The sequence below is a fragment of the Pseudomonas sp. TWP3-2 genome, assembly GCF_049897765.1.
Taxonomy (GTDB): domain Bacteria; phylum Pseudomonadota; class Gammaproteobacteria; order Pseudomonadales; family Pseudomonadaceae; genus Aquipseudomonas.
In genome coordinates, this window is record NZ_JAFCWW010000028.1 from 1 (window position 1) to 52,632 (window position 52,632).

Below are 52,632 nucleotides of genomic sequence, written 5' to 3' on the forward strand. Positions count from 1 at the left end.
CTTCACGACTTGCAGCTTGAAGCTGTCGTCGAATGCCCTGCGTTTTTTGGTCATGAATAACTCCTCGATAGATGCATTTTCCACCTATCGGGGTGTCCGGGGAAATTAGACCACTGCACTCAATCAACCAAAAACATCTCCCGACTCAACCCATGCCGCTGCATCTTTTCATTAAACGTCCGACGCGGCAGTTGCAGTTCTTCAAGCACCGCTTTCACATCACCCTTGTGCCGAGTCAACGCCGCACGCAAACACTGCGCCTCAAACGCTTCCTGCTGCGCCGCCAGCGACTGCCCCGGATCAATCCCCGGCGCCGGCTCGTCCAGCCCCAGCACCTGGCGTTCAGCAACGTTGGCCAACTCGCGCACATTGCCCGGCCAATCATGGCTGAGCAGATGACTCAACTGCGCCCCGGTCAACGGTGGAAAACTGCGTCCTAGGCGTTCGGCTGCATTGCGCGCAAAGGTTTCGAACAACAACGGAATGTCCTCGCGGCGATCACGCAGCGGCGGCAGTCGCAGTTCGGCGACGTTCAGGCGATACGCCAGATCCTCACGAAAGCGCCCGGCCCGCGCCTCATCCAGCAGATCCGGTTTGGTCGCTGCGACGATGCGCAAATCCACGCGAATACTCTGGTTCGCCCCCAGCCGCTCCAGCTTCTGCTCCTGCAACACGCGCAGCAGTTTCACCTGCTGAGCCAGCGGCATGCTTTCGATTTCATCGAGAAACAGCGTGCCGCCGTCGGCGTATTCCAGCTTGCCGATGCGCTTGCCGGATGCCCCGGTGAATGCGCCGCTCTCATGGCCGAACAATTCGGCTTCAAACAGTTGCTCGGGGATCGCCGCGCAGTTCAGCGCTACGAACGGTTTGTTCGCGCGCGGACCGAAATCGTGCAGGCAACGCGCGACCAGTTCCTTGCCGCTGCCGGTTTCGCCACGGATCAGCACGTTGACGGGCAGCGACGCCAGATCCAGCACTTGCCGGCGCAAGGTCTGCAAACCGCGCGACACACCGAGCAGCGTTGCATCCAGTTTGGCGCGGTTGTCAGCCTGTTCGTGCAACGCGCGGTTCTCCAACACCAGCCGACGCTTGTCCAGCGCGCGACGCAGGCTGCCGAGCAGGGTTTCGGGGCTGAAGGGTTTTTCCAGAAAATCGTAGGCACCGTCGCGCATCGCTTCGACTGCCATCGGCACGTCGCCGTGGCCAGTCAGCAGAATCACTGGCAAGTCAGCATCGCGGCGCTGCACTTCGGCCAGCAACTCCAAGCCACTCAGCCCCGGCATGCGCACGTCGCTGACGATCACTCCGGCGAAATGTGCGGGCAAGGCTGCCAGGCATTCTTCGGCGCGACTGAACAGTTGCACCTCGAACCCGGACAGGCTCAGCCACTGTTCAACGGCATTGCGGATACTGCTTTCGTCATCGACCACCATCACCGAATTGAGCATCACAGGTGCGCCTCCAGATCGATCGGCAAGGTCAGACTGAACACCGCGCCACTGGCGCCGTTTTCCGCGCTCAGGCGGCCGCCGGATTCATGCACGATGGCGAACGATACCGCCAGTCCCAGGCCCAGACCATCGCCCACCGGTTTGGTGGTGAAGAATGGGTCGAACACTTGGCTCAAATGTTCTTCGGCGATCCCGCCGCCGTTGTCGCTGACGCTCAGGCACCACAATTGTTCATCGGCGTCGAGACGAATTTCCAGACGCTTGCACGGTTTGCCCTGCATCGCATCAAGGGCGTTGCGCAGCAGGTTGATCAGCACTTGCTCCAGACGAATCGCATCCCCGCGCACCCACGCCGGCCGTGACAGATGCAACACCAGACTGACCTGTTCGTCACGCAGGCGCGCATCGAGCAACTGCAACGCCTGATCGACCACCGTCGCCAGGTCCAGCCGTTCGCGCAAGCCGCTGGGGCTTTTGCGGGCAAAGGTTTTCAGGTGGCCGGTGAGGGCGGCCATGCGCGTGAGCATGTCGTCCACCGGTTTCAGCGCCTTGTACGCATCGTCGACGCGACCGTGATCGAGCAGCAGCCTCAGAGTTGCAAGCTGCATGCGCTGGGCAGTCAGCGGCTGGTTGATTTCGTGAGCCAGCGCCGCCGACATTTGCCCGAGCGCCGCAAGTTTGGCTGACTGCACCAGCCCGTCCTGCGCAGTGCGCAAGTCGCGGGTGCGTTCTTGCACCAGTTGTTCGAGTTCTTCGCGGCTGCGCTGACGCAGTCTGGCCAGGCGCCAGCGCTGATTGAGGAACAGCAGCAGAAACACCAGCGCCAGCCACACTCCGGCAGCCGCCAACCCGGCGTTGCGCAGGTCTTCGAACGCCACTTGTGGATGTCGCAGCAGATGCAACGTCCAGCCTTCGGCGCTCAGCGGCAGCGATTCCCACAGATAATCCGCGGTGCCTTGCGGGCCTTCGACCCGGCGCAGGTCGCTGTTCTCATCGAAGTTACGCACTGGCAAGTAAGTGAGCGGCACCAGCGTTTGTTTGTCGTACTGACGGGTGGTTTTGATTTCCGCGTGATCACTGGCGCTCAGTGGTCGCAGCAGGCGATAACGCCAGCCGGGCTGATTGGCGATAAAGATGATCCCGCGCGCATCGCTGACCAGCAGGGTGTCACTGCCCTGACTCCACTCGCGTTCAAGCTCGGGGAATTCGAGCTTGACCACCATCGCGCCGAGGAACTGGTTGTTGTCACCGAGCACCGCGCTGGAAAGGAAATAACCGGGAATCCCGCTGGTCACGCCGACCGCGTAAAAACGCCCGGTGCCTTGAATTCGGGTCTGGCTGAAGTACGGGCGAAAACCGTAATTGTGGCCGACGTAGCTGCTGGGCAGGCGCCAGTTGCTGGCGGCCACCGCGAGGCCGGTGTGATCGAGCAGTTCAAGGGTCGAGGACTGAGCAGCGCCGTTGATTTTTTCCAGTTTCAGATTGAGCGCGGCTTGCTGTTCCGCGTCTACCGGTCCGGCCAGCGCCGAACGCAACTGCGGGTCCAGCGCGAGCACGGCGGGCAGGGCGCGGTAGCGGTCGATCAGGGTGTGCAGCGACGTGGCGTACAGTGCCAGTTGTTGATTGGCACGCGCGGCGTCTTCTTCCAGCGCCTGGCGTTCGGCGTGGCGAATCGCAAGCGTCGCGGCGAGGGCGGCGCCGGCGATGATCAGCAGGGTGTACAACGACAGACGCAAGGTACGGGAAGTCGCGAGCATTTGAAGTATCAGAGCAGGACGGAGCGAGCACGATAGCACGCACACTCACAGTTCTTGCTACGTGGCGCCTAGCGCACACGTCTGATCAAGGATTGGGTATGCCTCAACTGGGTGATGGTTGTGTCGGTAGCGCGTCTCACCGTTTCACGTGTGTCGCCTGCAGGTGCGCTGAAGATCTGGTTCGTAATCTTGCTGAGTGGCCTGTAAGTGTGGATTGAGTCGCGTCCAGCGGCGTCGAAATTCCGGTCCAGCTCACTGACCGAATCATTAAGAACGCCGATCATTGCCTCGATGTGCGCGTCAGCGTCATTGAGTTTCTTTTCGGTCAGATCGTCGCCCGCACCCGCGATTTCATGGAGTATTTCGACGGTGCCGGTCACGGTGCTCAACACTGCGCCGATTTCGCTGGAAAACGGGGTGTTAGCTGCTTTCATGCCTATGCCAGCTCCCACACTCACCACCTCCTTGCCTCCTTTGAGCCAACCTTTCTTGTTCATTTCAATGACACCCACGACGATTCCCCTGAATTTCTGGTAGGCATACGCGCCATATTCCATGGACTTGTATTCCCCCCGAGCCACGATACGGCCGGGATCAAGTTTGCCGCTTTTGAACTTGACCGATGCACCGACGCTCGTGCGTTCCAAGGCGAAATCGGTCCCCAGACTCACGCCTTTTTTAACCGCCATTCCGAGAAAAACACCAAACGCGACGCCGACCGGACCTGCTGCGGTCCCCAGTGCTGCTGCACCTAAACCGACGCCAATACCGATTCCGTAGGCAGTGATTTGCGCAGCCAGGTGGCCCCCGGTTCTCAAGGCCGCAGATTTGGCGTGCGCCGAGGCGGATAGATGATTGCCGATCTGCGTCTCCGCTTCTTGAGCGCGGCGCGTGGTCAGTTCAAGGATTTTCGTATGTCGCTCAATTGCCCTGGATAACGTCACGTCCGCCTGACGTCCACGTTTGAAGGTGCCGCTCTGGGTTTGGGGCTGGCCTGCGCCGGTATTTCGGTCGGTGAATTCGCCCAATCCTCGCCCGTCAGCGTCGATGTAAATGATGGGATTATTGCCAACAAACGCATACAGATTAGTCCCGTCTATATCCCCTGCCGGATCGGCACTGGTCCAGCGCCCCAGCCATGGCGCGTAGTATCGAGCGCCGTAGTGATACAACCCGCTGACATCCATTTCCTTGCCCGAGTAACGCAGGGTTTTATAGTCGACCTCGACGGCGGAGCGCGCGGTCAGGGACGCGGTGCCGCCAAACGGCAGGTAGACTTCCTCGCTGATCAATTGTGCCTGTGCATCCAGCTCTTTCACCGCCGATCCCAGATGATCGCTCAGCGTATAACGCACTTGATCGGCCGCGATACCCGACGGCTTACCGCGCACCCAATGCAGGCAGACCACGTTGCCCATTGTGCTGGCGAGGTTGATGCGATGGAGTTCTTCGCCGTTGTCCCGGGTGCAGATTTCCAGACCCTGCATATACCGCACTTCACTAAAGTGGATGACACTCGGCGTGTGGGTCTCGTGACGTTTATAGACCCGTTCGCCTTGGCTGTAGCGGTAAAACTCCTCGTCGTTCGCGCTGCTTCCGTTGCGATCGACCAAGGTGACGTTTGCCAGTTGACCGCGACTGTCCCAGTGCAATGGCATGCCTGGCTCCAAGGCCAGCATGTCACCGGCGGGGTTGAACAACTGCCGGAAGTCCGGCACCGGGTCTCCGGGTTTCCAGCGCACGCCGCGATTGCTGGCAGGGTCGATGAACATCTGCCGAGTATGGTTGGCGCCATCGCGCGCATGAATGGTCTTGATCAGGTTGTTGCCAGCGTCGTACTCGTAGGTTTCGGTGTAATTTTTACGGTTATTCGGGTCAGTCGGCGAGGGGCGTCCGGGAGTGTCCGAGTGCGGGGTGTCTGCATGGCCGGTGGCACTGTGCAGGCGGTACAGCGAGTCATAGGTGAACACCCGCTCGCCATCGATGCGCTGATTGGCGAAAAAACGCGCAGTGAAGAGGTGGTCAGTGATGGCGGTAATGTTGCCTACCCGGTCGTAGCGGTATTCGAGATCCTGGTGCATAGTCGCCGGATCCGATTGCGCTATCTGGCGGTGCAGGCGTCCGTTGGCCGGTTCGTACAGCCAGCGGCTGAGCACGCCATTGCCGGTCCGTTGCTCGGTGATCTGTCCGCTGGCGTTGTAGTGCGCATGCTCTAGCACCGTTTGCCATCCGGGGGCGCCGGCGATTTGTAATTTGAGTTGTTGAAGTTGTCCGGCAACGTCGTAGGTCGACTGTTGTGTATGACCGCCGGCATCGAGCTGTTCGAGCATCGCACCGGTGGGGCTGAATGTTCGCTGGCTGACAAAGGCTTTACCTTCGTGGAAGGTGCGTGTGTCGCGCAGTCCGGGACCAGTCAGCGCATAGCTGTGAAAATCGACGCTGCCCGACGGTTCTGTCATTGCGATGATTTGCCCGCGCAGGTTGCGCCCAGGGTCGGCCGTTACATCGGCATAGGTCAGGGTTTCAACTGCCGGCAATGCGTTCTCGTCGATACGCACCGGGCGCAACTGATCATCGTAAGTGCTGCGCCAGTGGTTGCCCTGTGCATCCCACCGCTGCCGTTCCTCTCCCGCCACTCCGGGCAGCACCAGACTCGATCCGGCATCGACGCTGTCGGCTTTGAGCGGCGCGCCGCGCAAATCGAAAAGGCTCGCGATGTTGGGCACGGACAGACGCGGATCGCGCTGCTCGATCAAGCGCCCGGCCGCATCGTGGCGCAGGCGGCTGACCAGCCCTTGTACGGGATCGCCTGCGACAGTACGCAAATAGGCGACTTGTCTGACTGGCAGGCCCCGGCCGTCAGTGGCCGTGAGCGAGGGCGTGCGGTCATGGGCTGAGCTAGACACGTTTTGTTCCGGTGAGGTATTTGTAAATCCTGGAATGCTTTTGCGGGGGCTTACGTTGCTGCTGCAAATACCGGGCATCAGTAGTACTCGCATCCTTGTAAGCTGCGATAGAAGCCTTGGCCCGGCCGATATTGGCGAGTGTTTCGCGGGTTTGTTGTTGCAGGCCTGACCGGCTGATCGAGGCACTTCCATCCGGGTCCAGAACATCGCTGCCCAGTGCATCGAATGCACTGTTGGCCAAGGCGGAATAATTTTCGACGGCCGCTTGCCAGTCGGTGAGCATTGTCTCGATCTTGCCAATCTTCACTGGGTCGAGCCCGGTCTTGATGTCTTCGGCTTCCACTGCTCGAGCGAACATGGCTAAAGTGGCGGGGATTATTGAAATCCACGACGCCATCACGCGGTTCATAAGAAAATCAGGCATCTGACGGGCCATATCGTCCGAAAAATCCCGCATCGTTCGTCTTTGCTTCCCGGGATCAGTCACACCCAAACCGCGATTTATCTCACTGACCGACATCGCCGAGGTTTGCGGAATCTGCGGGCCGAGAATGACCCCGGTTCTGGAGGCGATTTCGTTTGTGAACGGGTCGATCATTGCGCCTGCGATGTCACCGCCGATGTTGCCCCCAATCAGGCCGCCACTTGTCGCGTAGGGAATAAAAGACTGCACGCTCGGAATCACCATGTCCACCAGTCCTCCCCCGAAAACGCCGGCTTCGTAGCCAGCAATTCCTTTGCCCGTCTCGACCAAGAGGTTCGCCGCCAGGTTGCGTTTGATGTGTTTCCGATGACTGATGTTGTGCAACTGTTGGAGCAAGTGCTCGGAGTGTCCGGCGACAACGGAACTGAAGTCCGAATACTGTCTGATTGCGCTTTCTTCTCGTGAGTGGCCGCCGGAATCCACATAGCGCAGCGGATTGTTACCGACAAACGCATAGCGATTCAGCCCGTCCACATCCCCCGCCGGGTCGCTGCTGACCCAGCGCTGCAGCCACGGCGCGTAATAGCGCGCGCCGTAGTAGCACAGCCCGGAGACATCCATTTCCTTGCCTGAATAGCGCTCGAACTTGTAATCCACCTCAATCAGCGAGCGCGCCGCCATCGACGCGGTACCACCGAACGGGTAGTAGTTTTCCTGGCTGATCATCCGTGCGAGCTGATCCAGCTCCAGCACGCATGAACCCACATGATCCGTCTGGCTGAAGCGCAACTGATCGGCGTCGATGCCAGCGGGTTTCCCTGCCACCCAGTGCAGGCACTTCACATTGCTGATGCCGGTGTTGAAGGTGATCAGGTGCAGTTCTTCGCCGTTGTCCTTGGTGCGAATTTCGAGGTTTCCCAGATAACGTGCTTGATGAAAATGGCTGAGTGACGACGTGTGGGTCTCGTGGCGTTTGTAGACCCGTACGCCTTGGCTGTAGCGATACTGTTCGGTGTCGTGCGGCCCGGTGTCGTGTTCGACGAGCGTCACCGATGCCAGCTGGTTTTGCGCGTTCCACTGCAATGGCTGACCGGGTTGCAGGACCCGCAGGTTGCCGGCTGGGTCAAACAATGTGTCGAAGTCCGGAGCCGGGTCGCCGGGCTTCCAGCGCACGCCGCGGTTGCTGTCGGGGTCGATGAGCATTTCGCGGGTATGCGAGGCACCGTCGCGCACGTGGGTGAACTTGATCAGGTTGTTGCCGTCATCGTAGGTGTAGGTCCGGACGTAGTTGCGCCGGTCATTGGGGTCGGTCGGCTGCGGTCGCCCCGGGTTGTCTTCCTGCTTTCTGTTTTCGTCACTGCCGCTGGCGTGGCTCAGCCGGTAGAGCGAGTCATAGGCAAACGTGCGCTGACCGTCGACTCGCTGGTTGCGGAAAAACTTCGGCGTGAAGGTGTGATCGACAATGCTCTGGATGTTACCCACGCAGTCGTAGGTGTACTCCAGATCCTGAAGCGGCGGATCCGCTGCTTTCTGCGCAATTTGCCGGTGCAGACGGCCGTCGGCGGCGTGGTAATGCCAACGGCTGGTCACGCCGTTGCCGGCCAGTTGCTCGGTGATTTTTCCGTCGGCGCTGTACTGCGCGTCATTCAATATCGGTTGCGACGCCTGACCGCTGAGTTGCAGTTGCACCTGCACCAGTTGCCCGGCGATGTCATGGATCAATTGTTGCCGGTGCCCGCCGGCATCGGTGCTTTCCAGCAGCGCACCGAGGGGGCTGAATAGCTGATGACTGGTGAAGGATTCGCCGTCATGGAAAGTGCGGGTTTCAGTCCGGACCTGACCGGTGATGGCATAGCTTGGGAATTCAACAGCGCCCGATGGATCTTTCAGGCTGGTCAGTTGCCCGCGCAGGTTGTGAGTGGAGTCCGCCGTTGCGGGTGCATAGGTGAACGTTTCGATGCCCGGTACTGCGCTTTCTGCGATGGCGACCACGCGCAGCAGATTGTCATGCGTCATGCGTCGGTGGTTGTCGTGCGCGTCCCAGGTCTGCAGCGGCTCGCCGGCCAGTCCCGGCAGGTTGATGCTCGTGCCGCTATCGACATTGCAAGTCAACAGCGGCTGGCCAGTCAGCGCGTAAATGGTGGTGGTGTTGGGTGTTGACAGGCGCGGGTCACGTTGTGCCACTGCCTGGCCGGCAATGTCATGCTGCTGGCGGGTGATGAGCGACTGGACCGAGCCACCGGCAAGCGTGCGCAGGTATTCGATCTTCCTGACGGGAAGACCGCGCGAATCGCTGGCGACTACCGATGGGGTATTCGAATGCACACTGGTAATCATGACTTGGTCTTCTTCTGTTTCGCAGGGGTGCCAAGTCTGGCCGGTGCCGGGGCAATCGTGTCATCGGTGTCGTTGAAGTCGTAGCTGCAGGTGAACCAGGGATGGAGGATGTCGTAGGCCAGATGCCCCAAGGCGTTGATCGTCTTGATCGGTCGGCCCAATGCGTCGTAGAACAGCTGGTCGTGATAGCCGTGCTCGCGCATCGCGCTGTCCCTGATGTAATGCCAGGTATTCAGATAATACGGCCGGTAAACCCGGATGGTCTCGCCCTTGTGGTTGTACTCGACGCGCCCGCTGACGCGCCAGCGTGGGTCGGCCGGGGCTTCGATCAGCGTGCCATCCGGGCCAACCTCGAGATTGCCATCGGCCGTGGATACATACGCATCACCCGCCGGCACCAATTGTTTGCTTTGCAGCTCGCGGGCGAAACCGTCGAAATACCTGACAACGATCTGGATCAACTGCTGCGGATCATAGGGGTAGCGGTCGGCCATCAGCACGGCGCTGTGCACAGGCTGGCGTGCTGCGGTGTCAATCAGTTTGAGCAGGGTCTGTTCGCTGGCGGTGCGTTTTTTCAGTTTGCTCAGGTCGCGCAGGGCTGCAGCACGGACGTGGCCGCTGGGCAATATCCAGCCCTTGGCGATCCATTGTTTGCGTTTGAGTCGCAGTGCCGCAGGAGGCAAAGACACCATCCAGCTGAACGGTTCTGTGCGCATTGCACTGGCGGCGGACGCCACCACCCGTTCTGGATTGGCGATGGCGTAGGCCACGCTCAGATCGGTTTGTGGCGGGTAAAGGGTCAGCGGATCGAAACCGGCAGGCACTCCTTCTTCTGTGCCGTGAAAACTGAGGGCCATGGGCTGACCGCCGGGTTCGTAAAGCACTTCCTGAGTGTTCTCGTTGGGATCCTTGATCCTCACCGGCAAGAGGGTGTGCGTGTCGTAGATGATGTTGGTCACGCAGCCATCCGGCTGGGTGATGGCAATGGTGTGCAGGTGGTTGGCGTCGCGGGTTATTTCGGTCACGCCATGGCTGGCAGTGGGTTGCGCAGTGAGGGGCTGAAAGAAGCCCGCGGCATCGGCAAAAGTGAAAAACCCGCTCTGGGCCGACCACAGGGTTTCCAGAGGGTCTTGCACTGGATCCTCCGGGAAAAACAGGTTCATCGCCTGGTATCCCATTGCTCTTAATTCTGCACGAATGACAATTGGCGGGTTGACGCTGTCGTAAGCCGCAAGCGCTTTTTCATCGAACACCGCCTGCTCTGTCGGGCCTGGCAGCGGCGGATACAGTTGTGTGCCGTCGGGGGCTTTCAGATACGTTTGCCGAGACAGTGCGGTCAGTTCGCGCAGCGCGGTCCATTCGGGACTGGCGTGATGAGCGGCAAATTGTTCGCAACTGATCTGGGCCGGGGTCAGTCCACCGGGCAGCAAACCCTCGGGCATGATCCACGCATTGCCGCGCTGCCGCGAAGGCAGTCCGAGATGCCAGCGGGTCGGGTCAGTCAGGTGAATGAAATCAGCGAACGTCTCTGTCAGGTAAAAGACTTCTTGCTGCGGGTCGAAGCTGTCTGCCCAGGCTTGCTTTTGATCTTCCTCTTCGAATGGGTCCGTGGCGCTGCGACGGCGCGGACAGTCGACGGTGATGCTGTGCTCAGGCATCCCGAACTGATCCCACTCCAGATTGACCACGTGCTGACAACGCGGGTCATCCATGAAGCGTTCGTATTGGTGACTGCGGGTTTCCTGTTCCAGCACCAGCTGGCTGGATGGAGTGTCGATGACTTGCCGAACCCGGTAGCGATGCTCGGTCAACGAGAACAGGCGAGCCGTCGACGGGTCATCGGCCTGGGTCACTTCGCTGCGCAGTGCCCGACCGGCGAGGGCGTAGGCGATTTCGGCCTCATCGGCGGCGCGCCGCTTGTGAATGCGCTCTGCGCCGCGTTTGGCATCGAACGCGGTAATGACGGTTGGGCCGAGGGGGGAGATCTCATTGTCGAGGTCGCAAGTGTCCTTCAAGTCCTGATCAACGAATTGACCGACATGGAACCAGTTTTTTACCCGCATCGGGGCGGTATGGCCGCTCGCGGCCTTGCCCGGTTCCAGTTCACTGTCGGTCTGATAGACCCGCGCAAACCCGCGGAACTCTCGCTCGAGCCCGTCGTAATAGCCCTGAAAATACTCGAACGACTGCATCAGGTAATTGCCGGTAATTTCATCCTCCTGACGCAACCACTTGACCACCATCTGCGAGATCGGCAAGTGGCACACGGGATGTCTGCGTGCGACCAGTTCCTGGCGTTTTTCATCCAGCCAGTACTGCGCGCTGCTGCGGTATTGCAGCGTGGCGTTGTAGCCCATGTTGTTATTGCTGCCGATAAGCATGTAAGGACGGTTGCTGACGAAGTGATACACCCAGTGCTGCGCCTTCATGTGCGGCACGGTCAGCAGCAGGCTGGCGCAGCCCAGCCCTTGCAGATCGGCGAAGGTCACCTGGCAGAGATTGTCGTAGCGAATGCCGGCAGGCCATGCCACCCGGATCGGCGTCGGCGCCAGTCGATTGCCGCCATGGTTGAGCCAGATCTCGAAATAGTCCGAGGACAGATAAATAAACGCCGGGGCGCCGGAGCCGTCGATATCGGCGATCCGCACCCGGTCCGCATCGAATTCGCCATACCCGAAAGGCAAGTCGCTCAGCTTGAAACCCGTTTCAAACCGGCCATGGCCGAGGCTGGGCCAGCATCTGATTTCATCGTGACGGATGCGGCACAGCTCCGTGCCGCTGGCGCCCAGTCCGCTGATCATCACCAGTTCGCTGCGGGCGTCGCTGAACAGCGGCAGTCTGTCCGGGCCATGGGGTTGATTCTTGCCGGCAGCAAAGCCTTGCTCGCGCAGGTTGGCGTACACCCGTACGCTGTTCGGGCCGACCATCGCAACCGATTGCAGGCCGTCGCCGATCAAGTCCCCGAGTTGCGCCAAATGATGAAAGAACTCGACCGGAAATTGCGCAAACGGCTTGAACAGCGACCAACTGCCATCCGGGTTGAGGGTGTAATAACCGCTTAGCCCCGGTTGCGCGACAATCCAGTCCAGGCGCCCGTCGCCGGTCAGATCGGTGAGGACCTGCACCACCGGTTTGCTGCTGTCCGCATTCGGGATCAGCGGCAACAAGGTCCACGGGCCATAAATGACTTCATCAGTGCCGGGCGTGCCGCGCAAGGGTTCGCGGTAGTACCACGCGCCGTCGTACTGACAGAGGATTCCGGGCAGGCCTTCGCCATTCAGGTCAACGCAGTGGTAAGGCTGGCCGTCGTTGAGACCGGGCATGTTATCGAGTTGCAAGAACGGCTGCGGCTGGGTGTCGAGCACCGCGTCTTGATAGAACAACTCGATTGGTGGTGTGTGCTTGACCAGACCCGTTGCGTCGTAACTCATGGAGTGCGCCGCTTTCAACTGGCTGTATTGCTGCGGTGTTTCTTCGTGCTCCAGCAACAGACGGTTGACCAGCACCTTGGAGGTCCCGATGTTGTTGAACAGCAGGAACTGTTTGCAAAGGCGTCGGGTAGCAAGTTCGAAGCCATAGCGGTACATGCGAAAGGGGTCGGAGCGCACCGTCCAGGCGTTTTCATTGGGTGCTACAAACGGTGGAACATCATCGAGTCCGGCGACGCGTTCGCCGTAATCGACGATCAGCCGGAACAGCCAGTCGAGTAATTGCGGTTGCGCATGATCAAAGCAGTACAGGTCAGTACTGGCGGTTTTGTTGCAGTAGCACACCTGCCGCAGATAGCGTTGGGTTTGGTAGTCAAAGCGAGGGTCAGCAACCTGGTCGTCGCGCTTGTACTCATAGAAAATGTTTTCGCCCACCGGGTTTCTGATTTCCGTCAGCAACCACTCGGCGATGTGGGTCGGCTCCTTCGGGTCGTAGATGCACGCATCGTCGTTGTAGCCGTAGCAATAGCGCGTACCGTCGGCGCCGTAGACGATCCAGAACGGTTTGCCGACGTCGGGGGTCCAGAGTTCGTAACGGTCGAACGACGTTTCCTGACGCGGAATGTATTTCACGATCGAAAATTTTCTGGCTTGCCGGCCTTTGCCGCGGGTTCGCCGGGTCGACTTGATCTTGCCGCGCGTGGTCACTTCGGGATGTAGATCGGTGCCACCAGCCTGCATGACGTCGTCCGCCAAGTATTGCGGCACACCTTTGCTGGTCTTGCGGATGATGGCGCCGGGATTGATCTGCCAGCCGAGGCCGCATTTGCCGTTGCCCGAACTGCCGTCATAGACCAGATCCAGTGCCGGATTGAGCGATCGCGCATCGAGGAACGGCACCGGTATGGCGTATGACCGCCCGCCCGTCACGCCTATTTCTCCCCAACTGCGTCCACCCGCAGTCGTCGACGCAGATTTGGCGATGGACGGTGGGGTGATCAGCGCAACTGCATCAAGGGACATGGCAACGCAACCAGTGAATGCCGAGGCTGCACGCTAACAGACTGCTTGTAGCGCGACACCTGTCAGATCTGACAGGTGCCACGCGCTTCATTTTATGGCAGGCAATAAAAAAAAACGGGCGATCATTGCTGATCGCCCGGTTTTTTTTGCCAGCAGATGAAAGCCTTACTGCACTTCTACCGCCAGGCTTTCGCTGATCTTCTTCTGCCAGATCGCAGGACCGGTGATGTGTACCGATTCACCCTTGCTGTCCACCGCGACGGTGACCGGCATGTCCTTGACCTCGAACTCGTAGATCGCTTCCATGCCCAGCTCGGCGAATGCCAATACCTTGGACTTCTTGATCGCCTGAGCAACCAGGTAGGCGGCGCCGCCGACAGCCATCAGGTACACGGCTTTGTTGTCCTTGATCGCTTCGATCGCGGTCGGGCCGCGCTCGGATTTGCCGATCATGCCCAACAGGCCGGTCTGCTCGAGGATCTGCCGGGTGAACTTGTCCATCCGCGTGGCGGTGGTCGGGCCGGCTGGGCCAACCACTTCGTCACCGACCGGATCAACCGGGCCGACGTAGTAGATGAAGCGACCTTTCAGGTCAACCGGCAGGGTTTCACCCTTGTTCAGCATCTCGACCATGCGCTTGTGCGCGGCGTCGCGACCGGTGAGCATCTTGCCGTTGAGCAGCACGGTTTCGCCCGGCTTCCAGCTCTGCACGTCTTCCGGGGTCAGGGTGTCGAGATTCACGCGACGGGCCGACGGGCCGGCTTCCCAGACGATTTCCGGGTAGGCGTCCAGCGGTGGCGCTTCGAGCGAGGCCGGGCCGGAACCGTCGAGCACGAAGTGTGCGTGACGGGTGGCGGCGCAGTTCGGGATCATGCACACCGGCAGCGAGGCTGCGTGGGTCGGGTAATCCATGATCTTCACGTCGAGCACGGTGGTCAGGCCACCGAGGCCCTGGGCGCCGATGCCCAACTGGTTGACCTTCTCGAACAGCTCCAGACGCATTTCTTCGATGCGGTTGGACGGGCCACGCTTTTTCAGCTCGTGAATGTCGATGGATTCCATCAACACTTCTTTCGCCATCACCGCGGCTTTCTCGGCGGTGCCACCGATGCCGATGCCGAGCATGCCCGGTGGGCACCAGCCGGCACCCATGGTCGGAACGGTCTTCAATACCCAGTCGACGATCGAGTCGGACGGGTTGAGCATGGCCATTTTCGACTTGTTCTCGGAACCGCCGCCCTTGGCCGCCACGTCCACTTCCACGGTATTACCCGGGACGATGGAGTAGTGGATCACGGCCGGGGTGTTGTCCTTGGTGTTCTTGCGAGCGCCCGCCGGGTCGGCGAGGATCGAAGCACGCAGGACGTTTTCCGGCAGGTTGTACGCCTGGCGCACGCCCTGGTTGATCATGTCGTCCAGGCTCATGGTGGCGCCATCCCAGCGCACGTCCATGCCCACGCGGACAAATACGGTGACGATGCCGGTGTCCTGGCAGATCGGCCGGTGGCCGGTGGCGCACATGCGCGAGTTGATCAGGATCTGCGCCATCGAGTCACGGGCCGCTGGCGATTCTTCGCGCAGGTAGGCTTCGTGCATCGCCTGGATGAAATCCACCGGGTGGTAATAGGAAATGAACTGCAGGGCGTCGGCAACGCTCTGAATCAGGTCGTCTTGCTTGATCACGGTCATGAGTCGCGCTCCTCTGTAAGACGGGAACATTCAATAAGGTGCCTGCGGCTTGGGTGCATCGGTCGACCGCAGACACCTTTCAAGGCACGCCGGGGTAGCTGGCGCGACGCTAAAAAGGCGCGGCAGTATAGCGCGCCTCGGGGGCAGGGGCATCTGCCGGGAGTCATTCGTTGGTCGCATGGTTGGCGGCGCATTTGCTGGTTGGGTTGCGAGTCAAAAGCTTACCCCCTCACCCCAACCCTCCCGAACGTCGGACCGCCCCCAAGGTGGCGAGGGGGAAAGGGAGCCGATTTGCGTCGTTTTCAGAACCTGAGTTCAACGCGGTGTTTCACGTCGGCGCGAGTCGAATAAACACCTCGGTCAGTCCCCTCTCCCTCCGGGAGAGGGCTAGGGTGAGGGGCTTTTGGCGTTTTTCAGGCCACACTTTTGACGCCAATTATCCGGCCCGAAAATCAATGGTCATTTATCGACCGCGCCACTAAAGTGGCAGCCGGTCTGTAGAGTAGGACACTCAGTCAGCCTCCTATCGCACGGTGAGTCAACGATTGACCCATAACGCCATTCAACGCCTTTTGCTCAAACGCTTTGCCCTTGCAGCCGGCACTTATGGACTGGCATTGCTGCTACTGTGGCTGGCGTTTTTCACCGGGCATTACAATCAGCCACTGAGCACAGTGGCCATCGGCAGCGCCCTGGTCGTGATCAGCCAGGCGATTCTGTTTGCCGTATTTTTATCCGGCTGCAACCTGCGCTTCTCCGACCCGAGCCTGACCGAAGCCCAAGTGCTGCTCGGCATCGGCTGGCAGACCTGGCTGATCTCCCATGTGCACGAGGCCCGCGGCGAATTTCTGGTGTTCTACGTGTTGATCCTGCTGTTCGGCCTGTTCCATCTGTCGCGGCGTGCCTTCACGCGGTGTGCGCTGTTGGTGTTCTGCAGTTTCTGCGCGATCACTCTGTGGGACGGTTACCACTTCCGCTTGCCCGACCCGGCGCTCGCCGCATTGCAGGTCAGCATTTTGTTCATGGTGCTGGCGTGGCTGGTCCTTTACGCACGCTTCGTGCAGACCTCGCGTCAACGCATGCGTCAGCGGCGGTTTGCCTTGCAAGCGCATCAGGACACGCTGCGCGGGATGATGCGCCAGCTCGAAGACCTGGTGGCCACCGACGAATTGACCGGGCTGTTCAACCGCCGGCATTTCCTGCGTCTGGCCACGCGCGAACTGGATGCGATGGAGGCCGACATGGTGCACGGTCTGGCGTTGATCGACCTCGACCACTTCAAACGCATCAACGATGTGCATGGCCATGCGGCGGGCGATCAGGTGTTGCAGGCATTCGCCGGGGTGGCCGGTGCCTGTCTGCGCGAGGGCGATGTGTTGGCGCGTTACGGCGGAGAAGAGTTCGTGGTGTTGCTGCCAGACTGCGACGCCGAGCGTCTGACCGCGTGTTGCGAACGTCTGCGCATCGCGTTCACCGATGTCGAACTGGTCGGCCTCAAGGTAAAAAACCTCAGCCTGTCAGCGGGCATGACGTTGCTTGAATTGGGCGATGATCTGGATGACGCCTTGCAGCGTGCCGATCAGGCGCTCTATCGCGCCAAGCGCGACGGGCGCAATCGCTGCGCGGCGGCGTGGGAGAACGTCGATGCCTGAACTGCGCGTCGGTGAACAGCAATGGTCAGTGGCGGCTGGCAGCAATCTGCTCGATGCGCTGAACCAGAACGGCGTGGCCGTGCCCTATAGTTGCCGCGCCGGCAGTTGCCATGCGTGTCTGGTGCAATGTATGCAAGGTCTGCCGGCCGACAGTCGCCCCGACGCGTTGAGCGCCGAACAGCGTCAGCAGGGTTGGCGGCTGGCCTGTCAGTGTCAGGTGATTGAAGATCTGCAGGTGCACACCTTTGATCCGCTCAGCGACGGTCGCCCTGCAGTGGTCGAGGCGCTCGACTGGCTCGGCGACAACGTGCTGCGTCTGCGCCTGACACCACAGCGGCCATTGCGCTACAGCGCCGGCCAGCATCTGGTGTTGTGGGCGGGTAACGTGGCGCGGCCGTACTCGCTGGCCAGCCTGCCGGAAGAAGACCGCTTCCTCGAATTCCACCTCGATTGCCGCCAGCCCGGCGAATTCAGCGATGCCGCCCGGCGCCTGCAGATTGGCGATCCGATCCGCCTCGGCGAACTGCGCGGTGGCGCACTGCATTACGACCCGGACTGGCACGAGCGGCCACTGTTGCTGCTTGCCGCCGGCACCGGGCTCGGCCCGTTGTTCGGCGTGTTGCGCGAAGCGTTGCGTCAGGATCACCAAGGCGCCATTCGCGTCATTCACCTGGCGCATGACGCCGACCAGCATTATCTGGCCAGACCGCTTGAGGCACTGGCGGCGCAGCGCGAAAACCTCAGTGTCGAGCTGTGGACGGCGGCCGAGTTGCCGGGTGCTTTGGCGCAACTGCGCCTTGTTTCCCGGCAAACCCTGGCCTTAGTCTGCGGCTCGACTGCCAGCGTTGATGCGTTTGCCAAACGTCTGTACCTGGCCGGACTGCCGCGCAATCAACTGCTGGCCGATGTATTCCTCAGTCGTGGTTGAGCGCTGATTTCTCAGAGCGAGATACGCCATGCCCGAAGCCATTGTGTTGCAACGCGAACGCGGTTTGCTGACCCTGCGCCTCAACCGCCCGGACAAGAAAAACGCCCTGACCCGCGCCATGTACAGCCAACTGGCCGCCGCGCTGAAACAGGCTGACAGCGACCCGGAAATCAACGCGGTACTGATCAGAGGCAGCGCCGAGTGCTTCACCGCCGGCAATGACATCGCCGACTTCATCCAGCAACCGCCGAGCGATCTCGACAGCCCGGTGTTTCATTTCATGCTGAATTTGCTGGAATGCCGTAAACCAGTGATCGCGGCGGTAGCGGGAGCGGCAGTAGGGATCGGCACGACGATGTTGCTGCATTGTGATTTGGTCTACGTCGCCCGCGACGCCCGTTTGCGCATGCCGTTCGTGAATCTGGGGTTGTGCCCGGAATTCGGTTCCAGCCTGATCCTGCCGCGGTTGCTTGGGCAGGCTAAAGCGTCGGAATTATTGCTGCTTGGCGAAAGTTTTACCGGCGAGCAAGCGGCGCAGTGGGGGATCGCGACCGAAGCGTTGGGCAGTGGCGAAGCGGCGTTGGCCAAGGCGCGGGAGATGGCGCTGCGTTTTGACGAGTTACCGGCGGAGGCGGTGCGTATCAGCAAGCAGTTGATGCGCGCGCCGGATCGCGAACTGATCCGCAAAGTGATCGAGAAGGAGGGGGCGCTGTTCACCCAACGGCTGCGATCGCCGGAGGCTTTGGCGGCGTTGACCGGGTTTATCAAACGGCATTGAATTTTCGCTGATTTAGCCGGCCTCATCGCTGGCAAGTCGAATCGTCGCACCGCAGCTCCCACAGGGTTTGGGGCGACCGCCAATTTGTGGCCAACAGAGAAACTTGTGGGAGCTGGCTTGCCAGCGATGAGGCCGGAGCAGGCAACACACCATTTGGATCAGAATGCAAAAAAGCCCCGACACTCAAATGCCGGGGCTTTTCATTTACAGCAGTCGATCACTCAGACCTGCGGATCGCCAACGTGCAGGATCTTCATGCCGTTGGTGCCGCCAGTGGTGTGATAGCTATCACCCTTGGTCAGAATCACCCAGTCGCCTTTCTCGACAACGCCACGCTTGACCAGCTCGTCGATCGCCTTCTGGCTCACTTCGTGCGGCGGCAGCGAGGCCGGGTCGAACGGTACGGTGTACACGCCACGGAACATCGCCGCGCGGGCCTGGGTTTCGCGGTGCGGGGAGAACGCGTAGATCGGCACCGAAGAACGGATGCGCGACATGATCAACGGCGTGTAGCCACTCTCGGTCAGCGCGATGATCGCCTTCACACCCGGGAAGTGGTTGGCGGTGTACATGGCCGCCAGCGCGATACTCTGATCACAGCTTTCGAAGACCTTGCCAATGCGGTGGCTGGAGGTCTTGCCGGTCGGGTGCTTTTCAGCGCCGACGCAGATGCGCGCCATTGCCTGCACAGCTTCCAGCGGATACAGCCCGGCAGCCGATTCGGCGGACAACATCACGGCGTCGGTGTAGTCGAGCACGGCGTTGGCCACGTCGGACACTTCGGCGCGGGTCGGCATCGGGTTCTGGATCATCGACTCCATCATCTGGGTCGCCACGATCACAGCCTTGTTGTGGCGGCGTGCGTGCAGAATGATTTTCTTCTGAATGCCTACCAGCTCGGCGTCGCCGATTTCCACACCGAGGTCACCACGGGCAACCATCACCGCGTCGGAGGCCTGGATCAGACCGTCGAGGGTTTCGTCGTCTGCCACGGCTTCGGCGCGTTCGATCTTCGCCACCAGCCAGGCAGTACCGCCGGCCTCGTCGCGCAGTTGACGGGCGTAGTTCATGTCGGCGGCGTCACGCGGGAAGGACACCGCGAGGTAGTCGACTTCCATTTCCGCGGCGAGCTTGATGTCGGCCTTGTCTTTTTCCGTCAGGGCCGGCGCAGTCAGGCCGCCACCGCGACGGTTGATGCCTTTGTGATCCGACAGCGGGCCGCCGATGGTCACGGTGCAATGCAGCGCATCATCAGTTTGCGTGTCAACGCGCATCACTACGCGGCCGTCGTCGAGCAGCAGCTCGTCGCCCACGCCGCAGTCCTTGACCAGATCCGGGTAGTCGATGCCGACCACTTGCTGGTTGCCTTCGGTCAACGGATGGCTGGTGGAGAAGGTGAACTTGTCACCGATCTTCAGCTCGATCTTCTTGTTGGCGAATTTGGCGATACGGATTTTCGGGCCTTGCAGGTCACCCAGCAGGGCGACAAAGCGGCCGTGCTTGGCAGCGAGGTCACGCACCAGCTTCGCGCGAGCCTTGTGCTCGTCGGGGGTGCCGTGGGAGAAGTTCAGACGGGCGACGTCCAGACCAGCCAGAATCAGCTGTTCGAGAACTTCCGGCGAGTTACTGGCCGGGCCAAGGGTAGCGACGATTTTGGTACGACGGACGGACATGCAAAGACTCCTCAGGTTCAAGCGCTCGCAGAGGCTACTATGCTCGGAGGGTGTAGTCATTGTTCGTTTGCACTACTTATTCGTTTGTTTTTCGAAATGAACATTTCCGAGGATTTTCGCGGGAGGCGGTAGGCCGTTGGTCGGGACTGTCATTTCTGTCAGGTGGCAAATGGATGCTGCCCTGATGGAATGCTCGCAACCTCGCCAAGGGTGGCGAGTCATGGAGATGAACGATGAGTAATCCAGCACAGGCAGTGGCGACACCCGTGTTCATAGATCCCGTTGAAGGCGCGAGTGAAACCCTGCCAGTAAACTTGGCCGGAACGTCTGACCCACTTGCAACAGTTGAAGTTTTCATTACGGCGTCGCCACTGTTGGTAGTCAGCGCCACTGCCGACGGATCTGGCAATTGGAAAGCAGTCACGACGAATTTACCCAAGGGAAACGTCAGTGTCACAGCTCGTGCGATTCTGAATAGTAACTTCTCAGCATGGTCATCCCCTCGGAGTTTCACTGTTGCGTAATTGAGCTGTTCGTCGTGAAAGCCCATCGCCTTGTTCCGGTGGGCGTTTCCAATTCGAGTGAAGTCTCCGTTAGTGCTGGATCAATATCGCAGACTACAGTCTGCAATGCCCAAAACGCGCATTGAAGATTTCGCGGCAAGGGTCGATACAGAGCACAAGACAGGAGAACCCCCATGCGATTGTTGCCCATTGCCGCCCTTGCCCTCGCCGTTATCAGCGTCACGGGCTGCACCCGTTGGTCGATGAACCATCATTTGAATAACGCCTACAGCGCCTATGACCGCGGCAATTGCGAGCAGGTGATGCTCGAACTGTCCAAGGTCGAGCGCTCCAGCCGTGCGCGGCCGTATGTATGGCCGGAAGTGTCGATGATGCGCGGCCAGTGCCTCGAGCGGCAGAAACTGTTCGTCGATGCGGCGCAGACCTATCAGTTCATCATTGCTTCGTACCCCAACAGCGAATACGCCTACCGTGCCCGCGCGCGTCTGGAAACCTTGCAGAGCCTGGGTCACTACCCGACGCGCAGCGCTGCCGCCGTGGTACGTCCGACACGTTTCTGATTGCACTTGTCATACAAAAGCTGGCCGCTTGTACAGGCTCAGCTATAGTCCAGTGACACCGATTCAGAGTTGTGCTTTTGAGTCGGCGCAACACCTGCAACTGGCATGAGAAGTAAGTGACGGCGATTTGGCGACTGTCACACCGGAAGCGGGGAGAGCGCGGCTGACGCACGGCCACGTTCCGAAGCAAAGGTGCGGCTCTGTGACAGGGCCTTGCATGGCGAACTGCGCATGTTTACCGACCGTCGCATCGAACGGCACTTGCTGCCATATTTTCTGCGAGTGTTCAACAGCGTCACCGACAAACCCATCGGCTTTCTGGGCAACGTGTCTGAAGACGGGTTGATGCTCATCAGTCAGTTGCCGATGATGATCGGTGCCGATTTCAATCTGCGTTTGAAAATCCCGCTGGGCGACGGCTACCAACAAGTAGTCGACCTCAGCGCGTGCTGCCTGTGGTGCCACGAAGACGCGACCCCTCAACATTACGACGCCGGTTTCAGCCTGCAACGGGCACCGCCGGAGTATGAGCAGTTGGTTGAGGCGTTGCGCCAGTATTTCAGTTTTCAGCCACTGCCTGCGTCTGCCTGATTCAAAACCGCCAGCGATGGCTTTAGAACCGACGCCACCCATTTAAATCGCTCGCGACCAAGCGAAGGGGTGGCGCCTTGAGCAGGTTAGTCGAACGGGAGGAATCACGAAAAAACGGCGCGCCCGGAGGCGCCCTGCACACAGCCACCATCGAGTGCGGGGATAGGGATTACCCGACTTGATGACGCTTATGCACCTTCGCGATACCTCCCAGGCGACTAAACCCGGCCGCTGATTGGCAGCGACGGGGATCAAGTTACGGGGCAACGCCAAGGCGCACAAGCCGGCGGATTCTGAGTGATGTGTAGGCAACGGCGCAAGGCAATGTAGCCCGTTGTTAGCACTTGCAGGACGCAGTCGGAGGGGGCTGTGGGAAGAGTTACCGTTGGTCGGGACTGTCAGATCTGTCAGGTGTGGCGTTCAAGCGTATCGGCATTCAATGGACCTACATGCCTTCGCCGGCACAGCAGCCCTTGAACGATGACGGACTCCATCATGAAAAAAACAGACAAACCTGAAAAGAAGTCCCGCGCCAAGTTGCCAAAACAACCTGCAACTGCCGGCAGCCTTGAGCCTATCGCCGATTCCGTAACGTTTTCTGGCGAATCAGCCGTATTGGATCTGGAAAATATTCCCTATAGCACACGTCTGCCAGTGACTATCACAGCGAGTAAAGATGGCTACTCGGCAACACTGAGCGCCGAGTGTTGGTGGAGTGATGCGGGCGATACTTTCACTTTTAGAACACTTTCGTATAGGGCCACGAACAATGGCCAAAACGGCGGGAACGTACGGGTTCTCGTCGTTGCAGGGGGGGCAGATAAGTGGGAAGAAGAACTTATGGGCAACGCGACCCAGGACGGGCAGGATCATGTTTTGGTTCGAGCAAAGACGATCACGGCAAGAGGTACTACGGCGCGATGCACCTTCGGGTATGAATACGACGTTCCAGTGTGGGGTGACGTCGACATGCATAATTATGTGGATGTGAATCTGCCGGCTCTTGCTTCGCCTGTCATGAACCTGATCAAAAATGTAAATAGCTCAAGTTTTCCTGTGTCAGGAACTTCGGGAATACCCGGTGCTGAACTCCGGGTTTACAGGGATTTCGACTACATCACCGCACTTGCAACCATACATCCAGGTGGATCCTGGACGGCGACAGTCAATCTTCCTGACAACCGGAATGAAATGTCGATTGGTTCCCACCAAAAAATAGGAAATCAGGAATCTGCACCGTCGAATGGTTTCCGGGTCTACCGGGCAGCAATCACCTCACCGACGGAAAACGAGGTAGTGCCCGAGAAAGGGTTAACGTTCAGGGGGATCGCCGCACCAGGTACTGTGATGACAGCCGTCAGGAGCGGTTTTGGAAACCTTTGGTCCAACCGCGTCAACACCGGTCAGGGAACGACTTGGGCAGCGGCAATGTTGCCGAATCTTGGTTTGAAGAGCGGTGAAATAATCGTCATTGGAGAGATTGACGGGCCTTCTCACTACACTTACCCAGTCAAGTTCTGGCTCTTGGGTTATCCACACATCACCAACACTGTCTTCGACGAAACTGTGGGCTTCACCCTCACTGGCAATAACCGTTTATCCGGCGCCGAGGTGACTGCCTACATAGGTTCTTCGGGGACATTGGTTGGAACGGCACTGCCGGCTACAACCGATGCTTTTTCGATCCAGACGGATACCAAACCGGGACTGATCGTTATCACGACGCAAGCAAATCATTCAGGCAAAAGCTCTGGTCGTAGTGACGGTGTGACATTCAGAGTCGCCCCCCGCAAGCCCACCTTAGACTACAAGGTCGAAAATGGCATTGGCACGCTCCATGGCACTGGCTATGGCACTGCCAAGGTACTCGTGACGGGCACGTCTGCTTTCTCTCTTGAGCAAGTTGTCGGGGGAAACGGTATATGGACCAAGGCCATTCCTGTGACCACGGTGCCCGGGAATTACGACATAACCGCCAAGCAAGAATCCGGGACTATCTGGTCCGCGTCCACCGCGTCGAAATCAATCGAGGTGCCATGTCCCCAGCCCACGTCAGTGACGAGCAATAATGACGGGCACAAACTGATGTTTTCGGGTGTAGGGCTGAATTGGAGTACGCACACAGTAGTGGTGTTCTTTCTCAACAACGGCGTGGATCTGCGAACTGAAGTCCCTGGAGTACCTCAAGCCCTAGTGGCGAACGGAATCTGGAGCATCAAGTCTACCGACCTTTTTCCTCCTGGTACTTACGACAAACTGACCGCCAAGATGTGGGTAAATGGTTTCTTTTCACTGGCTGTACCTGTTCCAACAGTAATAATCCCCTCGCCCCCGGCCGTGCTCGACCCTCACCCAGCACCCACCGGTCAACGTCCAACGATCAGCGGCAAGGTGTGGGCTGGTTCGGTTGTCACTATCAGCGTACCGGGGATGTCATTCCCACCCGTGACCGCAGTGGGCGTCAATTTCAGTCTGGTCTCGCCGACCGACTGGCCTCCGGGTACATATGTGGTCTCGGTGACCTCGGCATTCGGCGGCCAGACTTCGACAGTGGTGACACAACCAATCACTGTGAGAACGCCGCAGCCGACGATCACCACCGCGCCAGGCCCGGTTCCCCTCATAGCGACCATTGTCTGCAGTGGCTGGCAAGGCTGCCTGATCGAGGTTTTTACGACTGTTGGCAATCAGATATTGGGTTGGGGCACGGTGCAGCCCAATGGCACGGTCGAGATCATCCTGTCAAAGCAAGCTCCGGGCGAGCAGACCTTGTATGCCCTTCAATCCGAGGCGGGCAAGCCTGTGAACGTATCGGTCGAGAGTAACCGCGTGGTGGTGAAGTTTGGCGTACCGATAGCGACCATCACTGTGCCGGCAGAGGGCGGCACGACCACGCGTATATCGGATATCAGCGGCTCAACGACTGCGCTTGGCGATTCTATCGAGTTGTGGCGCGGGAACACGCTGCTTGCCAAAGATATTCGAATTACCAATGGAACCTGGATGGCGAAGGGGATAAAGCTGGACGTGGGGCGTGTTCAAAAGATAGATGTTCTCGTTCGGCAGGACGCTCATCAGAGCGAAGCGATTACTCGCACCGTGACGGTGGTCCCCGAGAAACTGATATTCGATGCGCCTCAGAACGGTCAAAACATCAGTGCTCGGATGTGGTTCTCAGGGGCGGGTGCGTTCCCGGGCGACAAAGTCATCCTCAAGCGGGTGGGGGCGAATCACAACTTTACTCCCGTGCCAGTGAATGCGTTCGGTCAGTGGGCGACGCGGTTGCAACACAATATGGTCCCGACCGACAAGATCACCGCTTTCGCCCGAGCCGGTGCGGGGCTGGATTCTGCATTGGCTGACCAGATCACACCGAAATTGCTCTACACCACCGCCCCCCACTTCACCGAACCTCAGGCCGGCGACAGGACTGGCACCAAGCCGATTTGCAAAGGACTGGCCAGAGCAGGATCGACGGTTACCGTTGCTCAGTGGTTCAACGGCGCGAGCGTGCTGGCGACAACCGTGGCCGACGCCGATGGCCGTTGGGAGGTGCAAAGCACAGTGGCGTTGCCGGCTGGGGCGAATTGGATGCAGGCGCGCGATACGTTGGCCGGTCAACACTCCGAGTGGCGCAGGAGTGAGTATTTTCAGGTCACGTCTGCTGTCGCCGACTTTACTCCACCTATCGTTGATTTCCCCAAGCCGGGAGAAGAGGTAGGCCTGAAGACGGCATTTTCCGGTAGAGGACTGGCGGGTGCCGAAGTTCATGTCTACAAAAAAGGCGTCGGGAGCGTGCCGTTGGCGACGTTTACAGTGGGCCGCAACGGGCGCTGGAGCGGGTCTTTGAACCAACCGCTGCCGATTGGAGATTCCACATTCTCGGTGAATCAAGAACGCGATAGCGTCAAATCGGGATGGTTGGTGCCGGATCGGACGGTAAAAATTGTTCAGTTGCCGGGGAGTTTTTCAAAACCAGTGATCACTCTACCTGTGGACGATCCGAATCAGACTCTTGAACCGAATCCGTGGGCCGCAGGTAAAGGCGTTCCCGGTGCTACGTTGAGGCTTTATGCTGATGACGTTCCGGGTGTTGTTTTAGCCGAAACATGTGTGCATGCCGACGGTAACTGGGCGACGCGGTTCAAAAATGTTCTGGCTGCAGGAGCCCAAAAGATAACGGCACAACAGGAGCGCGACGGCAAACTATCCGCCTGGTCCGGCATCGTCATCGACTTCAAGATCGGGCCCCAACCGCTGCCCCCGCTCATTACTAACATCCCTCCAGAAGATGACGTTCCGCATAATCTCGTACTGGAAGGTAAGGCTATGCCGGGCGCCAGGGTTAATCTTTATAAACACGGAGTTAACAGCGTAATCGGAACCGGTATCGCCGATAAAGACGGAGTCTGGACGATAAAATTGTATAACTTGCCGCTCGGTGAATTCATATTCAACGGAAAGACGGTGCATGGCACAGTGGCGTCGGGGTGGATGGCACTGTTCAAAGTCTATATACACAACTTCGGCTGACCATCGAACCACCCACTAACAGGCCCTCAATCGAGGGCCTTTTTTCTGTTCGGACACTACCATCAAATAATAAAAACCCGACCAGCGGTCATGAAACCTGTCAGATCTGACAGTAGCCCCCTTCTGAAAATCAGCGCTAAATCAACGTGAAACGACAAACGCCCAGGCTCGCGTCCGTGGCCTTTGTTTTGCGTTCAAGAGGAAGTGTCTGAATGAAAGCATCGCAGAAGAGCGCCGTTGATCAATTGGTCAGGGCCGTATTGTGGCAAGGCAAAAAACGCCTGACGGTGCCGCGCAAGCTGGACGACTATCTCAAAACATCTCCCAGCGTGTTCGACGTGATCAAGCTCAGCGAAATCGAGCTGCAGAAATTCAATCTGACGCCCGCGCAAGCCAGGACCCTGTTGACCCGTGGCAGAGCGCTGGCGCTGAAGATCACCCGGATGTACCGCCAGCAGGAACTGCGTGCTGCGCCGCAATCGAGCGAAACACTGGTGGGGACGCTGCCGACCTACGATCAGATGTTCAACCCCACTGTCCACAAGGCGGCGCCACAAGGCAGCCCCGAGCACAAAGCCTCAACCACCGCTTATCTGCTCAGCCTGCGTGAATTTTTACGTGACTCGATCGAGTCCCACAAAGGTGATGGCGCCATTACGCTGGAGGAGCGCCGGCCAGATGTTGATCGGCTGTTGATTGATACTGCGGCGATCAACGAGGTGAAGTCCCGCGTCGACATCCACACCGGGATACTTGAAGAGATCCTCAAGAGCCAACTGCCCGAGCAGTATTCCACGCTCAAGGAGTTTCTCGGGCTGACACGTGTGGGCATGAGCATGCCCTACGAGGTGGATGCGATCGAGATATGGCATGTCGTGGCCCAAGTGGTGGAAAACGGCTCGCTAGGCACAATCGTTCGCTGGCTGGACGCCGATTTCCCTTATTTCACGCGTGCGGGTGGACGGGGGGCACGTGACCACATGGCTTGGCTACTGACCCTGAAAATGGGCCCGGAAGCCACAGCATTACAGCTGGGAAGCCCAGTGTTTCCATTGACCGCTGATCGGGCGCAGAGGTCTTTGCAAAGGGTCGATCCGCGCACGGGGTGCATTGATGCGGATCCGCAAAAAGCGCTCGACAACTTTTATCCGGATCACTATGGCAAGTTCATCATCGCTCTGCCGAGCCTGCAACGCTTGTGGCTGTTCAAGCGGGCCACGAGCCTCGATCAAGAGGGGGTGGACCGAGCGTTGGCGTGGGGTAGATTTCAGCCAAAACGGTCGGCTAACGTCCCCTCGATTGGCAGCCCTGGCGAGCTACTGACCGGTGAGACAGCCGGGGCACGTTACATCAATGGCGGGGAGAAACCGGCGATCGCGCACCAAACCGCAGTGATCGATGAACAGCATTTGCTGACGAATATCGGTGAACCCCCGGCGACTCGGTTTGAAAATCGAACCGATCGTATCCAGCGCAAGCTGCGTCTGGATGAGATCATGCAATCAGGCAGTCATGAGGTGGACAAGATGCTGATTGCCGCGATGAATGCCGAGCACCGCGGCGGGGCCAGTTCATCCCTGTGGATCCGCCCCGGCACCCTGAGCTGCCTGGGACTGTTCTGGGAGCTGATCAATACTCACGGTTGCACCGCCGACGAGTGCGCCGCGCTGGTGGATGTGCTGTCGGTCTATGGCCAGAATGGAGAACGCCCGTTCTTTGATCAGGTTTACAACAAAGACCCACTCGTTGATGACGCCCTGATCATCAATGGTCGCCAGTTGGCAATTATTCCGGTCACCGCCGATGAGCAGCACATGGTGAACCTGATCCGCTCGGCGCTCGCTATCAACGGTGAAACCTACCGCTATCTGAGCACCATCATCGCCGAGGCCAAAGGAAAAACGACTTCCCTGGATTGCGATCTGCCTACGCTCACGGCGTTGTGGCGGCTGGTGTGGCTGGCTCGCATCAGCGGCCTGACACCGATCGAATACACGGCGCTGGCGCAAACCCTGGGCCTGACGGTTCAACTGGCGGCGGAGCCGGTGGTGTCCAATGCGGGTACCACGAACGGTGCGGATGTGCTGAGCGCAATTGATGCGCTGATGACCTGCGCACAGTGGGTCAGTGACTACGGTTTGTCGGCGTTGTGGTTGGTGCAGAACATCAGTCCGCTTGTTGTCCCCACCGTATGGACCGAAAAACAGGACCAGTTTCTCCGGCAGTTGGCGAGCCAGGCACAGTCTGTGCTGCTGCAATCGGCAACACTGCTGGCCGCAGGCGCACCCGCACGTCACCCCAAAACCGAACAACTCATCGAATGGATACCGCTGCTGGAGGAGCTGGTGGACGATGACGGGGTGGTGAGAGGCGAGTATGACCAGACCGAAGAGCAATATCAGGCGTACGCCGGTGAAAAATGCGCCGCCATTGCATACGAGATTTATCCGGATCCTGACCCCGTGACTACGGCGAGCAGGGATGCTTTGGCGGCGCTGCTGCTATCGATTGTTCTGCGTTGCCGGGATGAACAACGCGCACTGGTTAAAGAAAACCTGGCGCACTATCTGGGTATCAATTCACTTCTGACCGGTGAGGTCCTGACCTGGGCTGAGGGACACCCCTACAGGTTTCTGGCACAGGCGCTGAGCATGCCGGAAGCGCGCGAGCGCTGGACCGTCAGGGCGGCGATGGACGAACCGGATCAGTTCCTGCGAATGCTTGGCGAAGTCGAGCGCCGCGCGCGGATCGCCGACAGGCTCCACCTGAGTCCAACGCTGTTGGAAATGGTCCTGGCAGGCGAAAACTATCAGTGGTTCAGCCTGGATAGTCGCCACGAAATCTCGATCAACAGCCTTTATTATCTGGCGCTGTTCGGTCGTATGGTGGAGCAGGCCGGGGAATCCGAAGAAAAGCTGCTCGACTATCTCGCTGCGGTGAATCTTATCGATCCGGGCCTGAGCGAAGATGCGCGCCGACTGGTGCGCGATGCGGCTGCCGACAAACTCGCGCGGTTCTTCGGCTGCGGCATCACGCACGTGCTGACAGTTGTGCGCCATCTCAAGGGCGACGTCCAGGACAGCGACCAGTTGCCACTGCTGCAAACGCTACGAGAACTTGATGTGTTGCTGCGCACGCTTGATCTGGCGAGCAAGGGACTGGATGCCACGGCTTCGGTCAGCCTTGGCAATCTGAATTCGCTGGATAGCCAGGCGCAATACGCAAATGCCGCGAAGCATTCGCTGGAAAGCTACCAGCGTTTCACTGAGTCGAAAACGCAACCGGAAACGGGCGAGGCTGGCCAGAGCTACACAACGGTGTGCAAGGTCGACAACCGGTATCTGATCGCCAATATGCCCTTGGAGGTCGCAGAATTTGAGCTGCACTTACGCGACTTCAACGGCCGTCCCCTCAAGGGCGTGCCGATTCAGTTCAATACCGATCTGGGCGTCATCCTCACCCCCGAAGTCAAGACAGATGACCAGGGGCGGGCGGTCGCGCATTTGCACGCCGGGAAAACGATGGGCGCGGCCCATGTGTTTTACAACCTGCTGCTCAGCGATCCGGTGCACGGTCCCACGGTAACAATCGGTCCTGATATGGATTCCCTGGGATTCGACGCCGAGCGCAGCTCGAGACTCAAGACAATTCCACCGCTTCGTGCAGGCAAGTTGGAAGAAATCAGGTTGTTCGCCCAGTTAAACGACGGTTACAACAACCTGGTCAGCAATTTTCCGGTGGAGTGGCGGACCACGCGCGGGGAAATACGCCCACGCCAGACGGTCACGGACAAGGATGGGATAAGTTCCGTGTGGGTATCAAGCCTGTCTGCGGGCACAGCCGAGTATTCCGTCGGCCTGATCGATGGCTCCCATGTCATGAGCTTTGCTGATGAGCTCACGTTCAAGGACACACCACAGATTGCTGGTATCCCATTTGTTACCACCGTGGCGATGGCTGGCGAAAAGTTGCTGGTGAGGTGCAAGGTAGCCGGTCTCGATGGGGAGCCTGTGGAGGGTGCGGTGGTTTCATGGTGGACGGAGCCTGCGACGACGCCAGAAGATGTGCCCACCGATCCAGCAGGGGTCTCCTTGTTTACCGTGTCCAGCCCTGTAGCCGGCCCGCTGACAATCTTCGCCAGATTGGGCAGCGATCCCCGCGTCGAACTCACTGTCGAGGTGTTCGACCACGCAGTGATCAGCGCTTTCCTGGCTAAACCGCCGATTGCGGTAATCGGTGCAAGCAGCACCCTTGTGTGGCTGGATGTGGCGAATAAGTCTGGTCCGGATGGCACCCTCATCGAGCATTATCCGGTCAAGTGGGAAGACGATTCACGTCCCGGTGTCATCGAGACCATCCCCACCGATAAGCAAGGTCGTTCGGTCTATCCATTCGACGTGAAAAAGGTCGGTACGTACACCGTGACCGCGACCCTTCAATATCATCCGACCGAGGTGAAAACCTTCACGGTTGAAGCCATCATAGCCTTTGGATGGACCGTCAATCTGTTCACTTTGAGACCCGACGGTGGTGAGGACCGTATGCAGATCCTGCCTCTCGGGCCGGGCCGCCTCGATCTGCTCCGAGGCATGCAATACCGGATTGAATTCACGCCCGATGATGCGGCCTATCTCCATGAAAGCATCGGCGCTGGGGGATGGAGTTCCCAGTACTCAACCAAAGCATTGGCCATGGTCTTCAATCCGCCAATGGCCCAGCGCTTTGCTTACGATCAAGCCAAACCTCACGTCATGAACCTCGTGACGGGTGACGTGCGCAACGGCGATTTCCAGATCAGTTTGCATGCCGATCCGCTACCCCTCCCCCTGGTGCTTCCAGGAAGCCTGAGAAAGCGACCGCTCACGCGTCGCACACCGAAAAAATCTTGAGTTGACCCATTGCTCACCGCACCTGCGGTCGAATCACCATTGCGCGCCAGGGAGAAAACAATGCCTACGTCCGGTAGTTTTTCGTTGAAGGAAAGATATTTGAGGGTAATGGTCAACGTGGTAGTGGCCAATCAGATGGCGCCCGGCTACATCGCTGCTCCTACCACGCAAGCGTTGAGCGACAGGCTGCTGACTGACGTTGAGGACACGGCGCAGACGCGGGCCTCCGAGGTGTCCGCGACGGTGCGCACTCTGCAGCGGTATATCCAAGGCGCTCTCACCGGCCTGGAGAGCGGATACGCAAACGTCCATTTCAATTCCGACGATCGAAATTACTGGTGGACGATCCTGAGCGATTACAGTTCGTGGTCGGCCAATGTGCTACTCAAGGACCATGCGTCCAATTACATCGAGCCGGCATTGCGTCTGAACAAGACCCAGCTGTTTCGAACAATGGAAGGCGAGTTGATGCAGAGGCGCCTGACGGATGCCTCGGTACAAAATGCGGTGCTGACCTATATCGGCAGCTTCGAAAAACTCAGCAATCTGGAGGTGTTGAGCGCTTACATCGACGGCCCTGCAAACCGCGATGCGCCTTACTACCTGGTCGCAAGAAGTCGCTCGCAGCCGGTCGATTATTACCTGCGCAAGGTCAAGGTCGAGGTGGACGAACACAGCACAAAGCTCAACCCGGCGCACTGGGACGAATGGCAACAGTGCAACATCAACACCGCTGGCAAGGTTATCGACATCCGCTGTGTGATATGGCTTGGCCAGGTGGCATTGGTCTGGTGTGAATGGATTGATCGTCAGGTTGATGGCAATGGCGTGGTGCAGTCAGCCTGGACATTGAAGATCAAACTGGCGTTCAAGTCGGTAGACAACATATGGTCCACCGCGCGGGAGCTGCACAGTCAACAGTTTGAATCGGACGTTTCGAATGGTCGGCTGATGGCTGTCTCTGATGGTGATGGCAGTCCGCGCGATGATCGGCTGCGGGTGTTTTATACCGACCGTCTCAGTGCTGACGGGAGTGGTGCACCGGGCGGGGTGGAAATTCATAAAGTGCTCGATCATTTGGGGCGAGAGGTCGAGGAAGACATTTCCATCTCGTTGCTGATGGCGTGGGCACGTTTCAAGAACCGCAACGCTGTGCAACAGAAAGTGGTGCCCGACGATTATCCAAAAATCGAAATTGTCCCCGCGATCCCTCCTGTCGACACGATCGGCAAAAGTCAGTCGGTTGACGCCGTCTTCAGCCACGAACAGCTGGCGGACGGCAGGATGTCAGATGTGCTGCGAATTCGCGGAAGGTGCACTGCGGTAGAGGAAACCGCACGGGTTTTGCAGCGTTTGTCGATCAAGTGGCAAGCGCGTCATGCTCTCACCTCTACCGATGTCAGTATTCAATACGCCGGTGACAAGCAAATCACGATCAGCCTGACGACGCGGCGCGAACCAGGCAAGGCTCATATCGTACGCCTGCCCCAGGGCAAAACCGACTACATCGTCATCAAGACTATCGCCATTGCTGATTTCAAGGAGACATCGACAGGCAGCCGGGTCTGGGAGGCGCAAGCTGGTGCAGACCTGACTGATGCTGCAGTGCAATATCTGTTAGCAAGAACCGCGGAGGAGATTCGCGCCGGCGCCGGTTTTTCCGTCGACCCGCTCGGTGATGCGGTCGTCAACCACGACAACCTGATTGCACAGAAAATTCTTTATAAGGCGGTGCCGTTCAGCATTGGCTGGACGAATGCGTCTCCTGAACACCCGCTCCCGACGACATTCACTGCTCCCCTGGACGGGAACGTGGCAACACCCTGGGTCACTTACCCGAGCCCTGCTTATACCGTTGACATTCCCTACCCGGTGGATTTCATCGCGGATGGAAAGACTCTGACGTTCAATGTGACGCTGAAAGGCCGGCCGAAAACCTACCTGACCCCGACCATCGGCGAAACCAATACTCAAGGTGCGCAATTTCTCAGCTTCAACGACAGCACTCAGGCGCTCAAGCATCTGCGCCTGAACTCCCAGATCGGTGCCGTTCTCACCAGTCGCGCAGCGATATCGATGCCCGCGTTACTGGATTTGGACACTCAGCACACACCGGAACATCCCCTGCCGGACGGTACCCTCGAACGTAATGGCCCGTTTGACGGTTGCAACGGCCGGTATTTCTGGGAACTGTTTTTTCATTTGCCGCACATGGTGTCCTCGCGTCTGACAGCAGAAGGTCGTTACCAGGAAGCCCAGAACTGGATTGGGTATATTTTCGATCCGCTGGCACCGGCAGAGGTGAAACGGGGCGGTGACCGCTCGCTGCTTGCAAGGCCGCGTTACTGGCGCTGCCGTCCGTTGAAAATCGAGGATCTCGATTGCGCATCTGAGCAGTTGGCGCAGAACGATCCGGACGCCATCGGTTATTGCGCCCCGATCCACTTCATGATCGCAATTTTTCTGCAATACATCCAAAGGCTGATCGAAGAGGGCGACGACCTGTTCCGACGGCTTGATTACGACAGCATGGTTCGCGCCGGGCTGGTGTACAGCAAGGCCTTGCGCATGATCGGCGAACAAACCGCAACGCAAACGGCCAGTACCTGGACGCCGAAAACGCTGGAGCAGTTGCTGACGGCAACCGAAGGTCGGAATGCGCTCAAAGCGTTTGAGGCCGGGCTTAAGCTTTCATTGGCCGACATACCTTTATCGATGACAGGTCAACTGCATCAGGATCTGACCGGTAGCGACGTGTTCAAGCCCGGGGTCAACCAACGTCCCGCCGAATTGTCGGCGTTGCTCAAATCGCGTCTGGATCACTTGCGCTCGAACCGCACGATAGAGGGGCACGAGCTGACCCTGCCGATTTTTTCAAGGATGGGGGATCCGAAGGAACTGCTGATTGCTCAGGGTAACGGGACCTTGGGCACCTCACGCGGCGTCGGTGGGCAGATACAAATAGTCCCCTACAGATTTCAAACGGTTTTCGACCTCGCGTTGGCCATCGTCGACTATCTGGCGCAGCTGGAGGACCAATTGCGCAATTGGCTGGAGATGCGTGACCGCCACGAGCTCGAAGAATTAATGCAGAAACGGGCCATCGAGTTGGCCGACTATACCCGTTCGATACATCAGGCAACGATTGATCAGCACGAGAGCACGATTAATTCCTTGCGTCAGAGCGAAGGCATGTTCAACGAACGAGTGCAACATTACGAACGCTTGGTCAGGGAGGGGGTGTCGGCGGGCGAGAACAGGGTTATCGAAAAGAACCGTGATGCACGTCAGATTGCCAAGGGTGCTGCCGCTCTTGAGTCAGCCGGAGCGTTCCTGGATTTAGTCCCCAGCATTTATGGGACCTCCTGGGGTGGCTTCAAGATGTCAGCGATCCCCTACACGGGCGCTCGCTTGCTGCAGATGATCGCCGAAGAATGGAGAGGTGAAGCCGAGGAGGCCGGCATCAACGAGGCGTACCGTCGGCGCGCCGAGGAGTGGGCGCTGGAGCACCGTCAGTCTCAGGCACAGGTGCGGGTGTTGCGCGAGCAGGTGGCAGCTCAGGAGCACGCGATCAGGGCGGCCAGGACCAGCCTTGAGCAGGCCGACGTCGCCAATACCCAGGCCAAGGAAATTTACCGGTTCTACAAGGGCCGCGCGACTGGCCCGGATCTGAGCAACTGGGTCTTGGGGCAGTTGAAATCCTTGCTTTATCAGGCCTATGACCTTGCATTCGATCAATGCAAGCGCGCAGAACGGTCTTGGCAGTACGAGAAGGGCGACTTCGATGCCCGGTTCATCCGCCACGATACGTGGAATGACACCCGCCATGGCTTCACCTGCGCTGCTGCATTGAAACTGAGTCTGTTTCAGATGGCTGCCGCACGAATCCAGAGCAATGAACGTCAGATAGAACTGACGAAGACGTTTTCCCTCAAGCAGTATGTGCCGGCGGCCGATTGGGATGATTTCATCCGTAGCGGGATTTTGAAATTCCATCTGACGGAAACTGCCTTCGCTGAGGACTTTCCCGGCCTCTATTGCCGGCAGCTATTCGGGATCACATGCACCTTTCCCGGATTACTCGGCCCTTACGAAAATCTTTGCGCGACCATGACGCAAATCAGCAGTTCTACAATGCTGACCGCGGACATCAATACCTTCCTGTACTTGCACGATGGAACCGGCACACCCGGCTCCATGGTAGTGAACCTGCGCCCTCATCAGCAGATAGGCTTGTCTTCGGGATTGAACGATACCGGTGTTGTCGATCCGGTACCCAGTGACCGTCTTATGCCTTTCGAGGGCACTGGCTGTGATGCTGACTATGAGTTGAAGTTTGCCAGACCTGACACTCCGAGCCAGCGCACTTTTCTGGATTCATTGACTGACATCATTTTGAAGGTGGACTATCGCGCCCGTTCTGGTGGCTCGCTTTTCGAGGCCGCTGTCGAGGCCGTGCTGGTACCGCCTCCGCCCCTTCCTATGAGAAAACGCGCAGCAGATCGCGCAGGGAGGACACCGTCATGAACTTCAACTTTGTAAGTAATGGTGCTTTTCTCGAGCAATTGAAGGATTGGCTGAGCAATGACCTGGGTGCGGTAAACCACTACCTCGAAACATGGCACGGCGATCCGATCAACTTGTTGGCTGCCAAAAACCAGGGAGAAGCCTGGCAAGTATTATTGCTCCCGGACAAGCCGGTACCCTGTGTGGGCAAAGCGGAATATCGGCTGCGTTTCTGGTACGAAGTCAAAGGTCTGGATGCTGGCAAGTACGGAACTGTCCAAATCTCTGGCGATAAGTCAGGCGTCACTCCCCTGACACTCCATAACTCACGCAGAAAGTCACGAAAGCAGAAACGAACTTCCGACGGTCCCGAGGCCGTCGAGTTGACCGAGTATGATCACAAACTGGTGATTGTTGAGGGTGAGGAGAAAATCGAACTCCGCGTTATCAGTCCGTCGAATGAATTCTCAAGTTCTGGCGCCGTGCGTTTCACCCTTGCCGAAGTGCTATTGGAGCTGGAGAACCTGGTGCTGGAAGGTTTGACGGTCGACGGCATCACTCAAGTCCGCAATCGGGCACTCGTGTGCATCGGTGGCAACCATACGGTTGCATTTAACGTAGAAGCCAAAAATGCCTGGGCCGGGACGGAAGCCGCACTGGTAGTGACGGATGACCCCGATGATGTTCTGCGCGCTTCGCCTGCGATGGAGCGCTATCAACCGATTAATCACACCTGGCAGCTCTCCTGCGCGGATACGCGCGCGGACGTGCATTTCACGACCAAGCTGGCCATACGCAGCAAATACACTGCCGAGCTCTACCCTTTGCGTCTGGTTTGCGGACATTTTCGCCTGTATCTGCATGTCGTCGAAGAATCTGAGTACTTCCCGGTTATCGACCTCAACCAGTCGGGGCAACTGACGGTGGAAGTGCGATCGCATTTCACCCAAATGGCGTTGGCCAACCGTGAGGTTGTTTTCAAACTGGACGATACGGTTTTATTGACGCAGAACTCGGATGCGCTAGGCAGGGTAACGTTTTCCTATACTCCGACGACAGTCGGCGACAAGCACATCATCGCAAGCGTCTCCAGCTTCTACAGACAGGATCTGGCCGAATACACGTTCATCGTCCAGCCGATCCAAAGAGATCCATGGACGACTGCCAAAGTGAAACTGGATCTGCTTGGAGAGCTTGACTGGGGTAGCGGGACAATTTACCTCAATCGCGGTGCTACCCATGATCTCGAGCTGCTGCTTGCAGACAATATTCTGGACACGACCGATGTAACGATGCAGTCCGAAAGCGTTGTCACGCCTGGGGAAGTCGGTGTTGTTTTTACGCCTGATATTAACCATACGCAGCAAGTCGTCGGGAATAGCGCGTCGTGGCGCCTGGCTTGCGAAAACCGCAGGAATGGCGAGTTCACGGTGTCGCTCAAGTGCGTGAAATTGCTCGAGCCCTCCCCCCGGCTGACAGTGGATCTGGACCACAATTGGAAAAAGATCGTCGAGCCAAAGGTGTTGACCAGATTTCCTGTGGAGGGGGGCACCGATGTTCGGTTCTCCGCCCTGATCCAATCGCGAGTGCCAGGCGTGGGAGGCCTTCCAAATGCGCTTACTCACTGGAGTGACAACGGTGCAGCAGAAGTTCCGGAACTGGCGGGTCCTGCCGGGAACATCATTAAGGCGTTCGAACCAGGCGCCGCCGGCCCCGCATGGGCCAGTGTAAAAATCGCCAATCCATACGATAAAGTCGATTGCCTGCACCGATTTGACTATACGGTGTATGACGAGAGCGCTTGGGCCCTACTGGCAGAGTTGACGCTTGGTGGTCGCAAGCAGGGCTCCGTGGGACTGCTGTGCTTTCGCAATACCGACGCAGTAGAACTGAAAATCATGCCCCTCGGCGAGCTCCTGATAGGTGAAGTCATCTCCGTAGAGCTGAGCAGTGAGTCTGGGGCTGATCTGCAATTTGTAATGGAACCTGAAGGGGCCACGCCACGCGAGATGACCGCGGACGGGCTGACCTACATGCTCAGTTCTACCTCGTTGATCAGCGACATGTTCCAAGTGCGAGTGAACCACCATTCGTTGGATCCGGACTTTAAACTCGACCCTGATGAGCAGGTGGGGAGATTGCTCTCGAAAGTGCTGGCGGAAGAAGCGACCCTCACATTTGACGACCGGGTTTTGCTTGCCGGAGATTCGATTTGGGCCTGCCTTGGCGGGCGCCACGGGCTGCGAATAGTGCCTCTGCGAGATAGCCCGATGGTAGGACTCAGGATGACCGCGCAGTTGCAAGTTGGCGACGATCTGCAGATGAAACTGACGGCCGACAATCAGCTCCCCGTCCCAGGCTCCGGAAAGGACTGGGACCTCGACGCCCGCGCCAGCACCCAAAAAGGCAATCAAGGCATTGGGTTGACTCTCGAAGATAAGTTTTTCAGCTACCCGGTGTACGGCGTGCCGCTGGATGACAACCGAATTGTTTCGCATGTCGAGCAACCTCATCTCAACTTGCAGGTGAATGAATCAGTTCGGCTGTATCTGAATGCCACGTCGTATTACTCCAATCTGCCAGTGGTGGGCGTGCCGGTGACATTTGTGAATGCCGGCGATGTCAAAACGTCCCGCACCAATGAGGCGGGCGATGCCCAGTACGCGTTCAAGGCCCTCGCACCGGGAGAATTCCAGGTCCTCGCTACGGCCCTGAGCCCTTATGATGCAACGCCCCCAGTCAAGACCTTCACCCTCAAGGTCATTGGAACCAGCCAGAACGTCACTCCATCCATTCCCACCGTGTCGAAAAAGAACAAGGACAAAGTCATGCCAGCCAAAATCAAGGGACAACGTGCTACGGATGGGATTATTGAGGTATTCGATCCTGCGTATCATCCTGAAGTCGGACAGTCCGTGCGTATGGCCGTCAGAGTAGCCAAGCGCACTCGCATGCCTGCGGAAAACGTGAGTGTGCTGTTCGAGACCCAGCCAGGGCAGAAGCAGGTGCGAGTGGTGACTGATAGCGACGGGAAGGCAGAGTTTGTCTACAAGGCCACGGCGCAGGGGAAAACGCAGGTGACGGCATTGGTTGAGGGCAGTAAGTCGAGGGCTGCCTCACATACCTTCGAGTTTCCGGTGGTGAAGGCAGGTATCTGGGGCGACGCCAGCCTTACGCTCAATACAGATACGGCTAACGCGGGGGCCTGGGGAGCGAAAAGTGTGTTTCCACGATCGGCGCAATCTCACGCCGTCACATTGAAAGTCGCTGCGGGTAGTGAGTTATTGAAATATCAATTTCGGTTGGGCGTCGTTGGCGAATCGTCGGTGACTGAGTTGGGCATTACTAGCGTGAGCCCTGCGCCGGGCCAGCCATTGTCAATAACTGGCTTGGGGTTGACTTGGACATTTATCACCAACGCAACCGCCGGGGGGACTTACTTCCTGGTACTGTCGGCGGACAAACTGATGAATCAGTCTCCTGCAAATCATGTCTCTCTGGGGCCAACACCGCCCGCTCCGGCATCGAAGCAAGTTAAAAAGCGCCGGCCTTCTTCCAAGTGAGATAGCGCGTCACCAGCTCTGGCCCCAACGCCTCGGGCGGGGCCTGCACCACCGCAACACCCTGAGCACTCAACCGCTCATGCTGTTGCGCGCTGGCGTTGAGATAGTCGACATTGGCGCAGTACGTCAGTGCGTCGTCCAGCGTTTGCACGGGTTGCTGGCGCAGGTCGTCGAACACGGTTTCGCGCAGGCTCGCGACCAACACGCGGTGCTGTTCACTCAGGCGTTTTATAGTGCTGAGCAGTTCTTCATCGTCGTCATCACGCAGGTTGGTCACCAGCACCACCAGTGCCCGACGTTTTTGTCTGGCCAATAATTGAGTCACCGCCGCCGGGTAATCGGCGGGGCGTTGCGTGCTTTCGAGATCGTAAACGCTGTTGAGCAAAACCTTTAGTTGGCCGCTGCCTTTGACCGGTTCGAGGTAGCGCGGCTGGTCGCTGGCAAAAGTGCAAAAACCCACCGCATCCCCCTGACGCAGCGCCACATAACTGAGCAGCAAACACGCATTCAACGCATGATCAAAATGCGCCAGCTCGCCATCCTGACTGCGCATCCGTCGCCCGCAATCGAGCATGAAAATAATCTGCTGATCACGCTCGTCCTGATATTCCCGGGCAATTGGTGTGCGGTGGCGGGCGGTGGCTTTCCAATCGATCTGGCGTTGGCTGTCGCCTTCGCGAAATTCACGCAGTTGGTGGAATTCCGGACCCTGACCGCGACGCTGGCGCTGACGTACGCCGAGCTGGCTGAGCCAGTTGTCGACCGCCAGTAACTGGCCGCCGTACAGGCGGGCAAAGTCGGGGTAGACGCGGGTTTGGTCGGTGATGTTCAGCAGGCGTTTGCCCGACCATAAACCCAAGGGGCTGGGCAGGTTGATTTCGCAGTGATTGAACGTGAAGTGCCCGCGTTTGAGTGGGCGCAGGCGATAGCCGATCAGGCTGCGTTGGCCGGGTTGCAGCTCGGTGGAGAGCGGCAGGTTTTCGAAGCTGAGGCCGTCGGGTACGTGGTCGAAAATCGTGATGCTCAGTGGCTGGGGGAAATCGTGTTCGACTTCCAGCGACACTTCGCTCCAGCGACCGAGTGCGAGGCTGCCGGGTATCTTTCGTCTCACGCGCGGTGAGGGCAGGCGTGTGAGGCGCGCGGCATCAAGTGTGGCCAGCGCCAGCAGCGCGAGCAGCAAACCCCAGTTGATCGACAGCAGCGTGACAGGCACCGCGACGTCCAGCGCCTGAAAACTGCCTAGCACTATGCCGATGGCCAGCAGGATCGCAATCCAGAGCAGCAACAGCCGAGAAGGCTTCATGGACGCACAATTCCTGCGGCGAGGGAGCTTGCTCCCGCTGGGCTGCGAAGCGGCCCCAACATTTCTGACAAGGCGAAGAGCTTGCCAGCGCTGCGCACTGGAGCGGGAGCAAGCTCCCTCGCCACAAGGTTTGTGTTTGACATGGGGGACTTCACAGCCGCGGTGCCGGGATTTGGTCGAGCAATTGCTGCAATACCTGATCGACTTGCAACCCTTCGATGTCCAGCTCCGGGGCGAGGCGTACGCGATGGCGCAATACGGCCAGTGCGCAGCCTTTAATGTCATCGGGAATCACGAATTCGCCACCGCGTAACAAGGCGCGGGCGCGGGCGCAACGCACCAGTGCGATGGAGGCGCGCGGCCCGGCGCCGAGGGTCAGCCCCGGCCAGGTGCGGGTGCTGCGCGCCAGACGCACGGCGTAATCGAGCACTTGATCGTCGAGCGGCAAATCACTGGCAATGCGTTGCAGAGCCTGCACGTCTTTGGCCTGCAACACCGTGCGCAGCGGTTGCACGTCGAGCATGTCGGCGCGGGTCGAGCGGCTGACCTGACGCACCATGTCCAGTTCCTGATCGGCGTCCGGATAATCCATGCGCACTTTGAGCATGAAGCGGTCGAGTTCGGCTTCCGGCAGTGGGTAAGTGCCTTCCTGTTCGATCGGATTTTGCGTGGCGAGCACCATGAACGGTTGCGCAATCGGCAGTGCCTTGCCTTCCAGTGTCACCTGACGTTCCTGCATGGCTTCGAGCAGCGCGGCCTGAGTTTTCGCCGGGGCGCGGTTGATCTCGTCGGCCAGCAAAAGGTTGGTGAACAGTGGGCCTTTGCGCAGTTTGAACTGCTCGGTTTTCAGGTCGTACACCGCGTGACCGGTGACATCGCTGGGCATCAGATCCGGGGTGAACTGGATGCGTGCGAACTCACCACCGAAGCAACGGGCGAGTGCACGCACCAGCAGGGTTTTGCCGAGGCCGGGAACGCCTTCGAGCAGCACGTGGCCACCGGCAATCAGCGCGGTCAGCACGTCGTCGATCACGCTGTTCTGGCCGATCAGCGCCTTCTGCAATTCGCCGCGTACCGCTTGTGCGAGTTGGCTGGCGCGCTGCCGCTGCTGGGCGGCGTGGCTCGGCGAGCCGGGTTCGATCTCACTCATAAAGCGTTCCTCAAGGTTTGCAGGTGGGCGACCTGGCGGCAGAATTCAGCGCTGGACAAGCGCTTTTTCGGCGCCGTGCTCAGGGCCTGGCTGATGGCGCGGGTCGGTTGCCGGGTCAGGCGCGACAGCACCAGCCATTGTTCGGCAACGTTCAATTGGTCGAATCCGGGATGACGATGACGGGCGCGGCGCAAGACATCTTGCTGCAAGGCTTGCAGCAGCGTGTGCTGGCCGTTGTGCCGCAGGATGAAATCGGCACTGGCGCGCAGGTGCTCCATCAGTTGTCGACGGCCGCTCGGTGCGGGTACCTGAACCGGGCCGTGGCGTACGCCGACGTGCCACAGCCACAGGCCGATCAACGCGAGCAGGGCAACGATGGCTTGCGGGAAGTTGCGCCAAAGCAGAGTCAGCAGACCGTCGTGCTCAGTGTTGAACAGCAGCGTGACGTCGGTATCGGCGCTCAGATACCAGAGCAGCCAGGCGTTGTCGTGCTCGGCGATGGCGGCGCTTTTCCAAAGCTCGGCATCGGTGACCACGGTAATCGAGCCGAGGCCGTAGGCCAGTTGCATCATGTGCGTGGCCTTGGCGCTGTTGGCCCAGGCCTGAGCGAGGTTTTTCGGATCGTCGAGATGGAACGCCGGATCAAAACCGGCGTAGGCGGGCGCGTCTTCGTCTTCCAGATACAACTTGGTCAGTTTCGGGTAGGGGTCGTCGCCGGCATCGGCGGGTGGATCTTTCAGATCCTTGCTCATGGATTGATGCAGTTGCACGCGGTCGAGCAGCAGGTCATTGCTCTGGCCGGTTTTCTCATCCCAGATCGATTCGGCGACGAACACCAATCGGCCACCGGCGCGTGCCCAGTTCAGCACTTGGTCGACCTGGCGCGGGGTCATCCGCGAGCGGTCGTTGAACAGCAATAACGTGTGTTGGCGCGGATCGATGTCGGGCAGCACGCTGAGGCTTTCGGCGTGATCGACCTTGAGGCTGCGCTCACGCAAAAACATTTCCGCCGCCAGATAAGGATTGGCCTGCGCGGCGGGCGAGGGGCCGTGGTCGATGACTTCTTCGTAAGGCGTGGCCTTGAGGTAAAGGAAAACGCTCAAAGCGCCCAGCAGCGCAATGAGCAATGCGCCGACGATCCACAGCGTGCGCCGGTTCAACGGACGGCTCCGGGGCCGAACAACGCGCGCCAGCCGTTACACAATTCTTCGCGCAGATGCGCCGCTGGCACTCGATGTCCGTAAGCCATGTTCTGCCAGTGGCGGGTGAGGTTGCGGCTGAAGGCGAGCAGTTCCGGACGCTGCAATTGTTCGACATGCGCCAACACCTGACTTTCCGTGTCGGCGGGTTTCAACGTCATGTCGAAGTCGTGCAGCAAATGGCTGAGCAGCCCGCGATAGAGCAGACCCAGTGCCGCCCGAGGTTCGGTGTGCCAGAGTTGTTCGGCGTGGGCGGCGATGTCGGCGGGCAAGGTTTCGCGGTTCAGATCGAGACCAAAGGCTTGTTGGGGAACCGGTCTTTTCACACGCTCGGGCAAGCGCGGACGGCGGCTGACAAACGCTCGCACAAACTCGCGGTAGCGCCAGATCAACCAGCCGAGCGCAGCAATCACCGCGCCCCACAGCAGTATTTCAATCACCCTGGCCAAGCCATCAAGATGCTTGCCGTCGAGCCAGCCGAGCAGGGTTTTCAACCACTGCGGCGCTTCACCTGCTTTGCCTGCCTTGGCCGGGGTCGCCGGATCTTCGCCAAAACGATAACGGGTGACGGTTTCCTTGTTCTTGAACGGTGGCTGTTCCAGCAACGCCTTGATGCTGTCGCGCGAGGCCTGGCTGGTCAGCGGCTGGTTCAAAAGTCGAGGCGCGTCCGGTGCAATCGCTGGTTCATCGGCCCATGACGACGGCACGCCCGGCAACAGCAGACACACCACCAGCAGCAAACCGAGCGCGCTGCTGTTCAGGCGCTGGCGCAAGCGGCGGAACACCAGCTCGATGTCCCACGCTTCCAGCACCGTGCGCCGGTTCAGATACAGACTGAATCCGCAGGCGACGTAGACCGGCTCCCAGATCACCAACACCAGCGCGTAGAAGGCGTTGGTCAGATGCTCCAGCCAGCCCCAGTCGTTGTCGGCGGCGAGAATCAGGCTTTGCCAGTCCCAGTCGGTTTCGATTTGCTGCGGCAAGAGCATGTAGAACAGCACCATCAGGCCTATCCACAACGCGCTTTCCAGATGCGCTCCGATCACCGTCAGCCACTGCGCGGCCCCGGCATTGCGTTGCAGCAAGACTTGCAAACGTTGCTGGCGCGCATCGCCGTCGAGGCCTTCGAGTTGCACCACTGGCAACAGAAAGCTGCGGCTCAGGCTGAAGCGACGCCAGGTCAGGCTGGCGAGCAATTGCGGCCTGAGCAGACGCGGCCATTCGCGCAGCGCCTGTTTCAACGTGGGCGTTTCGCCGAACAGGGATTTGGACAGGATGTACAACGGCAAACGTTCGTAAGCCGGTTTCAGCCACCAGAAGATCAACAGCGCCAGCGACGGCGATTCCCACAACAACGCAGTCAAAAGAGCGAACAGCGGCAAAGTGACAATCGCCCAACTGGTCATCAACAGGCGCCGATGCTGCTGACTCATGAGCACACCCAAGTCCATGGCTTCCCAGGATGTGCGCGGGCGGATCACCACGGTCGCATCACTCAGGCGCATGGCGAGTCCTTCCGGCGAACAGCAGATAAATCGCCACACTCAGCCACAGGCCGGCACCGACCAGATATTTGGTCAGCGGAGTGACCGCCGTGCGCGACGACCAATAGGCCTCGATAAACGCCGCGATCAACAGAAACAGCATGACCCCGCACACCAGCAACACACTCTGGCGTGCCGCGAGCCTCAGCGCTTCGCCACGCGTCAGCCGTCCCGGTGCAATCAACGCCCAGCCGAGTTTCAAACCCGCCGCACCGGCCAGCGCAATCGCAGTCAGTTCGAACGCACCATGCCCGATCACGAACGACCAGAACGTCTGGCCAAAACCGATTTCTGTCAGATGCCCGGCCACCGCGCCGATCATCAAACCGTTGTAGAACAGGAAAAACGCGCTGCCCACGCCTGCCAGCAATCCCCCGGCGAAGGTCTGAAAGGCAATGCCGATGTTATGCATGATGTAGTAGCCGAACATCACCCAGTCTTCACTGGCGGCACGTTCGGCCGAGCGCCCGAGATGGCCGGCGACCGGGTCGTACATGCCCTGCATCTCGCGCACCTGGTCGGCGGGGATCAGGTTGTAGATCAGCTCCGGGAACAGATAAACCAGCACACCGAAACCGATCAGGCTGCCGAAAAACAGCAGCGCGGAGGCGAGCACGAAGCGCCATTCCTCGCGCACCAGTCTTGGAAAACCACCGAGAATGAAACCCAACAGACTGGCGCCGAGTTGGCTGCGATGCCGGTACAGCTGCTGATGGCCGCGCAGCACCTGCTGCTGCAACGAGTCGATCAGAAAACTGCTGTAGCCACGTTCCTGCGCCAGAGCCAAGTGGTGGCAAAGTCGGCGATAGGCTTTGGGGAAAGCGCCGACTTGCGCCGTGTCCTTGCCGCGCTCGAGACGTTCGAGAGCCAGCGCAAAACGCTCCCATTCGGCCTTGTGGCGGTTTTCGAAAAGGCTCTGCTTCATGTCGGCCCCAACAGGCCACGGGCGATGCCGTTGAGCTCGGCCACGGCTTTTGGCGCGCTGATGTGCAGCGGCTGGGCGAGCAGGGCGGCGAGTTCTTTGACTCGCTCGGGCGACAACTCACTCTGGCGCTCGGCGAATCCAAGCAGCGCGCGTTGCTCGCTCAAGGTCAACGGGATTGGCGCACGCCGAGGTTCGGCTTCAGGCAAGTGCGGACGGCTGAGCGGGCGTTCGCTGTACACCACCAGCGTACCGGCGGCGATATCGCCAAGGCGCTTAAAGGCTGGATGTTGCAGGCAACTGATTGCGCCGAGGAAGTAGCCGAACGGCATCAGGTCAACGAAGCGCAGCAGATTGCGCAGCAGCGAAGCCGACCAGCCGACTGGCGTGCCATCGTCATGCACCACGCGCAGGCCCATGCATTGCTTGCCCGGCGAACGCCCCTGACGCAGCACTTCGAACAACACCATGTACCACCAGCTCACCGCGAACAGCAGTAGCGAGCCGAGTCCGAGGCCGAGTTTGCCGAGCAACGCCAGTGCGATGAACAACACGCCGAGGATGATCCCGCGCAATCCCATATCAATCGTAAAGGCCAGAGCGCGCACCATCAGCCCGGCCGGACGCAGCGGCAAGTCGATGCCTTCCGGCGTTTCGACCTGATGCCGTGTGTCCAGCGGCGTGATCAGCGGTGCTTTCCCTGGCGGTGCTGTGTGCTCGAGCATGGTCTACCTGACAGGTGGCCGGATCGGATACGAGTGCGACCGATGCTAGCAGCCTCACGGGGGGAAACGACATAACTATGTAATACACAGCTTTCAACCAACTGTGCCTGAATTATGCTGCGCTGGCCGCGACACCGCCCGAGCGCCTAGACTTCGCCGATCTTCAGTTCAGGAACCGCCCGTGACTTCCATCTTCTGGTACGACTACGAAACCACCGGCATCAATCCGCGCTGCGATCGCCCTTTGCAGGTCGCCGGGATTCGCACCGACCACGAACTCAACGAGATCGACACGCCGGTCAATCTCTATTGCCAGCCCAGCGAAGACATCCTGCCGCACCCGGCGGCATGTGTGATCACCGGTATCACCCCGAGCCGATTGGCCGCGGAGGGTTTGAGCGAAGCCGATTTCATGACGCGCATTCACGCCCAGCTCGCTACCCCCGGCACTTGCGGTGCTGGCTACAACACTTTGCGTTTTGACGACGAGATGACGCGGTACAGCCTGTATCGGAATTTTTTCGATCCGTACGCCCGCGAGTGGCAGAGCGGTAACAGCCGTTGGGATCTGATTGATGTGGTGCGCGCCGCTTACGCGCTGCGCCCCGACGGCTTGGTGTGGCCGACGGATGACGAAGGCAAGGTCACGCTCAAGCTCGAGCGCCTGACTGCCGCCAATGGCATCGATCACGGGCATGCTCACGAAGCGCTGTCGGACGTGCGCGCAACTATCGCTTTGGCGCGTTTGATCCGCGAGAAACAACCCAAGTTGTACGACTGGCTGTTTCAATTGCGCAGCAAGCAGAAGGTCATGGATCAGATTCGCCTGTTGCAGCCTATGGTGCATATTTCCGGGCGCTTCTCGGCGGCGCGCAGTTATGTTGGCGTGGTGTTGCCGCTGGCCTGGCACCCGAGCAATAAAAACGCACTGATCGTCTGCGATCTGCACCTCGACCCGCAGGGGCTGCTCGATCTGGATGCGGAGACCCTGCGCCAGCGTCTCTACACCCGTCGCGAGCAACTGGCCGAAGGCGAATTACCGGTACCGCTCAAACTTATTCATATCAACAAGTGCCCGGTGGTGGCGCCGCTGTCCGTGTTACGGGCGGACGATCAGCAAAGACTTGGGCTGGATATGGCGCTGTATCAGGCGCGGGCATTGCGACTAAGTGACGCACCGGCAATCTGGAAAGATAAAGTCGCGGCGATTTATACCCGTGAAGATTTCACCCAGAGCGAAGATCCGGAACAACAGTTGTATGACGGATTTATTGGTGACCGTGATCGGCGTCTGTGTGAGCAAGTGAGGACGGCTGATCCTGAGCAATTAGCGCAAGAGCAATGGCCGTTCGATGACGAACGTTTGCCTGAATTACTCTTTCGATATCGCGCACGCAACTTTGCGGATACGTTGAATTCTGCAGAGCAAGAGCGCTGGAGAATCTTTTGTCGACAGCGTTTGTCGGCACCTGAATGGGGGGCACCTAATACCCTCGATTCTTTTGCAGAGGCCGCGCAGCAATGGCTGGCAAATGCGACACCTGCACAAAGTGCAGTGCTCAATGAGTGGGACAATTATGTTCAGGCATTGCGCAAACGTTTGAGCCTTTGAATTCGAATATGAAGGGGGCTGAATTTCAGGCATAAAAAAACGCCAGCGTTTGCTGGCGTTTCTTTTGCGTCGCGAACAGGTCTGCGACGAGGGGTGCGGCTTAGCCCAGCAGGGTAGCCCAGCCTTCAACCACGTCACCGCCCCACTTGGCTTTCCACTCTTTCAGAGTCTTGTGGTTGCCACCTTTGGTTTCGATGACTTCGCCGTTGTGCGGGTTTTTGTACTGCTTAACTTTGCGAGCACGCTTGGTGCCGGTAGTTTTTACTGCGCCGCCACGTGGAGCTTTGGATTTGGACTCTGGATCCAGCAGCGCGATGATGTCACGCAGCGACTTGGAGTATTCGCCCATCAGGGTGCGCAGTTTGCCTTCAAATTCCAGCTCGGTTTGCAGTTTGTCGTCTTGCGACAGGTTCTTCAAACGGGCTTGCAGCTCTTTGATCGCTTCTTCTGTGGCGCGATATTCGTTGATCAAGGACATGATTACTACCTTATGTGTGGAGTGCGCGATGGCAGGGACAGTGCCGCAATAATAGTCAGGCTGTTTCATCAAGTAAACATTTAGCCGGAGTTTTTATTTAAATTAGTTACGTAAAAGAGCTTTGAATTGAATATTCAGTTAAATATGTGATGCAGTCTTCACACATATTCACATTGAGTAGCTCGCGCAGGGCTATTGCTGCGCCAGCATTCTGGCGTGGATCGCCGTCAAAAAATCTTCAGCAAGGCCAGCCAACGGCCTGGCGCGCATCAATACTGCAGTTTTGCTGCGCAGTCGCTAGAATGGCGGCCTTTGCGAAGTTCTGGAGTTTCCCCCTCATGCGCACCTTTCGGCTGGTGATTTCTTGCCCGGACCGCGTTGGCATCGTTGCCAAAGTCAGTAACTTTCTGGCGTCCCACAACGGCTGGATCACCGAAGCGAGCCACCATTCGGACAATCAGGTTGGCTGGTTTTTCATGCGTCACGAAATTCGTGCCGATTCGTTGCCTTTCGGTATCGAGACTTTGCGCGAGAAGTTTGCACCGATCGCCGAAGAGTTCTCGATGGACTGGCGCATCATCGACACCGAGCAGAAAAAGCGCGTGGTGCTGATGGCCAGTCGCGAATCGCACTGCCTGGCTGACTTGCTGCACCGCTGGCACAGCGACGAGCTGGATTGCGAAATCTCCTGCGTGATTTCCAACCACGATGACCTGCGCAGCATGGTCGAGTGGCACGGCATTCCTTACTACCACGTCCCGGTCAATCCGCAGGACAAGGAACCGGCGTTCGCCGAAGTCTCGCGTCTGGTCAAGCAGCACGATGCCGAAGTGGTGGTGCTGGCGCGCTACATGCAGATCCTGCCACCGGCGCTGTGCAGCGAGTACGCGCACAAGGTGATCAACATTCACCACAGCTTCCTGCCGTCGTTCGTCGGTGCCAAGCCGTACCATCAGGCGTCGATGCGTGGCGTGAAGCTGATCGGCGCGACCTGCCATTACGTGACCGAAGAGCTGGATGCCGGCCCGATCATCGAGCAGGACGTGGTGCGTGTCAGCCACAGTGACAGCATCGAAGACATGGTGCGTTTCGGCCGTGACGTCGAGAAGATGGTGCTGGCCCGCGGGCTGCGTTATCACCTCGAAGACCGCGTGCTGGTGCACGGCAACAAGACTGTAGTGTTCTGATAATCGCCGGGGTCGTTGCCATGCACTGCGTGGCAACGATCGTAGATTTGCGGAGATAGACCATGACCGATCCACTGGACAAAGCCACCTCCAAAGCCCCTGCGACCCTCGGTGAAGGTTGCCTCAGTCGCTATGATCCGCAAGACATGACCCCGGACGACGGCACCGAATTCCCCGGCGCCGCCGAGTTGTGGCAACAACTCAACGAAGACCCGCCTAAGCCTGACGAACCTTCAGCAACTTCTTGAGCAACGGCCGGCCGAGCATCAACAGAAACACCGGCCCGCCGACCAGCAGATAGAAGTAATACGTCACCACCCGCCAGATCAGAATCGCCGCCGCAGCGGTCGAGCTGCCCACCATCGGCGCCAGCAGCGCTGCCGACGTCAATTCCGCCGCCCCCGCACCCCCCGGCAACAGACTGAATTGCCCGGCCCCCAGCGAAAGCATCTGGATCAGAAAACTCCAGGCCCACTGCAAATCCGCACCCAATCCACGCAACGCCAGATACAGCACGCTGTAGCGCAGCAGCCAATGCACGCAGGTCAGGGCGAACACTTTGATCAAGGTCTGCCACGGCAGCTTCAATGTATCGGTGAACGCCGCGAGAAAATGCAGCAACTTGCGCGCCCAGCGTCGCCGGGTGCCGAGCTGCACGTTGATCCGCGCCAGCAGCCGTCCGCTCAAACGAATCAGCGCACGGTGATAACGCGCCACCAGCACGCAACTGAACAGACCGCCGAACAGCGACACCGCGCTGACCATCAGCAGCCATTCCATGCGGTCGCTGATGTGCTGGAACAACGCGTAAATCAGAATCCCGCTCAGGGCGCAGAGAAAGAACAGCAGATCATTCAACTGATCCATCGCAAATACCGCACTGCCTCGCGCCGGCCGCACGCCGCTGCGCGCCAGCAGCGCCATGATCGTCAACGGCCCGCCACTGCCGCCGGGTGTGGCGCAGTAGGCGAATTCGGCGGCCATCACCACGCCAAGGCTTTTCAGTGGCGTGACCTTTTCGCGCTGATCACCCAGCAGCAGCCGCAGGCGCAAGGTGTTGATGCCCCAGCACAACAGAATCATGCCGAACATGATCAGCAGCCACGACAGCGGAAAGGCTCGCAGCCGCGTCCAGGTCTCGCCACCGCCGAGCAACGACGGAATCAACACCGCCGCAAGCAGGCCGATCAGCAACAGAATGCCGCGACTCATGCGACACGTTCCAATTGCTCGCGTTGTTGCGCCAGCCAGTCAATTTTGGTCATCGGTACTCGGCCTTCGGCTAACAGACGTTTAAGAGTTTGCAGCCAATAGTTTCGGGCGAACGGGTGGCGCATGTCCACCGGGTGCAGGCCGAGGCGAATCACCGGTGCCTGACGCCAACGCTGTGCGCGCTGATCACTGAGGATCTTCGACAAGCCTCGGCGCCAGGCGCTGCGGGCGCTCCAGACCAGTCCGGGGGCGTCGATGGCGGCAAAGTCCGGCAGGCGATAAATATGTTGTGGATCGCTGGTGTAACGCAGTGGCAACTCGCGCAGGGCTTGCCGCGTACCGTCGCTCATCAGCCACGCCGGCGCGACAAAGCCGTGCAACGGCCAGTCGAACTGGCGGAAGATTTCGATGCCGGCGTGCAGGCGGGCGAGGGCGGCTTCGCGCGACAGCTGGAAGAACTCGCCTTCATGGGTGTAAATCCGCCGTATGAACCAGTCGCGAGGTGTGGTTGGCGCCGGGCCGTCGTCGTCATGGAAAAAACCGTGCAGCGCCAACTCATCGCCACGGCGGACGCGTTCGCTGAGCAAGCGACGGAAATCAGCGTGCTCACCGAGTGCATTCCGGCGATGAAAGTCTGGCACCACCAACCAGGTCATGGGCACCTCGCCCAACTGATCGACCGCTTCGACGAAGGGCCGATAATCCGCCCACGTCGAGGGCGCGACGTCGTGCAACACCAGCAACAGGGCGCGCCGCTCGGCAGATTCAACCATTGGCCACCTGCGGCAGGGCATTGCCGAGCACTGCGTGATAGTGCCCGAGCAAACTGTCGACCACCGTGTCCCACGCGTAAGTCCGTTCGACGTGCTGGCGCGCCTGACGGCCCATTTGTCCGGCGCCGCGACTGAACAACTCACGCACTGCATTTGCCATCGCCTGCGGATTGTTCGGTGCGCAGAGCAGGCCGCAGTCTTCGCTGACAATTTCTTCAAACGCACCCGCAGCGACGGCTACCACCGGAATCCCGCAGGCCATGGCTTCGAGGATCACCAGCCCGAAGGTTTCCTGATCGCCGGCATGCAGCAGCGCATCGGCACTCGCCAACAGCCGCGCGACCTGTGCGGCCGGGCAAAATTCGTCAATCACGCTGACGTTATCCGGCACCGCTGCCGGCATCGACGAGCCGACCAACAGCAAGTGATAACGCGGGCCGAGACGCTGCATGCATTTAAGCAGTACCGGCAGATTTTTCTCTTTGGAACCACGCCCGGCGAAGATCAGCAGGTGCGTGTCTTCGCTGATACCCAGCTCGGCGCGCAGGCCGGGATCGCGGGCGTCTGGGTGGAAGGTTTGCAGATCGACGCCCAGCGGTTGCACGAACACATTGCGTACGCCGAGCCCGGTAAGCTTGTCAGCCATGACTCGGCTCGGCGCGAGCACGCGGTCGAAGTTGCCGTACAGCTTGCGCACATAGGCTTCAATGTTCGGCGTGACCCACTGGCCCATTCGATTGCTGATCAATAGCGGCAGATCCGAGTGATAAAAGCCGATCACCGGCACGTCCAGCTGCCGCCGCGCATCCAGTGCTGCCCAGGCTGTCAGATACGGGTCGCCGACTTCGATCAGATCCGGCTGCAAAGCCTGCAATACATTGCGCCACGGCGCGAGACGCAGAGGAAAACGATAACCCTTGCCGAACGGCAGGGCGGGCGCGGGAACCGAGTACACGCCATCCTGTTCCGCCAGATGTGCGCCAGGGATCAGCAGGCTGTGGCGGATTCCGGGTTTGCTGGTCAGGCGTCGATGCTTGGCATCCAGATAAGTGCGCACGCCGCCGCTGGCCGGGGCGTAGAACATGGTGATGTCGGCAATGTGCACGGTGAACATCCCTCCTCTGGTTGATCTCCCTTGGTTGACCTTTATCCAGAATAGATGTTCGGTTGGGGTTTGGGGCGGGATGGGGGTGGCAGAGTGCAGTGGTCAACTAATTCCGGGCACCTCGATAGGTGGTTTTGACGCCATCGCCCGCTCATAAACGGTCGGTGGCAGATATCCCAGTTTCGAGTGCAGCCGTTCGTTGTTGTAAAA

At 59.1% G+C, this 52,632-nt stretch carries 29 protein-coding genes; 12 read left to right on the forward strand and 17 right to left on the reverse strand.

All coding sequences use genetic code 11. The annotated features are described in order from the left end of the window. Window positions 1-119: 119 nt before the first annotated feature. The 6 genes from ACP7EE_RS25655 to ACP7EE_RS25680 all read right to left on the reverse strand — a co-directional run bounded on the left by ACP7EE_RS25655 (window position 120) and on the right by ACP7EE_RS25680 (window position 15,015). The gene (locus tag ACP7EE_RS25655; protein ID WP_426237743.1) at window positions 120-1,448 is read right to left on the reverse strand and encodes a sigma-54-dependent transcriptional regulator; all 1,329 of its coding nucleotides are present in this window, start codon (window positions 1,446-1,448) and stop codon (window positions 120-122) included. Continuing rightward, complete coding sequence (locus tag ACP7EE_RS25660) at window positions 1,448-3,208, reverse strand: ATP-binding protein (RefSeq protein WP_426237702.1); 1,761 nt, start codon at window positions 3,206-3,208, stop codon at window positions 1,448-1,450. Before ACP7EE_RS25660 ends, ACP7EE_RS25655 begins: the two co-directional genes overlap by 1 nt. Window positions 3,209-3,276: 68 nt before the next feature. Continuing rightward, window positions 3,277-6,114, reverse strand: coding sequence for an RHS repeat-associated core domain-containing protein (locus ACP7EE_RS25665; RefSeq protein WP_426237704.1), 2,838 nt, complete (start codon window positions 6,112-6,114; stop codon window positions 3,277-3,279). Continuing rightward, a complete protein-coding gene (locus ACP7EE_RS25670) occupies window positions 6,107-8,875 on the reverse strand; it encodes an RHS repeat-associated core domain-containing protein (protein WP_426237706.1) in 2,769 nt (922 codons plus the stop codon). The genes ACP7EE_RS25665 and ACP7EE_RS25670 overlap by 8 nt, the downstream gene beginning before the upstream one ends. Further along, window positions 8,872-13,326, reverse strand: a complete 4,455-nt coding sequence (locus ACP7EE_RS25675; RefSeq protein WP_426237708.1) for a SpvB/TcaC N-terminal domain-containing protein — start codon at window positions 13,324-13,326, stop codon at window positions 8,872-8,874. The genes ACP7EE_RS25670 and ACP7EE_RS25675 overlap by 4 nt, the downstream gene beginning before the upstream one ends. Window positions 13,327-13,491: 165 nt before the next feature. Then, entirely contained in the window at window positions 13,492-15,015 is a 1,524-nt protein-coding gene (locus ACP7EE_RS25680; protein ID WP_426206915.1) for a fumarate hydratase, read from the reverse strand. Window positions 15,016-15,560: 545 nt separating this feature from the next. Here ACP7EE_RS25680 and ACP7EE_RS25685 point away from each other — a divergent pair. Genes ACP7EE_RS25685 through ACP7EE_RS25695 form a run of 3 tightly spaced genes read left to right on the forward strand, consistent with a single transcriptional unit; the run spans window position 15,561 to window position 18,373 of the window. Next, a complete protein-coding gene (locus ACP7EE_RS25685; protein ID WP_420646267.1) occupies window positions 15,561-16,667 on the forward strand; it encodes a GGDEF domain-containing protein in 1,107 nt (368 codons plus the stop codon). After that, the gene (locus ACP7EE_RS25690) at window positions 16,660-17,595 is read left to right on the forward strand and encodes an iron-sulfur-binding ferredoxin reductase (protein WP_426237710.1); all 936 of its coding nucleotides are present in this window, start codon (window positions 16,660-16,662) and stop codon (window positions 17,593-17,595) included. Before ACP7EE_RS25685 ends, ACP7EE_RS25690 begins: the two co-directional genes overlap by 8 nt. Before the next feature lie 28 nt (window positions 17,596-17,623). Beyond that, window positions 17,624-18,373: an enoyl-CoA hydratase-related protein gene (locus ACP7EE_RS25695; protein ID WP_426237712.1), complete on the forward strand. Its 750-nt coding sequence runs from the start codon at window positions 17,624-17,626 to the stop codon at window positions 18,371-18,373. Window positions 18,374-18,594: 221 nt separating this feature from the next. On the opposite strand, the gene pyk is transcribed toward ACP7EE_RS25695, so the two are convergent. Beyond that, entirely contained in the window at window positions 18,595-20,046 is a 1,452-nt protein-coding gene (gene pyk / locus ACP7EE_RS25700; protein WP_420646270.1) for a pyruvate kinase, read from the reverse strand. A gap of 697 nt (window positions 20,047-20,743) precedes the next feature. Here pyk and ACP7EE_RS25705 point away from each other — a divergent pair. The 6 genes from ACP7EE_RS25705 to ACP7EE_RS25730 all read left to right on the forward strand — a co-directional run bounded on the left by ACP7EE_RS25705 (window position 20,744) and on the right by ACP7EE_RS25730 (window position 39,212). After that, window positions 20,744-21,130 carry a tetratricopeptide repeat protein gene (locus tag ACP7EE_RS25705; protein WP_420646271.1) on the forward strand — a complete coding sequence of 129 codons (387 nt, stop codon included), beginning with the start codon at window positions 20,744-20,746 and terminating at the stop codon, window positions 21,128-21,130. 231 nt (window positions 21,131-21,361) lie between these two features. Beyond that, on the forward strand, window positions 21,362-21,721 hold the full coding sequence (locus tag ACP7EE_RS25710) for a PilZ domain-containing protein (protein WP_420646272.1): 360 nt from the start codon (window positions 21,362-21,364) through the stop codon (window positions 21,719-21,721). A 495-nt stretch (window positions 21,722-22,216) separates the two neighbouring features. Next, window positions 22,217-26,254, forward strand: a complete 4,038-nt coding sequence (locus ACP7EE_RS25715; protein ID WP_426237716.1) for a hypothetical protein — start codon at window positions 22,217-22,219, stop codon at window positions 26,252-26,254. 212 nt (window positions 26,255-26,466) lie between these two features. Beyond that, a complete protein-coding gene (locus ACP7EE_RS25720) occupies window positions 26,467-31,143 on the forward strand; it encodes a Tc toxin subunit A (protein WP_426237718.1) in 4,677 nt (1,558 codons plus the stop codon). 60 nt (window positions 31,144-31,203) lie between these two features. Next, window positions 31,204-35,670 (forward strand): neuraminidase-like domain-containing protein, encoded by a 4,467-nt coding sequence (locus ACP7EE_RS25725; RefSeq protein WP_426237720.1) that lies wholly within the window; start codon window positions 31,204-31,206, stop codon window positions 35,668-35,670. Continuing rightward, window positions 35,667-39,212 (forward strand): hypothetical protein, encoded by a 3,546-nt coding sequence (locus ACP7EE_RS25730; RefSeq protein ID WP_426237722.1) that lies wholly within the window; start codon window positions 35,667-35,669, stop codon window positions 39,210-39,212. Before ACP7EE_RS25725 ends, ACP7EE_RS25730 begins: the two co-directional genes overlap by 4 nt. Here the strand turns inward: ACP7EE_RS25730 and ACP7EE_RS25735 are convergent. The 6 genes from ACP7EE_RS25735 to ACP7EE_RS25760 all read right to left on the reverse strand — a co-directional run bounded on the left by ACP7EE_RS25735 (window position 39,184) and on the right by ACP7EE_RS25760 (window position 46,055). Then, window positions 39,184-40,515 (reverse strand): DUF58 domain-containing protein, encoded by a 1,332-nt coding sequence (locus tag ACP7EE_RS25735; protein WP_426237724.1) that lies wholly within the window; start codon window positions 40,513-40,515, stop codon window positions 39,184-39,186. The two genes, ACP7EE_RS25730 and ACP7EE_RS25735, sit on opposite strands and share 29 nt — an antisense overlap. Before the next feature lie 151 nt (window positions 40,516-40,666). Beyond that, window positions 40,667-41,665 carry an AAA family ATPase gene (locus ACP7EE_RS25740; RefSeq protein ID WP_420646279.1) on the reverse strand — a complete coding sequence of 333 codons (999 nt, stop codon included), beginning with the start codon at window positions 41,663-41,665 and terminating at the stop codon, window positions 40,667-40,669. Then, window positions 41,662-42,825, reverse strand: a complete 1,164-nt coding sequence (locus ACP7EE_RS25745; protein WP_426237726.1) for a DUF4350 domain-containing protein — start codon at window positions 42,823-42,825, stop codon at window positions 41,662-41,664. Before ACP7EE_RS25745 ends, ACP7EE_RS25740 begins: the two co-directional genes overlap by 4 nt. After that, entirely contained in the window at window positions 42,822-44,369 is a 1,548-nt protein-coding gene (locus tag ACP7EE_RS25750) for a DUF4129 domain-containing protein (protein WP_426237728.1), read from the reverse strand. The genes ACP7EE_RS25745 and ACP7EE_RS25750 overlap by 4 nt, the downstream gene beginning before the upstream one ends. Next, a complete protein-coding gene (locus tag ACP7EE_RS25755; RefSeq protein WP_426237730.1) occupies window positions 44,356-45,333 on the reverse strand; it encodes a stage II sporulation protein M in 978 nt (325 codons plus the stop codon). The genes ACP7EE_RS25750 and ACP7EE_RS25755 overlap by 14 nt, the downstream gene beginning before the upstream one ends. After that, on the reverse strand, window positions 45,330-46,055 hold the full coding sequence (locus ACP7EE_RS25760; RefSeq protein ID WP_426237732.1) for an RDD family protein: 726 nt from the start codon (window positions 46,053-46,055) through the stop codon (window positions 45,330-45,332). The genes ACP7EE_RS25755 and ACP7EE_RS25760 overlap by 4 nt, the downstream gene beginning before the upstream one ends. A 181-nt stretch (window positions 46,056-46,236) precedes the next feature. Between ACP7EE_RS25760 and sbcB the strand changes: the two genes are divergently transcribed. Further along, window positions 46,237-47,667 carry an exodeoxyribonuclease I gene (gene sbcB, locus ACP7EE_RS25765; RefSeq protein WP_426237734.1) on the forward strand — a complete coding sequence of 477 codons (1,431 nt, stop codon included), beginning with the start codon at window positions 46,237-46,239 and terminating at the stop codon, window positions 47,665-47,667. 100 nt (window positions 47,668-47,767) lie between these two features. Here sbcB and mvaT read toward each other — a convergent pair whose 3' ends face one another. Beyond that, window positions 47,768-48,145, reverse strand: coding sequence for a histone-like nucleoid-structuring protein MvaT (mvaT, locus tag ACP7EE_RS25770; RefSeq protein WP_007945872.1), 378 nt, complete (start codon window positions 48,143-48,145; stop codon window positions 47,768-47,770). A gap of 338 nt (window positions 48,146-48,483) precedes the next feature. Between mvaT and purU the strand changes: the two genes are divergently transcribed. Beyond that, window positions 48,484-49,332, forward strand: a complete 849-nt coding sequence (gene purU, locus ACP7EE_RS25775) for a formyltetrahydrofolate deformylase (RefSeq protein ID WP_426237736.1) — start codon at window positions 48,484-48,486, stop codon at window positions 49,330-49,332. A 62-nt stretch (window positions 49,333-49,394) separates the two neighbouring features. Next, a complete protein-coding gene (locus tag ACP7EE_RS25780; protein WP_426206278.1) occupies window positions 49,395-49,580 on the forward strand; it encodes a hypothetical protein in 186 nt (61 codons plus the stop codon). On the opposite strand, the gene ACP7EE_RS25785 is transcribed toward ACP7EE_RS25780, so the two are convergent. The 3 genes from ACP7EE_RS25785 to ACP7EE_RS25795 are packed head-to-tail and all read right to left on the reverse strand — an operon-like array spanning window position 49,549 to window position 52,422. Continuing rightward, window positions 49,549-50,544, reverse strand: coding sequence for a lysylphosphatidylglycerol synthase transmembrane domain-containing protein (locus tag ACP7EE_RS25785; RefSeq protein ID WP_426237739.1), 996 nt, complete (start codon window positions 50,542-50,544; stop codon window positions 49,549-49,551). The genes ACP7EE_RS25780 and ACP7EE_RS25785 overlap by 32 nt on opposite strands. After that, a complete protein-coding gene (locus tag ACP7EE_RS25790; RefSeq protein ID WP_426237741.1) occupies window positions 50,541-51,317 on the reverse strand; it encodes a DUF2334 domain-containing protein in 777 nt (258 codons plus the stop codon). Before ACP7EE_RS25790 ends, ACP7EE_RS25785 begins: the two co-directional genes overlap by 4 nt. Beyond that, entirely contained in the window at window positions 51,310-52,422 is a 1,113-nt protein-coding gene (locus ACP7EE_RS25795; protein WP_426206291.1) for a glycosyltransferase family 4 protein, read from the reverse strand. Before ACP7EE_RS25795 ends, ACP7EE_RS25790 begins: the two co-directional genes overlap by 8 nt. Between the last annotated feature and the right edge of the window lie 210 nt (window positions 52,423-52,632).

Bases quoted from the DNA above. Each gene is read 5' to 3' on its own strand.
- ACP7EE_RS25710 (WP_420646272.1), top strand. From the start codon at position 21,362: ATGTTTACCGACCGTCGCATCGAACGGCACTTGCTGCCATATTTTCTG.
- ACP7EE_RS25760 (WP_426237732.1), bottom strand. From the start codon at position 46,055: ATGCTCGAGCACACAGCACCGCCAGGGAAAGCACCGCTGATCACGCCG.
- ACP7EE_RS25790 (WP_426237741.1), bottom strand. From the start codon at position 51,317: ATGGTTGAATCTGCCGAGCGGCGCGCCCTGTTGCTGGTGTTGCACGAC.
- ACP7EE_RS25730 (WP_426237722.1), top strand. From the start codon at position 35,667: ATGAACTTCAACTTTGTAAGTAATGGTGCTTTTCTCGAGCAATTGAAG.
- ACP7EE_RS25725 (WP_426237720.1), top strand. From the start codon at position 31,204: ATGCCTACGTCCGGTAGTTTTTCGTTGAAGGAAAGATATTTGAGGGTA.
- ACP7EE_RS25785 (WP_426237739.1), bottom strand. From the start codon at position 50,544: ATGAGTCGCGGCATTCTGTTGCTGATCGGCCTGCTTGCGGCGGTGTTG.
- ACP7EE_RS25655 (WP_426237743.1), bottom strand. From the start codon at position 1,448: ATGCTCAATTCGGTGATGGTGGTCGATGACGAAAGCAGTATCCGCAAT.
- pyk (WP_420646270.1), bottom strand. From the start codon at position 20,046: ATGTCCGTCCGTCGTACCAAAATCGTCGCTACCCTTGGCCCGGCCAGT.
- ACP7EE_RS25690 (WP_426237710.1), top strand. From the start codon at position 16,660: ATGCCTGAACTGCGCGTCGGTGAACAGCAATGGTCAGTGGCGGCTGGC.
- ACP7EE_RS25715 (WP_426237716.1), top strand. From the start codon at position 22,217: ATGAAAAAAACAGACAAACCTGAAAAGAAGTCCCGCGCCAAGTTGCCA.
- ACP7EE_RS25735 (WP_426237724.1), bottom strand. From the start codon at position 40,515: ATGAAGCCTTCTCGGCTGTTGCTGCTCTGGATTGCGATCCTGCTGGCC.
- ACP7EE_RS25705 (WP_420646271.1), top strand. From the start codon at position 20,744: ATGCGATTGTTGCCCATTGCCGCCCTTGCCCTCGCCGTTATCAGCGTC.
- ACP7EE_RS25670 (WP_426237706.1), bottom strand. From the start codon at position 8,875: ATGATTACCAGTGTGCATTCGAATACCCCATCGGTAGTCGCCAGCGAT.
- ACP7EE_RS25675 (WP_426237708.1), bottom strand. From the start codon at position 13,326: ATGTCCCTTGATGCAGTTGCGCTGATCACCCCACCGTCCATCGCCAAA.
- ACP7EE_RS25680 (WP_426206915.1), bottom strand. From the start codon at position 15,015: ATGACCGTGATCAAGCAAGACGACCTGATTCAGAGCGTTGCCGACGCC.
- mvaT (WP_007945872.1), bottom strand. From the start codon at position 48,145: ATGTCCTTGATCAACGAATATCGCGCCACAGAAGAAGCGATCAAAGAG.
- ACP7EE_RS25755 (WP_426237730.1), bottom strand. From the start codon at position 45,333: ATGAAGCAGAGCCTTTTCGAAAACCGCCACAAGGCCGAATGGGAGCGT.
- ACP7EE_RS25780 (WP_426206278.1), top strand. From the start codon at position 49,395: ATGACCGATCCACTGGACAAAGCCACCTCCAAAGCCCCTGCGACCCTC.
- ACP7EE_RS25660 (WP_426237702.1), bottom strand. From the start codon at position 3,208: ATGCTCGCGACTTCCCGTACCTTGCGTCTGTCGTTGTACACCCTGCTG.
- ACP7EE_RS25740 (WP_420646279.1), bottom strand. From the start codon at position 41,665: ATGAGTGAGATCGAACCCGGCTCGCCGAGCCACGCCGCCCAGCAGCGG.
- ACP7EE_RS25720 (WP_426237718.1), top strand. From the start codon at position 26,467: ATGAAAGCATCGCAGAAGAGCGCCGTTGATCAATTGGTCAGGGCCGTA.
- ACP7EE_RS25695 (WP_426237712.1), top strand. From the start codon at position 17,624: ATGCCCGAAGCCATTGTGTTGCAACGCGAACGCGGTTTGCTGACCCTG.
- ACP7EE_RS25750 (WP_426237728.1), bottom strand. From the start codon at position 44,369: ATGCGCCTGAGTGATGCGACCGTGGTGATCCGCCCGCGCACATCCTGG.
- purU (WP_426237736.1), top strand. From the start codon at position 48,484: ATGCGCACCTTTCGGCTGGTGATTTCTTGCCCGGACCGCGTTGGCATC.